Source organism: Rhodococcus sp. PvR099, assembly GCF_017833315.1.
Classification (GTDB): Bacteria; Actinomycetota; Actinomycetes; order Mycobacteriales; family Mycobacteriaceae; genus Rhodococcus_G; species Rhodococcus_G oryzae.
The window spans coordinates 5,218,736-5,276,406 of record NZ_JAFIBV010000001.1 but is presented as its reverse complement, the minus strand read 5'-3'; the positions used below and the strand labels follow the sequence as shown (position 1 = coordinate 5,276,406).

At 68.5% G+C, this 57,671-nt stretch carries 24 protein-coding genes (2 of these 24 running past the window's edge); 4 read left to right on the top strand and 20 right to left on the bottom strand.

Translation table 11 applies throughout. The features are described from left to right. The 13 genes from JOE46_RS24380 to JOE46_RS24320 form a co-directional block, all read right to left on the bottom strand. A protein-coding gene (locus JOE46_RS24380) for a non-ribosomal peptide synthetase (RefSeq protein ID WP_209928726.1) crosses the window boundary here: on the bottom strand, positions 1-9,085 show its 5' portion. 446 nt of this gene lie to the left of the window's left edge; only the first 9,085 of its 9,531 coding nucleotides appear in the window; its start codon is at positions 9,083-9,085; its stop codon lies beyond the left edge, outside the window. Between the two features lie 507 nt (positions 9,086-9,592). Continuing rightward, positions 9,593-10,498: an oxygenase MpaB family protein gene (locus JOE46_RS24375; RefSeq protein WP_097211067.1), complete on the bottom strand. Its 906-nt coding sequence runs from the start codon at positions 10,496-10,498 to the stop codon at positions 9,593-9,595. Between the two features lie 24 nt (positions 10,499-10,522). Beyond that, a complete protein-coding gene (locus JOE46_RS24370) occupies positions 10,523-11,104 on the bottom strand; it encodes a mce associated protein mas1a (RefSeq protein WP_179800493.1) in 582 nt (193 codons plus the stop codon). Further along, on the bottom strand, positions 11,101-12,312 hold the full coding sequence (locus tag JOE46_RS24365; RefSeq protein WP_209928725.1) for an MlaD family protein: 1,212 nt from the start codon (positions 12,310-12,312) through the stop codon (positions 11,101-11,103). Before JOE46_RS24365 ends, JOE46_RS24370 begins: the two co-directional genes overlap by 4 nt. Further along, a complete protein-coding gene (locus JOE46_RS24360) occupies positions 12,309-13,391 on the bottom strand; it encodes an MCE family protein (RefSeq protein WP_097211065.1) in 1,083 nt (360 codons plus the stop codon). Before JOE46_RS24360 ends, JOE46_RS24365 begins: the two co-directional genes overlap by 4 nt. Continuing rightward, positions 13,391-14,509 (bottom strand): MCE family protein, encoded by a 1,119-nt coding sequence (locus JOE46_RS24355; protein ID WP_209928723.1) that lies wholly within the window; start codon positions 14,507-14,509, stop codon positions 13,391-13,393. Before JOE46_RS24355 ends, JOE46_RS24360 begins: the two co-directional genes overlap by 1 nt. Then, a complete protein-coding gene (locus JOE46_RS24350) occupies positions 14,506-15,552 on the bottom strand; it encodes an MCE family protein (RefSeq protein ID WP_209929251.1) in 1,047 nt (348 codons plus the stop codon). Before JOE46_RS24350 ends, JOE46_RS24355 begins: the two co-directional genes overlap by 4 nt. Then, positions 15,552-16,601: an MCE family protein gene (locus JOE46_RS24345; protein WP_097211063.1), complete on the bottom strand. Its 1,050-nt coding sequence runs from the start codon at positions 16,599-16,601 to the stop codon at positions 15,552-15,554. The genes JOE46_RS24350 and JOE46_RS24345 overlap by 1 nt, the downstream gene beginning before the upstream one ends. Next, positions 16,598-17,827: an MCE family protein gene (locus JOE46_RS24340; RefSeq protein ID WP_209928721.1), complete on the bottom strand. Its 1,230-nt coding sequence runs from the start codon at positions 17,825-17,827 to the stop codon at positions 16,598-16,600. The genes JOE46_RS24345 and JOE46_RS24340 overlap by 4 nt, the downstream gene beginning before the upstream one ends. Position 17,828: 1 nt before the next feature. Beyond that, a complete protein-coding gene (locus JOE46_RS24335) occupies positions 17,829-18,689 on the bottom strand; it encodes an ABC transporter permease (protein ID WP_097211061.1) in 861 nt (286 codons plus the stop codon). Next, complete coding sequence (locus JOE46_RS24330) at positions 18,689-19,498, bottom strand: ABC transporter permease (RefSeq protein ID WP_077040821.1); 810 nt, start codon at positions 19,496-19,498, stop codon at positions 18,689-18,691. Before JOE46_RS24330 ends, JOE46_RS24335 begins: the two co-directional genes overlap by 1 nt. Positions 19,499-19,823: 325 nt before the next feature. After that, entirely contained in the window at positions 19,824-21,410 is a 1,587-nt protein-coding gene (gene fadD5, locus JOE46_RS24325; protein WP_209928718.1) for a fatty-acid--CoA ligase FadD5, read from the bottom strand. A 195-nt stretch (positions 21,411-21,605) separates the two neighbouring features. Beyond that, a complete protein-coding gene (locus JOE46_RS24320; protein WP_209928716.1) occupies positions 21,606-22,403 on the bottom strand; it encodes an enoyl-CoA hydratase in 798 nt (265 codons plus the stop codon). Positions 22,404-22,703: 300 nt separating this feature from the next. Here JOE46_RS24320 and JOE46_RS24315 point away from each other — a divergent pair, with 300 nt between their 5' ends. Then, complete coding sequence (locus JOE46_RS24315; protein WP_209928715.1) at positions 22,704-23,936, top strand: TetR/AcrR family transcriptional regulator; 1,233 nt, start codon at positions 22,704-22,706, stop codon at positions 23,934-23,936. A gap of 19 nt (positions 23,937-23,955) precedes the next feature. Here JOE46_RS24315 and JOE46_RS24310 read toward each other — a convergent pair whose 3' ends face one another. From JOE46_RS24310 to JOE46_RS24295, 4 genes are all read right to left on the bottom strand, one after another. Then, positions 23,956-25,371 (bottom strand): wax ester/triacylglycerol synthase domain-containing protein, encoded by a 1,416-nt coding sequence (locus JOE46_RS24310; protein ID WP_179800492.1) that lies wholly within the window; start codon positions 25,369-25,371, stop codon positions 23,956-23,958. A gap of 29 nt (positions 25,372-25,400) precedes the next feature. Beyond that, complete coding sequence (locus JOE46_RS24305; protein ID WP_209928714.1) at positions 25,401-26,858, bottom strand: wax ester/triacylglycerol synthase domain-containing protein; 1,458 nt, start codon at positions 26,856-26,858, stop codon at positions 25,401-25,403. Positions 26,859-26,963: 105 nt separating this feature from the next. After that, entirely contained in the window at positions 26,964-27,860 is an 897-nt protein-coding gene (locus JOE46_RS24300) for an oxygenase MpaB family protein (protein WP_136911921.1), read from the bottom strand. A gap of 9 nt (positions 27,861-27,869) precedes the next feature. Further along, positions 27,870-29,399, bottom strand: coding sequence for an aldehyde dehydrogenase family protein (locus JOE46_RS24295; RefSeq protein ID WP_209928713.1), 1,530 nt, complete (start codon positions 29,397-29,399; stop codon positions 27,870-27,872). Between the two features lie 174 nt (positions 29,400-29,573). Here JOE46_RS24295 and JOE46_RS24290 point away from each other — a divergent pair, with 174 nt between their 5' ends. Both JOE46_RS24290 and JOE46_RS24285 read left to right on the top strand, forming a co-directional pair. After that, positions 29,574-30,719, top strand: coding sequence for an acyl-CoA dehydrogenase family protein (locus JOE46_RS24290; protein WP_097211052.1), 1,146 nt, complete (start codon positions 29,574-29,576; stop codon positions 30,717-30,719). Positions 30,720-30,763: 44 nt separating this feature from the next. Then, the gene (locus JOE46_RS24285; protein WP_097211051.1) at positions 30,764-31,459 is read left to right on the top strand and encodes a GntR family transcriptional regulator; all 696 of its coding nucleotides are present in this window, start codon (positions 30,764-30,766) and stop codon (positions 31,457-31,459) included. Between the two features lie 21 nt (positions 31,460-31,480). On the opposite strand, the gene JOE46_RS24280 is transcribed toward JOE46_RS24285, so the two are convergent. After that, entirely contained in the window at positions 31,481-40,600 is a 9,120-nt protein-coding gene (locus JOE46_RS24280) for a non-ribosomal peptide synthetase (protein ID WP_209928712.1), read from the bottom strand. A 354-nt stretch (positions 40,601-40,954) separates the two neighbouring features. Here JOE46_RS24280 and JOE46_RS24275 point away from each other — a divergent pair, with 354 nt between their 5' ends. Continuing rightward, the gene (locus tag JOE46_RS24275; RefSeq protein WP_209928710.1) at positions 40,955-41,287 is read left to right on the top strand and encodes a hypothetical protein; all 333 of its coding nucleotides are present in this window, start codon (positions 40,955-40,957) and stop codon (positions 41,285-41,287) included. Between the two features lie 66 nt (positions 41,288-41,353). Here the strand turns inward: JOE46_RS24275 and JOE46_RS24270 are convergent, their stop codons facing one another. Next, a complete protein-coding gene (locus JOE46_RS24270; protein WP_097211048.1) occupies positions 41,354-41,575 on the bottom strand; it encodes an MbtH family protein in 222 nt (73 codons plus the stop codon). Positions 41,576-41,606: 31 nt separating this feature from the next. Continuing rightward, a protein-coding gene (locus JOE46_RS24265) for a non-ribosomal peptide synthetase (protein ID WP_209928708.1) crosses the window boundary here: on the bottom strand, positions 41,607-57,671 show its 3' portion. The gene runs 16,623 nt beyond the window's last position; the window shows 16,065 of its 32,688 coding nt (coding positions 16,624-32,688); the start codon falls outside the window, past its right edge; its stop codon occupies positions 41,607-41,609.

Sequence of the window (57,671 nt, the reverse complement as noted above, 5' to 3'; positions counted from 1 at the left end):
CGAAGCTCGAGACCGTGGCCTCGTCGAAGAGGGCGGCCGCGTAATTGAACGAGGCGGACAGGCTGGTCACCTTGCCCTCCGCGTCCCGGTTCTCCACGAGGGTCAGCTGCAGGTCGAGCTTGGCCGCGACCAACCCGCTGTCGAACTCCGACGCCGTCAGGTCCGGGAGCTCCAGGGTCGGGCGTCCCAGGTTCTCGAACGAGAGCATCACCTGCGCCAAGGGCGAGTAGGCGGTCGACCGCTCCGGGTTGAGCCGCTCCACCACGCTGTCGAAGGGCACGTCGGCGTGCGCGTAGGCCTCGAGGTCGACCTTCTTGGCTTGCTGGACCACATGGGTGAAGGTCGCGCCCGGGTCGACCCCCGCCCGCAGGACGAGCGTGTTCACGAACATCCCGACCAGACCGTCGAGCTCGGCCTCGCCGCGCCCGGCAACCGGGGTGGCGATCGCGATGTCCTCGCCGCCGGTCAGACGGGCGAGCAACACCGCGAGCGCGGCGTGCGTGACCATGAACAGCGTGGCGTCGTTGCCGCGCGCGATCTCGTGCAGTCGGGCGAGCAGATCCGCGCCGATCTCGAAGTCGACCTTGCCGCCGTCCATCGACTGCCGCGCCGGCCGCGGCCGGTCGGTGGGCAGCTCGATCAGCGCAGGCATGCCGCTCAGCGTCCGCTCCCAGAAGTCGAGCTGACGCGAGGCCAGCGACTCGGGGTCGTCCTCGGCGCCGAGGACCTCGCGCTGCCACAGCGCATAGTCCGCGTACTGCACCGGGAGCGGCTCCCAGCCGGGCTCCTGCCCGGTGACCCGCTGCCCGTAGGCGAGCATGACGTCCCGTGCCAGCGGCCCCATGGAGGCGCCGTCGGCGCTGATGTGGTGCACGACCAGCGCGAGCACGAACTCCTGATCGCCCACCTGGAACAACCGCGTCCGCAGCGGCGGCGACGAGGTCACGTCGAAGCCGTGGGAGGCGAACTCGACCAGCCCGCTGGTGAGCGCCTCCTCCGCGCATTCCACCGGGTCGAGATCGATCGGGACCGAGGAGACCGGGAGCACGACCTGCCGCGGCACCCCCTCGTCCGCCGGGTAGACGGTCCGCACCGATTCGTGGCGCGCGAGCACGTCCGTCACGGCCGAGCCGAGCGCGTCGAAATCGAGGCTGCCGTACAGCCGCACGGCGATCGCGATGTTGTACACCGGCGACGCGGTGTCGAGCTGGTTGATCAGCCACATCCGCTGCTGCGCGAGCGAGAGCGGGAGGCGATCCGGCCGATCCCCCGCCGCCAGCGCGGGCCGCGGCGCACGTCCGTCCGTGCTGACCGCGCGCGCCGCGAGATCCCGCACCGTGGACGCCTCGAACAGGTCGCGCACCCCGAGTGCCGCGCCCGCCGCCGAGTTGACCCGGGCAACCACCCTGGTCGCGGACAACGAGTTCCCGCCGAGGGCGAAGAACGAATCGGCCGCCGACACCCGATCCAGACCGAGCACCTCCGCGAAGATCCCGGCCACCAGTTCCTCGACCGGAGAATCTGGCGCGACGAATTCGCTCCCGTCCGAAACGAATTCGGGTTCCGGCAGCGCCTTGCGATCGAGCTTGCCGTTCACCGTCAGCGGCAGCGCGTCGAGCAACACGATCGATGAGGGCACCATGTGCCCCGGCAGGCTCTGACCCAGGAACTCCTTCAACTCGGCGGCATCGACCGCCTCCTCGGAGACCGGGACCACGTACGAGGCCAGCAGGATGTCGCCGGACGGACCGGGACGCCCGACCGTGACCGCGAAGTCGACCGATTCGTGGGCGCCGAGCGCGGCGTCGACCTCGCCGAGCTCGATGCGGAAGCCGCGCACCTTCACCTGGAAGTCGCTGCGGCCCACATACTCGATTGCCAGGCCGGTGTCCGTGCCCGGCGCCTCGATCCACCGCACCACGTCCCCGGTGCGGTACATCCGGCTACCGGGCCCACCGAACGGGTCGGCCACGAAGCGCTCGGAGCTCAGGGCTGCCCGGCCGTGGTAACCACGGGCCAGCGCGACCCCCGAGACGTACAACTCGCCCGCGACGCCGACCGGGACCGGGCGCAGTCGCGCGTCCAGGACCACGGCCGACACGCCACGGATCGGTCCGCCGATGGTGACGGGCTCGCCCGCGACGAGCCGGTCGCTGATGTTGGTCGCGACCGTGCCCTCGGAGGGGCCGTAGGCGTTGAACATCGCCCGGCCGACGGACCACCGCGCCACCAGGTCCGGGCTGCAGGCGTCGCCACCGACGACGACCGTGCGGACGGTGTCGAGTCCGGACGGATCGACGGTCGCCAGCGCCGCAGGGGTGACGAAGGCGTGGGTCACGCCCTCGGTCGCCAGGAGCGCGCGGAGTTCCTCGCCTCCGTAGATCTCCGGTCCTGCGATCACCATCGTCGCTCCGGCACCGACCGCGAGCAGCAGTTCGAGCACCGAGGCGTCGAAGCTGGGCGAGGAGAAGTGCAGCGTGCGCGAGGACGCGGACAGCGCATACCGCTCCCGCTGCTCGCTCGCGAAGTTCGCCAGTCCTGCGTGGGTGACGACGACGCCCTTCGGCAACCCGGTGGAGCCGGAGGTGTAGATCATGTAGGCGCTGTGCTCGAGCCGCAGCGGCGCCTGCCGCTCCTCGTCGGCCACGGCGTCCACCGCGAGGCCCTCGCAGCGCGCGATGAACTGCGGATCGTCGAGCACGACCCAGGTGACCGACTCGGGCAGCCCGGCGCGGTGCGCGGCGACGGTCAGCCCGATGCGCACACCCGAATCGGACACCATGTGGGCGATCCGGTCCTCGGGGTAGCCCGGGTCGATCGGCAGATACGCGCCGCCCGCCTTCGACACCGACCACACACCGAGCACGGATTCGACCGAGCGCGGCAATGCCAACGCCACGAACGTCTCCGGGCCGACGCCTGCCGCGATGAGCGCGCGCGCCACCCGGTTCGAGCGCTCGTCGAGCTCGGCATAGGTCAGCTCACGGCCGCCTGCGACCAGCGCCACCGACCGCGGGTTGGCCGTTGCCGCCGCCGAGAGCAGCTCGGGCAGAGTCGATCCCGCGACCGCACCGGTGCCGCGCACCGGTACCAGCCGGGCGCGCTCGTCTGCTCCGAGCAACTCGATCCCGCCGACGCGCGCATTCTGGTCCGCCGCGAACGCCTCGAGCACCCGCACGAGGCGGCCGAGGAAGCCCTCGACCGCGGCACGGTCGAACACCGACGGCATGTACTTGAGGTTCAGCTCGAGCGTCTCGCCGAGCAGTCCGACGACCGCGAGCGGGTAGTGCGAGCCGTCACGGACCCCGACATCGAGCAGACGCATGCCCGCGATGTCGGAGTGCTCGGTCAGCCCCTGCCGATCGACGGGGTAGGACTCGAGCACCACCAGGGTGTCGAACAGGTTTCCCTTGCCCTGCGCCGTGAGGATCTCGCTGAGACCCATGTGCTGATGGCCGAGGGTCTCGGACTGCTCACGCTGGACGCGGGAGAGCAGCTCCGCGACCGACTCCTCGGCGTCGAGCTCGATCCGGACGGGGACCGTGTTGATGAAGAGACCGACCATCGATTCCACGCCTGCCAACTCCGGCGGACGACCCGAGACGGTGGCACCGAAGACGATGTCGTCGCGGGCAGTGAGCTGGCCGAGCACCACACCCCATGCCGCCTGCAGCAGCGTGTTCGTGGTGACCTCGAGGGAGCGACCCAGCTCGGACAGGCGCCGGTCGAGGTCGGCGGACAGCGCCGCGGACACCTCCTCGGGCACCGCGTCCTCCGCGGCCGCCTCGCTGCGGGCCGCCAGCAGGGTCGGCTCCTCGATGCCCGCGAGCACCCGATGCCACCTGGCCGTGGTGGCCTCGGCATCCTGGGCCGCCAGCCACGAGAGGAAGTCCCGGTACGAGCGGGCCCTCGGCAGCACGTCGGACGAACCGGCCGCCGCGTAGAGGGTCAGCAGATCGCGGATGATCAACGGGGTCGACCAACCGTCCATCAGGATGTGGTGGTTGGTGACCGTCAGCAGCCACTTCGCGGGCGGCGACTTGATCAGGTGGAAGCGGGTCAGCGGCGCCGAACCGAGATCGAATCGGGTGGTCCGATCCGCCTCCAGGATCCGCTCCACCTCAACCGCGGCGGCCTGCGGGTCCATCGACGACAGGTCGGTGTTGGTCCAGGGCAACTGCGCGTCGTGCAGCAGCACCTGCAGGACCTCGCCCCCGTCCTCGTCCTGCACGAAGGCGGTCCGGAAGTTCTCGTGCCGGTCGATCAGTGCCTGGCCGGCCGTCCGGAGACGATCGGCATCGACGTCGCCGCCGAGCTCGATCAGGATCTGCGCGGTGTAGACGTCGACGTCCGAGGACAGCAGCGAATGGAAGTACATGCCGTGCTGCAGCGGCGCCAGCGGCCACACGTCGGTGAGCTTCGGGTACCGCTGCTCGAGCCGGTCGACCTGCTTCTGCGACAGCTCGACGAGATTCAGGTCGGACGGTGTCAGTCCGCCCGCGTCGCTTCCGCTCGCAAAGGTCGCGATCGCCTCGAGGGCGCACGCCCACCAGTGACCGAGCGACCGGGTCTCGTCCTCGCTGAGCAGTCCGCCCGCGAACGTGAACGAGGCGGCGAGGTGTGCGTTCGGGCCCTCGCCCTCGATGCCTGCGTTGATCTCGACGGTCGCCGACAGCGGGGTCGTGCCGTCGGTGGTCGACATGAATCCGCCGATGCCGACGGAGTCGTCCGGCGTCCACGGAGCGCCGATCAGGTGCTCGCCGACCGACGCCGTGCGTCCCAGGTAGTTGAAGATGATCTGCGGCTCCGCCATGGCGGCCAGCCGGGCCCCGGTCGCCTCCCCGAGGTGACGCAGCATGCCGTAGCCGAGGCCGCCATCGGGAACCGCGAGCAACTGCTCCTTGACCGCCTTGACCACCGCACCCGCGGCCGGACCCGCAGCGAGCGCATCGTCGAGATCCGCACCCGCCAGGTCGAGGCGAACCGGGAAGATGCTGGTGAACCAGCCGACCGTGCGGGACAGATCGGCCCCGGCGATCACGTCGTCGTCGCGCCCGTGGCCCTCGAGGGACAACAGGACCGAGGACTCGTCGACGCCGCGGTCGCGGCGCCAGCGGGCGACCGCGAGCAACAGTGCCGAGAGCAGTCCGTCGTTGACGCCACCGTGGAACGCACGGGGGATGCTGGTCATCACGGCCGAGGTGACCTCGGGCGAGATGTCGATCCGGACCGTCTGTGCGGTCTCCGCCGTGTCTACGGCCGTGTCGAGCGCGCGCGAGCCGAGCACGGGGTCCGGTCCGTCGAGAACCTCTCGCCAGCGGTCGAACTCGTCCGCGCGGGCATCGCTGCCCGCCTCCTCGGACAGGCCGTGCGCCCACCGGCGCATGGAGGTGCCGACCGGCTCGAGGGCCACCGGCTGTCCGGCGGCGGTGTTCGACCACGCGATCGCGACGTCGGGAATCAGCACTCGCCAGGAGACACCGTCGACGGCGAGGTGATGGATCACGATCAGCAGGCGACCCGCACCGGACGGAGAGGTCGTCCTGACCACGGCCAGCATCACCCCGGCCGCGGGGTCGAGCCGGTCGGCAGCCGCGTCGAGCAGTTCGTCGACGGCGGCCTCGAACTCATCGGTACCGGGCTCGACGGTGAGGGAGACCGCGCGCATGAGGTCTCCGGCACGCACCACACCGGGCTCGCCGACCCGGAAGATCCACTCCCCGTCCGCATGTCGCGACAGGCGTGAACGCAGCGCATCGTGGTGATCGAGCACGGACTGCAGCGCGTCCCGCAGGTGTCCGTCGTCGACGGCATCGGGCAGCGTCAACAGGACCGCCTGGGCCAGCCGATCGAAGCGCCCCCGATCGACCATCCACCGGACCACCGGCAACAGCGGGAGGTCACCGACGCCGCCGCCCGGCAACTCGTCGAGCACGAACTGGACGTCGTCGCTGAGCTGACGGCGCGTGACCACCTCGGCGAGGCCCGCGACCGTCTTACAGTCGAACACGTCGCGGGTGGTGAACACCGCGCCGGCCTCCTTGGCGCGGGAGACCAGCTGGATCGACATGATGCTGTCGCCGCCGAGGGCGAAGAAGCTGTCCTCCACGCTGACCTCGTCGAGGCCGAGCACCTCGGCGAACACCGCGGCGATGGTCTTCTCCATCGCGGTGGCCGGTGCCACGAACGCGGAAACCGGGGTCCGGAAGTCCGGTTCCGGCAATGCCTTCCGGTCCACCTTCCCGTTCGCGGTCAGCGGCAGCCGATCCAGGACGATGATCGATGCGGGCACCATGTAGCTGGGCACCAGCTCACCGACGTGACCGATGACGGCGGCGACGTCGAGGTCGGCGCCCGCGGCGGGAACGGCGTAGCCGATCAGTCGCTGCCCGAGATCGCTCTCGTGGACCAGCACGGTGGCCGCCACCACGTCCGGGTGCGCGAGGACGGCGGCCTCGATGTCGCCCAGCTCGATCCGGAGTCCGCGGATCTTCACCTGGAAGTCGCTGCGGCCCTGGAACTCGAGCTCGCCATCGGAGTTCCACCACACCACGTCGCCGGTGCGGTACATGCGCGTCCCGGCGCCGCGGAAGGGGTCCGCAACAAACGTCGACGCGGTGAGGCCGAACCGGTTGCCGTATCCACGCGCGACACCGGCACCACCGACGTACAGCTCCCCGGTCACCCCCGCGGGGACGGGCCGCAGGTGCTCGTCGAGGACGTACAGATCGACGTTGGGCAGCGGCCCACCGATCGGGATCCGCCCATCCGGGTAGCTCGCGTGGTCGACAGACACCTCGTGGAAGGTCGTCATGTCGGTCACCTCGGTGGGACCGTAATGATTGACCAGTCGGGTGCCTGCCGAGGCGAGATGACCCAGCCGGTCCATGCGCATGGCCTCGCCACCGAGGAAGACCGCATCGAGCTTGGGCAGGACACCCCTGGTGTCGTGATCGAGCAGGACGTTGAACAGGCTCGGCGCCATGTTCGCGACCCGCACGACCTCGCTGTCGACGATGTCCAGGACCTCGACCGGGTCGAACGGATCGCCCGCGAGATGGACCGACCAGCCCTCCGACAGTCCCACCCAGACGTTCTTCTGGGTGGCATCGAAACTGGGTGAGCCGGCCACGAGCAGGCCTTGGCCGGGCTGCAGCGCAACCTCTCCGCGGTACCAGTCCACGTTGTTCGCGAACCCGTGCATCGGGACCAGCGTCGGCTTCGGCCTACCGGTCGAACCCGAGGTCGAGATGACGTAGGCGATGCGCTCGCCCGCGCACGGCTCGGCCCACCGATTCGCGGGGGCGGTGGGATCGAGTTCGGCGACGGCGGCCTGCGAGATCGGATCGTCGAGCAGGATGATCTGGCCGTCGAATCCGGCCCGCTCCCACGCGCTCGTGGCGACCACGCAGCTCACCGCGCAGTCCTCCAGGATCGACTGCACCCGATCGGTGGGCAGCGTCGGGTCGACGTAGGCGTACGCGGCCCCCGCCTTCCACGTGGCCAGCATCCCGACGACCCAGTCCACCGACCGCGGCACCATCAGCGCCACGATGTCGTCGGCCCCGACGCCCCTGGTGATCAGCTCGCGCGCGAGCTGATTGGCGCGCCGGTCGAGGTCGCCCCTGGTGACGGACTTTCCGGACCCGACAACCGCGACAGCGCCTGCGTCCCGCCGAACGCTCTGTTCCCAGCGATCGATGATGTTCGGTTCGAAGGGGGCCGACCCGCCCGCGCCGAGGGATCGGAGGTGCTCCGCCTCCCCCACCTCGAGGAGGTCGATGCCGCGCACCTCGGAATCGCGCGCCGCCGACAGGAAGCGCTCGAGATAGCTCAGGAATCGGTGGTGGTAGGCGTCGAGATCGGACGCGCTGTAGAGGTTGGGGTTGCCCTCGAAGTCGATCTGGACGCTCTTGCCCGCAACGCTCGGGTAGAGGTTGACGGCCAGGTCCTCGACGGGGCCCGTGCTGAGCACGGTGAACCGGCCCGTGAGATCACCGAGCCGGATCTCGCGGTGGAACATCATGATGTTGATCGACGGTCCGAAGAAACCGCGCTGGCCGTCGACGGTCCCGGCATCGCGGCGCATGTCCTCGTGCCGGTACCGCTGGCGCCGCAGGGCGCCGGTCAGCTCGAGGTTCGCCTTCCCGATCAGGTCCTCGACGGTGGTGTCGCCCTCGATCCGCAGCCGGATCGGGACGACATTGGACACCATGCCACCCGACCTGCGCAGAACCGCGGACGATCGTGCGGAGACCGGCAGGCTCAGCACCACGTCGGCGTTGCCGGTCATCGCGGCGAGGTAGCCGGCGAAGGCGGCGACGATGGCGGGGGTCTCGCCGACGACGCTCGCGGACGCCGTCGCGCTGAGCAGCTCGGCCGTGGACGGCGGTACCTGCTTGCCCGCCACGGTGGCATGCGAGTCGACGGGCGCGGTGCGGCCCGCGAGGCTGGGCGCCGCAGGCAGGTCGACGACGCGCTCGATCCAGTACTCCCGGTCCCGCTGGAAGCGGTCGGAGTTGCGGTAGGCGAGCTCGTCCTCGTAGATCTCGACGAGATCGGCAGCCTTGCCCGGAGTGATCTCCCGACCCTCTACGAGCGCTGTGTACACCTCCGCGGCGCGGTTGAGCATGTTCATCGCGCCGAAGCCGTCGATGGAGATGTGATGGAAGCGGCAGTACCAGTAGCTGCGATCGTCGGCCAGCTTCAGAACCGTCGACACGTTGAGGCGCTCGACGAACAGGTCACGAGCGGATCCGTAGTCGTTGCGCATCCAGGCCTGCGCCGCCGCGATCGGGTCCTCGTGCCCGGAGAGATCGATGAACTCGACGCGATCGTCGATCGTTCGATCGACGATCTGCTGGGGAAGACCGTCATCGGCGATCAGTCGCAGGTAGGCGGAGCCGAGCTCCATGCCGGCGAATCGGCATGCCGCTGTGAGGACGTCCACGTCGAGGACACCGTCGACCTCGACGTACTGAGCGATGTTGAGCGGAACATCTCCTGCGGCCTGCTGAGCGAACCACATGCCACGCTGCGCGGACGAGAGCGGAAACGGTGCGGCATCCTGCGGGTGTGCGCTCACCTGCGCCCCTTCATCCGAAGATTCAGCAGGTCCGACCGTACCCAGGGCGTCCAACGTTCGCTCCCCCATCTCGACGACACTCCGTCGCTGTATCCCGTCATGGCCCCGCCCAAGCGGCGAAATGGTCTTCCGTTCAGTCCACCCATCACATCGCCGCTCGAACGATCCGCGTTAGCCGTTTTCCCGAAGTAACCCGGCGCCGCACACATAAGTCCACGTCAGCGAGGGTGCCCGCCATCGGTGAACAGCGCGCACGGCCCATCGACCGCGTCGAGGATCGCTCGATCGGCCTGTGCAGGTTGCGGAGCCTGCCTCCACCTCCCAATGACCCCCGTCACAGCACGCAGTCCCTGATGACCTGCAATACAGCAACCGAAATCATCGCACACCAAAGACGGGAGACCCATTCAGCCGACACGCGTTACGCGCTATTTGCTACCAGCACCCGACTGTTACTAGCGAGTAACTTATCGTTCATCACATTTCGGCGAAACCCGCCCCCGCGGACTAGATCAGCGCCCGTCCGGCGCCGATCCGCCGGCGAATGTCGCGCATCAGCACGTAGTTGGCTCCGTGCCGGACGAACCGAGGCAGGAACCGATTGACGAACGAGACGAATACGAACAGGTGCTCGAATCGCCTGCGATCGTCCTCGTTCCACTCGACCCGGAGCTGCTCGCGGAACAGCGGCGGCAGGAAACCGACGGTCAGGAACGTCAACAGGTTTCCGAAGACGAGCCGCAGCGGCCACCCGATCATCCGCAGGTTCACCAGGGCCATAAGATAGGCGCGGACCGTGTCGTCCATCGACACCCGCAGGCAGGCGTTGTTCCAGTAACGGTCGAAGTCGGCCCGGGTGGCCGGCCACATCTCCTCGGTGACCTGCAGGGTCGTGCCCAGTGTGCTCGACGATTGATAGAACGACTCCTTCTGTTCCTCGGACATCGCTCCGTGCAGGAGCTGGTGGGTGTCCTCGAACCCGATGTACAGGCAGGCCGCCACCCACATCTGGAGCTCGCGGTTGAAGGCGTTGTACTTGACTGGGCTGTTCTCGCCCGAGCGCACCTGCCGGTGTGCGACGTTGACCGCCTCCCGGTAGGCCAGGCGTTCTTCGTCGGTTCCCAGAATCGCGACGGTGAGGTACTGAAAGGTCGTCCTGGCCCGCTTCCAGGGATGGCGCATCAGGCTGCCGGACTCCACCTTGCTCTCGATCACCCCGTAGGCCACCTCGGGCCTGCTCAACTGCATGACCACGTTCGCCGCGCCGCCGGCGAAGGACCAGAAGTCCAATGCCTCGGAGATGTGCGCGGGTCGCCGCGTCCACCTGCGCGCGGACGAGGTGATCCGGATCCGGGTCTGTGCCGCGGTCAGGGCCGATCCGCCGGCCGGGGCACCCGAGTGGTGAGTGGGCATCGCTTCCCCAGTCCTCGTCCGTGACTATTTGGTGTCGACGTTGTCGACGATCCATCGGTCGCCCTCACGGACGAGAGAGACCACCATCCGGTACTTCTGGGAGTTGCCGTCGGGCGAGACGACGTTCTTCGCCTGCTGGTCCACGAAGACGAGCACCAACGCGGATGAGTCGTCGATGCGCTCGACCGCCACGTGGTCCGCGGTCGCGGTCGCCTGGCCCTTGCCCTCCGTGACGATCTGCGCGAGCGCGTCGACCATCTGGCTGTACTTGTCCGCGAAGGCCGGGGTCGACATCTCCATGATCGCGTCCCGGTTCGCATCCAGGCTCTGGAAGTCGAACGAGGACATCGCCACCGAGTACTCCCGCGCGATGTCGACCGCCTCGGCGCGTAGCGCGTCGACGTGCCGGGCACGGAGTACCTGGATCGTCAACACCGCCGTCGTGGCGAGCAGCGCGAGCACCAACAGCAGCGCCACGAGCGCCGACGGTCGACGCAGCGAAGCGATCGCGCGACGTGGCGGCACGGGCCCGATCTCGCTCTCCGCGGTGGGCGGGGGTGCGTCGGACTCCCGCGGCGTAGTGGCTGTGATGCTGTCGGTTGTCATCGTCCGAGATCCTCCAGAAGCGATTTCCAGTAGTTCAATGCCTCGACCCCGGTGGGGATGAGGATCGGGTCGGCGACAACGGGGGGACCGATGGGGGTCCCCGGCGTTGTGGCGTTCTGCAGGCCCAGCTCGTCGGGACGGGGTGCGTTCCTGGCGCCACGCTGAGCGATGTTCGATCCCGGCGGGCAGTAGTAGGTGAGATCGGTTTCGGTCGGACTCACGTCGCCGACCGCCCTGCGCACGGTGTCGTAGCTGCAGACCGGCCCCTGCGTGGCGACGAGAGCGAAGTTCGCCCGGTCCCCGGTGACGATCGACTCCAGCTTGCCCAGGCCCTGTGGAATACCGACGAGACCGGCAGCGAGGGCATCGCTGCGATCCGAGATGATCGGCTCCACGGTCACCAGGTTCGCGAGCACGGCCCCGAACGTGTCGTGGTAGCGGTCGAACAGGGTCCTGGCATTGCCGAGCGCCTGCGGGGAGGTGTCGGCGAGGTAGACGAGAACCGGCGCGTTCGAGTCGAGCTGCTCGGTGAAGTTGCGCGCGGCCGCCATCCCCCGCCCGAACGAATCGGACTGTCCCGCCATCGCTCCGATCAGACTCGTGGTCCGCTCGAGAAGGGCCTTGAGCATCGGAGCCTGCTCGTCGAGCTGAGCCGACAGCCGATCACCGTGATCGATCATGCTCGCCATCGCCGGACCGAGACCGTCGAACGACGCGCCGAGCTCCGTGCCGATATCGCTGACCGCCTGCGGATCGATGTCCTCGAGCAGTCGGGCCGCCTGCAACATCATCTGACCCATCTGGACCGGCTGCGCGTCGGCGGGCGCGGCGAGCTCGTCACCCTCCGCGAGGTACGGACCCAGCTCGGTGTTGGGGAAGATGTCGACGTTCTGGATTCCCGCGGCTGTCCCCATCCCGACCCGGGCGACGCTGTCCCGCGGGATCAGGGTCCCCGGGTCCAGGTCGAACTCCACACGGGCACCGCGGATGTCGGGGTCGAGCGACACCCCCGCCACCTTCCCGACCGTGACCCCCCGGTAGGTGACGCTGGTGCCCGCGGTGAGCCCGAGCGCGTCCGTCATCGTGGCATGCACCCGGACCGGGTCCCCGAACGCCTGCGGCCCGAGGACGTAATTGATACCGAACGGGATGACGATCGCCGACGTGAGGGCGAACAGCACCAGCTGGACGAGCACCAGGCGTCTCATCGGACACCACCCGGGACCGGCGCGGACAGCGGGACACCGCCGGTCAGCAGCGATGTCAGCGTGCCCGCGGGCGGGCTCGCGGCGCCGCCGGGCAGCGCTCCTCCGGTGATCAACTTGTCGATGCCCCCCGGGATGTCGAGCGCGCCATCGAAGTTCAGGTAGTCCCCGTGCACCGAGCGCCCGAAGTTCCCCAGGAAGGTGTTCATGTTGTCCAGCGTCGTGGCGATCCTGCCGTTGACGCTGTTCAATGCCCCGATCACCGTGCCGGCATCGGCAAGCATGCCGTCGATGCCCTGCGGCGACGCAGCGAGGATGGCGTCGGTATTGGTCGCGAGCGCGGTCGTCGAGGCGAGCAGCGACGCGATGGAATCCCGTTGCTGCGTGAGCAGTTCGACCGCACCCGGCATCGCGTCGAGGTAGCCGTCGACGACCCGTTGCTGATCTGCCAGCTGCTGCGAGACCCGTGCAGCGAGGTCGATGGCGGCATCGAACTCGCTCTGGTTGGCTGTCGCGCCCGCCATCAGCGAGGCCAGCGTGTCCATCAGTCCCCGAACCTCCCCCGACCGGCCCGCGAACGCCGTGTTCAACTCGCCGACGACGGTCTGCAATTGACTCAGCCCGCTTCCGCTGACGATCGTGCCGAGGGTGGCCAGCGCACTCTCGATCTGCGGACCGATCGTCGTGCGGGACTCGGCGATGACATCGCCGTTCCGCAGCGGCCGCGATGAGGGCTGCGTGGGTTCGGTGAGCCGGATGAACGGGTTCCCCAGTGCGGACGGCAGTTCCACGGACGCCTCGACGTTGTCCGGCAGTTCGGTCGCGAGTTCGAGACTCAACGAGACCCTCGCGCCCACCGTGTCAGTCGCAAGGCCCGCGACGCGACCGATCACCTTCTGCCCACCCCGCACATCGGCACCCGGCAGCAATCCATCCGCGGTGGCGAGCTGCAGCGTGACCGTGTAGCCGGGACCGTCCGCCGAGCGGCCAAGCGGCAGGTCCGCGATGCCGACGCCACAGCCCGACAGGAGCAGACTGCCTGCCAGCGTGGCGCAAGCGAGACCCACCGACGTGCGGCGCATCAATTCCCCCTCGGCGCCTGCGCGGCCCCGGTGACCGCCGAGACGATGCCCAGCGGGTCAGACGCACTGACCGGGAACGAGATCGGATTGGTGAACCCGGCCCCGGTACACAGCGGCAGCGGGTAGGCGTCACAGAGCGGCTTCGCGACAGCGAACTGGGTCAGCGACGTCGAGACGTTCAGCCGGATCCGGCCCCGATTGTCGGGCCCGACGGTGTTGGAGAGGTTCTGCATCAGCAGCGGCACCACATCCATGAACTCGGCGAGGCCGGCCTGGTTCGCGGCAAGCGTGTCGCCGAGCACCCGCGTGTTCTCGGCCATCGTGCCGACATCGTCTCCGTGTCGGGTCATGAAGGCGTTGACCTGATCGAGCACCACGCGCAGGTCCTGCAGCGGACCGGCGATGTCGATCTTCCGCGCCGACCATTCGTCCCCGAGCTCGCCGAGGTCAGCGACGAGGGAGTCCAGGCTCACCTGACGGGCATCCAACGCCACCATCAGCGTGTTGATGTTGCGCACGAGCGCCCCGATGTCCTCGGCCCGCGCTCCCACCACTCCCGTTGCCGCACTGAGGCTCTTGATGGCGGAGTTGAACTGGTCGCCGTTGCCGCGCCAGTTGTCCGCGACCTCGGTCAACAGGTCGCCGGTGCTGCCACCAGGCCGGTCCGGTGCACCGCCACCGAGGGCATCCGCGAGCGTGCTGATGCTGCCCATCAGCCCGTCGAAGTCGATCGGGGCGTGGCTGCGTTCCATGGGGATCTCGGCACCGTCCGCGAGCATCGGCCCGCCACCGTAGGTGGGTCCGAGTTCGACGTGCCGGTCGCTGATCACCGACGGGTTGAGCACATAGGCACTCGCGTCTGCGGGCAGCTCGACCTCGCCGGGCACCGTCATCGTCACACGCACCGAGGTGCCCTGCGGCTGTACCGCGATCACCGACCCGACCGGGACTCCGAGCACGGTGACCTTGCTACCGGGGTAGATCCCGTTGACGTAGCTGAAGTTCGCGTACACCGTCTTCGAGTCGTCGGTGCGGGCGAAGACGAACCATCCCGCCGTCACCAGCGCGACGGCGAGTGTCAGCGCGGTCGCCACTCGCGACCATCGGGCGGCGGTCATCTGCACCCCTGCATCACTCCGAGGGAACACAGCATGTTGTCCGGGATCACCGCGGCAGGCGCGTTGACATCTGTCCAGGCCCCGTTACCGGTCGCATCGGTCGCGGATCGGAGGGCGGGTGGCAGCCGGTCCATCAGCACCTCGATGTTGCCCGCGTTCGCCTTCAGCGTGTCGGTGATCGACACGAGGTTCGTGACCAGCTGTCCGAACTCCTCCTGATGGTCGGACATCGAGGCGGACAGGGTCGACACCACCGCGCTGAGGTTGTCCACCAGTTCGGTCAGCGCCTGCTTCCTGACGGCGAGGATCTGCACCACGGTTTGCGCGTTCGACATCGTCGTCGCCAGCGAATCACTCTGACGGACAACGAGATCGGAGAGCGAACGGGACATGACGAGAAGTTCGTCTATTTGCTGCCCATTCTCGGCGAACGCGGCCGATGCGCCGCTGAGCCCGGCGAGGGTCTTCCCGAGTTGGTCCGAATCGGCGGGCATGATCTGGGACAGCGTGGTCATCATCGCCTGAATCGAGTCGACATCGACACCCTCGGCAGCCGCCGTCGCGTCCCTGCTGACGTCGTCGAGGCTGTACGGAACGGTGGTGCGGGAGCGCGGGATGACGGTGCCGCCGTCGTCTACCCCGGCGGGCACGATCTCGAGGTACCGTTTGCCGAGTACCGTCTTGAGCCGCACGGTTGCGGTGCTCTGATTGCCGAGCGGCTGCTGCTTGTCCAACCGGAAGTCGACCCGGACGTGGTCACCCGACAACTCGATTCCCTCCACCCGGCCGGCGGGGACCCCTGCCACGTAAACGGGGTCACCTCCGGACAACCCGGCGGCGTTGTCGAGTTCGGCGACAAAGGGACCGGTCCGCGCCAGATACCACGCCTTCGGCGCGCCGATCGCGATCCCGAGGCCCGCCACCAGTGCGATGATCCCGAGGGCGCCCAGCACCATCGGCGTGCCGCTGCCAGGCCGTCGCTCGCCGGTGAACAGAAACTGCGTGGCGCCGACGACCACGTCGATCAGCTTCACCAGGAACATCATGAGCACACCGGCGAATGCGTGCTGCCGAAGATGTTTGCTTCCACATCGCCCGCCTTCAGGGTGAAGTTGCAGAGGTAGAGATTGACGAATCCGCCGTAGCTGCCCATCCGGTTGATCGCGGCCCCGAACTCCGGCATCTTGGCCACGAAGGCGTTGAACTCGTCGGTGCTCGCGACCCAGCTGTCGGTCACCGCCTTCAGATCGGTCACGGACCTCCCGAAGGCCCCGTTGGACCGGGCCATCGCCTGCGCCATCTGAGCGACCGCCCGGTTCCCGTCGCCGAGCAGTGCGATCAGTTGGTCGCTGTTGCCGGCCACCGAAGTGCTCAGCCCGCTGAGCCCCGCGAGCAGCTGCTCGAGCTGAGGGGCCCTCGCTTCGACCGAGCCGAGCAGCGAGACCAGGTTGTCGACCAGCTGCTCGATCACGTCCTGCCGATCGACCAGCCCGGTGCTGAGCGAGCCGATCTGTGCGAGCAGGGTGGCGATCGTCTGCCCCTGTCCGCTGAAGGTCTCGACGAATCCACGGGTGAGGGTGTTGACCTGGTCGGGGGCGAGCGCGTCGAACAGCGGACGAAACCCGTTCATCAGAGCGGTCAGGTCCACCGGCGGCGTGGTCTGCGCGACCGGGATCAGCCCACCCGGTTCGAGGGCGGCCGGGCGCTGCCCGATCGCCACGGTGTCGATCGCGGCGCCGTCCGGTTGGGTCAGCGCGATATAGCGCGCGCCCAGCATGTCGCCGTATCGGACCGCGGCGGTGACGTCCGTGGCCAGTCGGTGCTCCGATTCGACCTCGATCCGGACCACGGCCTTGCTGGTGCCGCCGCCCGCGTCGGCGAAGTCGATGGTCTCGACGCGCCCAACCCGAACACCCGCCATGGTCACCGGGTTGCCTGGGCTCAGGCCCTCCACGTCGGTGAATTCGAGCGTGTACCGGTCGGTGGCGCCGCGCACAGGAACCGTCAGCGTGTTCACCACGAACGACCCGCACAGCAGGCCGGTCAAGCAGAATCCGACGGCCTTCAGCGCGGGCACCCAACCGATCTTCATCGGACGGTCACCTCACTGCCGCGCACCATCGGTCCGAGCATGACGACGGTGGCCGGGTTCGGGACGGCATCGGGGTCGGCGGTCGCGCGATTCTCGCGCAGGCCGGCCTCGAGAAGGTTCAACACGGGGGCCTCGCGTCCCACATCGACCACGGCCTGGCGTCCCGGTTGGGCGGACAAGACCTGGGCCCCACCGCAGTCGGCGCCGTACTCGTCGCCGTAGCGCGGGCAGTCGGACGCCGTGTACGGCAGCGGGCCCTGAAAGGTCGGCACCGCGGTGATGTTGAACTTTCCCGTGGCGAACACCCGAGCGCCCGCCGCCCCGAAGGTCTCGGCCCCGGACAGCGTGTCGACCAGGCCGGCCGGGTTCGCCGCGGTGGTCGCGAGGATCGTGCCTGTCGAATCGACCACGGTGATGATCTGATCGCGCTGCTCGCCGACGAACGACGCCGCCACCGAGGCGAATCCCGCCGCGCTCCCGAGCATGGCCGCCACCTGATCGCCGTGATCGACCATTCGCTGCGATACCGATGTCGCCGCGGTCAGGGTGGCGAGCACGTCCGGTGTCGCCGTGTCGAGCGCCGCCATCACCGAACGGAAATCGGGAGTCGCCCCGACGAACTGCTCGGCGGCGGGGCCGAGCGTTCGCGATGCCGAGCCGAGCCGGTCGACGATGCGGCCGACCGTCTCCCCCCGCCCGTCGAGCGCCTGGCCCAGCGCGGTCAGCGCGGTCTGCATCTTCTGAGGCTGCATGTGGTCGAGGACGTCGACCATCTTCGTGTAGATCCCGTAGAGGGCCACCGCGTCCGGACCGGCATCGACAGCGATCGCGTCACCGTCCGCGAGCGCGACCCCAGCCAGGGCGTTCGGGTCGTCGACCAATTGGATGTAGATGTCCCCGAAGAACGTCCGGGGTACCACCCGCGCTCGGACCGAGGACGGCACCTGCCCGATCGCGGCGGCATCGATCTGCAGGCGGACCACGGAAGACTTTGTGCCCGATTCGATTCCGGAAATCCTGCCGATATTGACACCGGAATAGCGCACCGGCGCCTCACCGGTGATCAGGCCCGCCGACGCGGGAATGGCGACGACCACCTCGGGATCGCGCTGCAGGTTCCCCGATCCGCGTAGCACCAGCGTCACCACGACGAGCGCACCGACGAGCACCGCGACCGCCCCGCGCAGCGCCAGCCACCCACGCGATCGTCCCGTGAACTGGTCCACCTCAGACCCCCATTCCGGGGATCTCGGGGACCAGGCCCCACAGCGCGAAGGTCATCAGCACATCGAGGATCCCGATCGCGAGGATCGCGGTGCGCAGCGCGCGGCCCGCGGCCTGCCCGACCCCCGCGGGTCCGCCCGAGGCGTAGTAGCCGTATGCGCAGTGCACCAACGAGACCACCGCGGCGAAGACCACCGCCTTGAGTGCGGCGTAGACGAGGTCCTGTGGGGACAGTGCCAGGTGGAAGAAGTAGTCGTAGGTACCCGCGGAGGCACCGCCCCAGAACACGATCACGAGCCGCGTCGAGAGGTAGCTCGCGAGCAATCCGACCATGAAGATGGGGAGGACGCAGACCATGGCGGCCAGCACCCGGGTGCCGGCGAGGAACGGGATCGAGCGAATTGCCATCGCGTCCAGCGCGTCGATCTCATCCGAGATCCGCATCGCGCCGATCTGGGCTGTGAATCCGGTGCCGACCTTGGCCGCCAGCGCGATGGCGACCACGACCGGTGCGAGCTCGCGGGTGTTCGCGATGGCGGAGAGCATTCCCGACATCGTCGTCATCCCGACCAGTTCGAGACCGCGCTGCGTCTCGACGCCGAGCATCATCGCGGCGGCGAGGGACATCGCGAACACGATTCCGATGGTGCCGCCCCCGGAGAGCACCGAATTGGTACCGAAGCTGACCTCGCTGATCTGACCGAGGACATGCTTGCGATACCTCGTGAGCGCGAACGGGATCGATGCGACGGTCCGCGCGTAGAAGGTCACGTGCCTGCCGACGTCGACCAGAGCCCCGTAGACCGCTCTGGCGGGCACGGTCGACTGACGCCGGACGCGGACCATCGTGTCGAAGCCGACCATCAGTAGGACCCCACGGCCGGGACGATCACGGTGTAGAGCGCGGAGAGTGCGGCGTTGACGATGAACACGAGGGCGAAGGCGATCACCACCGCCTCGTTGACCGCATCCGCGACTCCGCGGGGCCCACCCTTGGTGTGCAAGCCCTTGAAGGTCGCGACCAGGGTGGACGTGAGACCGAAGACCGCCGCCTTCACCAGTGCCATCACGAAGTCGGACATCCGTCCGTACTGGCTGAAGGTCGACATGAACGTTCCGGCCGGAAGATGTTGAACATAAATGTGATAGAGGTAGCAGGCCATCACGCCGCCGAAGGTCACCATCGAACACAGCGCGAGCGAGACCACCACCGCCGCGACCAGCCGGGGCGCGACCAGTCGCTCGACGACGTCGATGCCCATGACCTCCATGGCATCGATCTCCTCCCGGATCTTGCGTGACCCCAGGTCGGTACAGATCGCCGAGCCCGCCACGCCCGCCATCATCAGCGCACACACGAGCGCGGCGGCCTGCCCGACGATGATGAATGCCACCACCGCACCCGAGTACCCACCCGCACCGATCCGGCCCGCGAGCTCGCCGACCGACACCGCGATGAACACGCCGATCGGGATCATCAGCAGCAGTGAGGGGCCGGTGCTGACCCGGCCGATGAACAACGTCTGAGTGATGGTCTCGTGCAGGGACAATCGGCGGCGGAACAACGCTCGGGCCAATGCCACGAGCGAGAGAACCGCGAATCCGATCAGGTACCCGCCCTGGTTCGCGACGTCACGAACCGGCCCCTTGGCGACCGGCAGTTCGTATGTCATCGCCAGAGCCCCCTCTCAACCGGTTCGCGGTCGAAACCGCGGACGTCGAATGTGTGAAGCCTCTCACGGCTCGCACTCCGTCGCAAGGATTAAGTGAACGGCGATTCTCATATAATTCGATGAGAGGTCCTCGCCGGGAAGCCGCCAATGGGGACTCTGTTGATCCTCTATACCAATGGATTACGTGTCATCCGGTACGACTTCTACCGAAAAGCCGTGTTAGTGAATATTCCGCTCTATCGCGTCGAGCAGGGGACCGGAGGTCCCGCGAAGCGAGAGCGAGGCATGGACGACCCTCCCCGTCGTCCATGCCCCCGAGCGGGTGTCAGCCCGCTCTGACCGACATCGATCCGTGGCCCTTGCGCAGCTCGCCCTTGACCACCTTGCCGCTGGCGTTGCGCGGCAGCGCGTCCACGATGACCAGCTCCTTCGGGTGCTTGTACCGGGCCAGCCGACCATCGAGGAACTCGGACAACTCGCCGAGGGTGAGATCGTCACCCCGCAGCGCCACGACGGCGACGGGCACCTCACCCCACCTGTCGTCCGGTCGCCCGATCACCGCCGCTTCCAATACCTTCGGATGTGCGAACAGCGCGTTCTCGACCTCGGCGCAGTAGATGTTCTCCCCACCGGAGATGATCATGTCCTTCTTCCGGTCGACTACGAAGATGAACCCCTCCTCGTCCTGCCGAACCAGGTCTCCGGAGTGGAACCAGCCGCCCGCGAACGCATCCGCGGTGCCCTGCGGGTTCCGCCAGTACTCGCGCATCATGGTCGGTCCCCGGTAGACGATCTCGCCGACCTGCCCCGCGGGCACGTCGTTCATCTCGTCGTCCACGATGCGTGCCTGGATCGTCGGGATGACCTTTCCGACCGATCCCAGCTTGCGCACCGCGTCCTCGCCGTCCAGAACACACGTGATCGGCGACATCTCGGTTTGCCCGAACACCGCAACGTTGACCGCGTCGGGAAAGGTGTCCGCCATCGCGTGCAGTACCACGTCGGAAGCCGGCGCAGCACCCCAGCTGATCACCCGCAGGGCCAGATCACGCTGGCGGACAGTCGGTTCCGCGCACACCGCCTGCCATTGCACCGGCACGAGGAAGGCTGTGGTGACCCGCTCCGCCTCCCATACGTCCAGCAGTTCCGTTGGGTTGAATGCGCCGAGCGGATGGATCACCGTCGGCACTCCGAGCACGAGGGACGGAGCCATGCTCCCGAGCGCGGCGATGTGGAACATCGGCGAGGCACAGAACCCGACGTCGTCGCCACCCGACATCCGCAGGGCCCGGATACAGGTCAGGGCCTGCGCCTGCATGTTCGCATGCGAGAGGACCGCCCCCTTGGGGCTGCCCGTCGTGCCGGAGGTGTACATGATCAGCGCGGGGGTGTCCTCGATCAGGTCGATCGGCGCGTGCGCCGCGCCGTCCTCGTCGACCAGTTCTTCGTAGCCGAGCACGCCGTCCGCGCCCGGCTGCCCCACGACGACACAGGTCGACAGGGCAGGAACCTGAGCTCGCACAGCAGCGACAAGGGGCGCCAGCGGCACGTCGGTCACGACCGCGGTCGCGCCGCTGTCGGTCACGATGAATGCGATCTCGGGCGGAGTGAGGCGGAAGTTGACCGGAACCGCGATGGCGCCGAGTGAATTGACGGCGAGGACCGCCTCGAGGAATTCGGGGCGGTTGAGCATGACGAGCAGAACCCGGTCGCCGAACCCGACACCTCGCCGAGCGAGTGCGTCCGCGAACGACTCCGAGCGCAGGTGCAGCTCGGACCACGTGGTGGTGGCTCCCTGGAAACGGAGCGCCACCGCATCCGGCCGCATGGCCGCGTGGGTGGCGACCTGATTGTTCCAATGGTTCCTACGGGCCTGCAGCGGCTGCGAGAGCAGATCATCGCTGAGTGACATCCTGGTGTTCCTTCCCTGTCACGGTGTGGCTGGCTGACGTACCCTCACGGATGCGCCCAGTATGGCAACACGCGATCCAGCGCGCGGCATTTTTGTTAACACAGATTCGCATCGCGAAAGCCAGCCCTGACTGGACGTTTGTTCAATCAGGGCCGGGCCTGTCCGGGATGCACGGCGGGCAGGCCAAGCCGTGCGTCAACGGCCGAATTCGGGCGCCCGGCCACCGAGCATCGCTGCGACACCTTCCCGGAAATCGGGTGCCGCCAGAAGTTCGATCTGGCCCTCGGTTTCCCGTTCGAGCGTCTCGTCGATTCGGGCGAGGGTGGTGGTGGTCAGCGCGCGTTTGGTCAGTTCGATCGCGCGCCGGGGACCGCGGGACAGCTTGGCCGCGACCGCTCGCACATGAGACGACAGTTCGTCCTCGGGGAGCACCCGGGCGATCAATCCGGCGGCTGCGGCGTCCGTGGCTCCGAGTTTCCTCCCGAGCAGCGCCATCTCGCTCGCCCTTGCCCGCCCGATCGCCGCAGGGACGAGCAGACTCGATCCGCCGTCGGGCATCAGCCCGACGTTGACGAAGGCCAACAGGAAGTACGCACTCGGCGACGCGAATGCCAGATCGGCCGCGAAGGCAATGGACGCACCGACTCCGGCCGCCGCCCCGTTCACCTCCGCGATCACCGGGATCGGCAGGGTGAGGATCGCCCGGACCACCCGGTTCGCCGAGTCCATCACGACACGCGGGTCCGCCTCGGGACCGTCGGCCGCCGCGGCGAGGTCGGCGCCGGTCGAGAAGGTCGCGCGCGCTCCACCGATCACCACGACCCGGACCGACGGGTCTTTCGCGCGCCCGGTCAGCAGGTCGCCCATGGCGTCCATCGTCGCCAGGTCGATCGCGTTCATCCGCTCCTGCCTGTCGATGGTGATCCGCAGGATCCCATCCCCGAATTCGACCCGCAGCCCGGCGATCACCTCGAGCTCGGGGGTCGCCGTCATCGGAGGGCCCCCACAGGTCGGGACACGGTCATGCTTCCCCTTTCGATTCGGCGCACATGCCGGCGGTCGACGTGCGGGCCACGGCCGGCGCCAGTGAGCACGCTCACACCGTGCGAATTGCGGTTTACTTTTATGTACCCGTCCGACGTTGTCAATAGCGAATACCGTTGCTAGTCCGGACTTTGCGATGACGATCTACGGGGAAGCGTCGGCGTCGGCACCGGAAACCAGAATTCGCTTTCGGGCAGAAGCCACCAGGCTCTCGGTTAGGATTGCTGCGACCGAAGTCAGGAGACGTCGATGCCCCAGACGACCACCGGCCGGCCGGCTTCGGCCGCCGCGCCCGTTCGGCGACGACCGAAGGACCGCAAGGCGCAGATCGCCTTGGTGGCGGCGCAGGCCTTCAGTGAACGGGGCTATCACGCGGTCGGCGTGGACGACATCGCCGCCACTCTCGGTATCTCCGGCCCTGCCCTCTATCGCCATTTCCCCAACAAGTACGCCTTGCTGGTCCATGCCGCGATGGGAACGGTCGGCGCCCTCCGATCGGCCTCCGATGCCGCCGCCGAGTCCGACGATCCGGACCGCACCCCTGAGCTCCGGTTGGATTCCGTGCTGCGAGCACTGATCGTGACGACCGTCGAAAGCCGCAAGACCGGTGGGCTCTACCGGTGGGAGGGCCGCTACCTCCGACCCGACGACCGGGACCTGATGCGGACCGAGTTCGTCGCGGTGACCCAGAACGTCGCGGGGCCGCTGCGCGAGTTGCGACCCGACCTCGCCGAACGCGAATCGGTGATCCTCGCTGCAGCCGCGCTCAGCGTGATCGGGAGCATCACTGCCCACAGCGCCGCGCTGGCGAACCGCAAGATCGAGAAGCTCCTGCTCGGCACCGCGTGGGGCGTGTTGAGATGCGACCTGGCCGGCGCGCCGCCCGCGACGACGACGATCGACGATCCCGCCGCACAGCGCGGACTCGCCGTGACCTCCAAGCGTGAACTACTGCTCGCGGAGGCGGTGAAGATCTTCCACGACCGCGGCTATCACGAGTCGAGCATCGAGGAGATCGGCGCCGCAGCGGGCATCAACGCATCCAGCGTCTACCGACACTTCCCCAGCAAGGCGGACCTGCTGGCTGCCGCATTCCACCGGGCAGCCGATCGCCTGGCCATGGCGACGGCCGCGGCGCTCGCCGCCTCCACCGACCCGGACGAGGCGCTCAGTCGACTATCGGCCACCTATATCGACCTGGCATTCACGCATCCCGAGGTGCTCTCCGTGTACTTCTCGGAGATAGGCAACCTGCCCAAGCAGGAGCGCACCAACCTCCGCAACGTGCAGCGCCTGCACGTCGAGGAGTGGGTCCACCTGCTCACCGCGGTACGGCCAGAGCTGTCCGCGGTCGAGGCCAGGTTCCTGGTGCACGCGGCTCTCGGCCAGACCCTCGACGTGGGCCGGCTACTCCATTTCGACACCGGCGCACAGGCCCGCGGCCGGATGCAGACCCTCATGCTGACGGTGCTGCACAGCTGACCGGCCGCGAGCCGTCGCCTCAGGCCGTGGCGCCGCTCATGATCGCCGATTCGAGCTCGTCGTACGACTCGTGCAGCAGTTCGACGTATCGATCGTCGTCCGGCAACTGCAGCGGATCCGCGGTGACGTTGATCGTGAGGACGTCCCCGACGCTGTCGACCCGGTGCGCAAGACCGGCGAGCCCCGAGAGCGGGCACAGGCCGAAACTCGCGACCACCGTCGCATCGCCGAGCTTCATGTCCGCCGGCCCCTTGGGCACGTTCGAGACGAGCGCGTTCCCCAGGCTGACAGTCGACGACTCCGGCTTGGGCAGCGCGCCGAGAACCGCAAGGCCCGCGCGAAGGAGGGCGCCGGGAACGGCACCGGGGAGCTCATCGAGCGTCAGCGACGCGGGAGTGGTCGTGCGGACCCGTTCCTCGAGGACCGAATCGTGGATCTCCCGCACCCGCTCGACCGGATCCTCGGTCTCGGTGTGCAGATCCACGTACATGGTCACGAACCGGTTTCGCGACGTCGCCTCCACTGTCGAGCGGGTCGACATCGGGACCCCAGCACCCAGCGAACCGGCAGGCACCTCGCCTGACGCGTGCAGGTAATTCCGCATCGCCCTGCCGATCACGGCGAGCACCAGGTCGTTGACCGTGACCTCGCCGAGCCTTACCTTCATCGCACGCAGGCCGCCGAGCGGGAGTATCGCGGTGTTGAAAACCCGGTCAGGGCCCAACGGCTGGTTGAGCGTCGTGCGCGGGCGAACGGCGGTGGGCGTCCGGTACAGCCCCAGATCGCTCCCGAGTTGCATTGCACGCTGCGCCGAGCGCGCCCTGAGGAGTTCCTGTGCGAGCCGACCCAGATTCCGTGGGGTCGATCCGAGCGCCCGCGCCAGCATTCCGACCTGCGACGGCGGCGCGGCCGGGTCCACGACCTCGACGATTTCGTCCTGCTCGTCCGGCTCCGCCGCGAAGAGGCGGCGTGCGATCGCGGCGCTCAACATGCCGTCGGCCGCCGCGTGATGCAGCTTCAGCGCCGCCACGGTGGCCTCACCCGCGATGCCATCGATCCCGCGGACGCCGGAGATCACGTGGAGTTCCCATGGCGGCCTTGACTCGTCCATCGGGCTCTGCAGCAGGTCGGCGAGCAACGTCCGCACGTCCTCCCAGCGCTCGGCCGTGTGGAAGACGAGGTGATTGTCGACGGAGAACTCCGGGTCCTCCGCCCAGTACGGATGGTCGAGGTCCAACGGCACGCGGACAACCCGCTGTCGCAGGATCTCCATCCCGCCCGCGCGGTCCGCGATCCACCGGGTGATCTCGGCGGGATCCGGACGTCGATCCGAATCACGTTCGGCCACAAAGGCATACGCGGTCATGGTGGCCTGTTTGGCCTGTTCCTTCTCCACGTACAGAAATACGGTGTCTCTCGGATGCATCTGCTCCATGTACCGCCTCATCCCCAACACGCGCCGCTTCACCCCGAGGCGACGCTCCCGATGTCCAACCGTACCGGCGAACCATTCCCGAGGCAGATCTGGTCCCTTAGCTCGGCAAACGACTCGAGAAGGAGTTCGCGATAGCGGCGGATGTCGGCCAACTGCACTGGATCGGCGGTGACATTGACGGTGAGGGAGTTGCCCACCGAGCCGATGGCGTGGGCCACCCCGCCCAAACCCACGAGCGGCGCGAGGCCGAAGCCTGCGACCACGGTCGCATCGCACAGGCGCAGGTCCGCACCGCCACTGCGCACGCTGCTGACCAGAGTGTTGACGTAGTGGATCGAGTCCGCCCGTCGCTTCGGCCGTCCGTAACCGATCCGCAGCGCGGCTCGAATCGCCCATCCGGGTATGACCCCGACGACATCGCAGGAAGCCGCAACGGCCTCGGCCGGAATGCTCAACCGCTCGCGCTCCTCCAGGACCGACCGATGGATCGCGCGGGCCCGCGCGATCGGATCGACCGTGGCGGTGTGCAGGTCCACCGCCATCGTGAGGAACTGATTTCGTGACTCGGAGGCGCGGGTGCGGCGGATGGACATCGGAACCGCGGCGGCCAGCGAACCCGCAGTCGGGCCATCGATCTCGTGGAGGTACCTCCGCAACGCGCCCGCGATCACCGTCAGTACGAGGTCGTTGACGGTGACCTCGCCGAGCGCGGCCTTCATGTCCCGCACTTCGTCGAGCGGGAGGAACGCCACGTCGAACACCCGATCGGGGCCGAGCGGCTGGTTGAGCACGGTCCGCGGCCGCTTCGCGACGGGCAGGGTGTGCGTGCCCTCCTCGCGCTCGACCAGGAGTCGGTGGCGCGTCGCGCGGAACTCTCGCAGGCCGCCGACGAGCTCGCCGACCTTGCGCGGGCACGCTCGGACGGCGGAGGCGAACAGACCGGCCGGGGCCGGTATCTGCAGGGCGGCGACCGGCCCGCCGGGGCGAACAGCCGGAACCGGGCCTGCCGCGAACAGCGTCCTGGAGATGGTGGTGCTCAGCTCGCCGTCCGCCATCGAGTGATGGAACTTCATCACCGCGACCGTGGCCTCCCCCCCGACGCCGGGGATACCGCGGACCCCGGTGACGACGTGGAGTTCCCACAGCGGCCTGGACCGATCCATCGGCTGCTGTACGAGCTGCGCCATCCATTCGCGCAGCTCCTGCCATCCCGAGCCGTCATGGAAGAAGAGGTGATCATCGACGGAGTGCTCGGGATCCTCGACCCAGTAGGGATGGTCGAGGTCGAACGGGACGCGGACCAGTCGTTGGCGCAATACCGCGATCCCGCGAGCGCGGTCGGAGATCCACCGGGCGATCTCCCGGCGATCGGCCGGGTGAGCCTGCGAACCATCGGGGACGAACGCGTAGGCGGACAGAAAGGTCTGCCAGGCGACGGGACGCTCCACATAGAGGAACACCGCATCCCTCGGATCGACCTGCAGCACGTAACTCCCCGTTCGTCGACCCCTGCCGGCGAGACGGTACCGTTTGACACTAAGCCCCGCGCATCGAGGCTCCCGCAGCGCGGGACGACGCGCGTTCCCCGCCGGTCAGCCCCGACCGTGGTTCTGGTCCACTCCGAGATCGCTCGGCCGGTAGCCAACCGGGTATCCGGGATAGGTCCGGTTGTGCGGGTCCCTTGCGGCCTTCGACCTCCTGCGCGGCGGCAGCAGCCGGACAGCCTTGGACCGGGCAACCAATCCGCGCTGCGCGACGCCCGTCATCCAGGCCGGTGCGGCCGGGAACCCGAAGGCCGAGCGCATCTGCTGATCCAGCATCGCGTAGACCCCCTGACGCACGGCAGGCCGAAGCGGACGGGGGAACCACGCACAGAACAGGTCCCGGGTGTAGACGCCGATCAGGTGATTGTCCTCGGTGTACCGGAAGCGCTCGGCCTCGTACTCGATCTTGAACCGGTAGAACTCCTGAAAGTCCTCCGGGATGTCCTTGATGCCCATCCGCAGTCCGACCTCCCGATAGAAGAGGAAGGAGGCAAGCCGTTCGTTGGGGTGCAGTGGGCGCCATCCGTAGCGGTCGATCCAGTCCAACGGATCGAAGGCGAAAGTGCTCAGCACGTACAACATGTCCGAATTGTCGATGTCGTACTTCGCGTGCATCCGGTTCACCATTCGCAGCGACTCCGTGCCGCGGGGCGAGTCGTAGCCGTGCTCGACGAGTTCTGCCATCAGCAGCGCGGTGTCGTCATAGCGCTTCTGCGGCCGCTTCTCGAACTCCCCGGTCCGGCGCAGCAATGCGGAGATCGTCGGCACGCAGTAGGTCCGGAACAGCGCGAACTCGAGCGCGCGCTGGTAGTCCCACGGAAACTCGAAGCCGGCGGTGATCCGATGGATCTCGTGGTTGTCCGTTGCCGGATCGAGTTGCTCGATCCGGTGGAGCCAGCCATACCTGCCGCGCGGTCGGGACGGGTTCTCGTTCACCAGCAACATGGTGCCCTCTCAGCTCCGGCCGTGCCGCGTCTTGAGCAACCACGCGGCGATCTTCATGTCCCGGGGTTTACGTTCCATCGACAGCAGGTTCAACGGCGCCCGGTACTTCTGCCGGGCAACCGACTTGGCGCGGCTGAACTCGCGCAGTCCGTCGGCGCCGTGGATCCGGCCGAAGCCCGACTCCCCCACCCCGCCGAACGGGAGCGCGGCCACGCCCGCGAATCCCAGCACCGAGTTGATCGTGACCACTCCGGCTCGCAACCGCTCGGCCGCCTCCACCGCCCGCCTGCGGTCACCGGTGAAGATCGAGGCACCGAGTCCGTACTTGGAGGCGTTGGCCGCAGCAATCCCCTCGTCCAGGTCCGCGACCCGATTGATCACCACCGTCGGACCGAAGGTCTCCTCCCGGACGGCGCTGCTGTCCTCCGGAACATCGACGAGGATCACCGGTTCGACGAAGGGCCCGCGGATCGACTCCTGGCCGCCGAGCACCGCGCGACCGCCCCTGGCGAGGGCATCGTCGATCTGCCCGCGCACCACCTCCGACTGCCGTGCCATCGTCATCGGCCCATACGAGGAGTCCGGGGCACCGCCGGGTCGCAACCGCTTGGCCTTCTCGGTGACCTTCTGCACGAACGTGTCGAACACCCCGTCCGCCACATAGATTCGTTCCACGCCGACACAGGTCTGGCCCGCGTTGCCCATGGCGCCGAAGACGGCGAAACTCGACGCCTCCTCCAGATCCGCATCTGCGTCCACCAGCATCGCGTCCTTGCCGCCGCACTCCGCGACCATCGGGGTCAGGGTCTCCGCGCACAAGGCCATCACCTTCTTGGCGGTCGGCGTCGAACCGGTGAACGCGACCTTGTCGACCCCGGCCCTGCAGAGCGCGGTCCCTGTGCCGCCGTCACCCGTGATCACCTGCAGCACAGGCTGGTTGGGGACGAGCGCTTGCCACTTGTCGGCGATCCACACTGCGACACCCGGCGTCAGCTCACTCGGCTTGAAGACCACCGCGTTGCCCGCCGCGAGTGCGTACGAGATCGAACCCATCGGCGTGTACAGCGGATAGTTCCACGGCCCGATCACCCCCACCACGCCGAGCGGCTGGTATCGGACGGTCGCCTCCTGATTGGCGCTCACCAACCCGGCGGGCACCTTCTTCTTGCCGAGCACCTTGGCGGCGTTGCGGGCGGCCCAATCCAGGTGCTCGACGGTGAGCATCACCTCCAGCAGGGCGTCGCCCGGCGGTTTCCCGGTCTCGCGGGAGATCACGGCAGCCAGGGCCTGCGCGTCGGATGCGATCGCCGTCTTCCAGTCCAGCAGCCATCGCTTGCGTCCGTCGAAGCCCAGCGACTCCCACCACCGCGCGGCGGGGCGAGCCCGCTCGACGACCCTCGCGACCTCGTCCGCATCCGCGACCGGGTAGCTGGCGATGACCTCGTCGGTGCGCGGATCCAGCGACTCGATCACCCCCGCCCCCGCGGGAGACCCGGCTGTCTCGGTGAGCTCGTGCTTCTTGGCCGCCTGCTGTGGCATGGACAGTTCCCTCCGTCGCCGATCGCCTCTAGATACTTCGCATCAAATATATTTGATGTGATGTAGTGTTATGGACATCACATTAGGCGGCGGCGGGCCCGCCGACAAGACCACATCGACACTGATCCCCCGGCGCGCACCGTGCGCCCACCCAACCAGCGGGAGCCAACGAAGATGAGCGTTGAATTCACCACGGAACAGAAGGCATTCGCCAAGGCCGTCACGGACTTCTGCAAGCGCGAGGCCGGCACGCGCGAGAAGCGCGATCAGTTGACGGATCACGGCGCGCACAATCACAACCAGGGCGTATACGAGAAGATGGCCGAGCTGGGCTGGCTCGGGCTGACCATCCCCGAGGAATTCGGCGGCTCCGACGCGACCATGGTCGACATGTGCATCCTGCTCGAGCAGACCCAACGCGGGATGTTGCCGATCGGCGCGATCGGGCCGACGCTCATCACCGGCGGGGCATACGCCAAGTTCGGCACCCCGCAGCAGAAGGACGAGGTGCTGCGCGGCATCGTCCGCGGTGCGTCCCAGTCGATCTCGATGTCCGAGCCCGAGGCCGGCTCCGATGTCGGGAACCTGAGCACCAAGGCCGAGCAGACCTCGGACGGCTGGCTGGTCAACGGCCAGAAGACGTGGTGCTCCAACGCCCACATCTCGGAGAACATCCTGCTCGTCGCGCGTACGAGCCGCGGCGAGAACAAGCACGAGGGCATGACCATGTTCCACGTGCCCGCCCGCACGGACGGCCTGAAGATCAGCCCGATCGAGCTGATGGGCGGCCAGAAGGAGACGAACGACCTCTACTTCACGGACTGCGTCCTCCCCGCGGATGCGGTGGTCGGCGAGGTGGGGAACGGCTGGCGTCAGCTGATGACCGGACTGAACTTCGAACGGCTGATCCTTGCCGCGATGATCCTGGGGACCGCGGAGCGGGCCTTCGACGACACCCTCGGGTACATCACCCAGCGCAAGCAGTTCGGCCGGCCGATCGGCAGCTTCCAGTCGCTGCGGCACCGGATGGCGGACCTCGCCACCGAGATCGAATGCACCAAGCTGCTCGTCTACAACGTCGCGCGCGAGGCGGACGCCAACCCGGACAAGGTCCTCGCCCGAGAGGCCTCGATGGCCAAGCTGAAGGCGACGGAGACCGCCAAGCGCGTCGCCCTCGAGGGCATGCAGATGATGGGCGGGTACGGCTACGCCACCGAGTTCGACATGGAGAAGCACGTCCGCGGGGCGCTGGTGTCCACCATCTTCGGCGGGACCAGCGAGATCCAGCGCGACATCATCGGCAAGACGTACGGCTTGTAGCCGCTGGCAGGCGTTTAAGCTGATTGCCGTCAGAAGGAGACTCGATGACCTCGTCCGCCACACCACGCCCCAAGGAGGCGCGCGCGCTCCGTCGCCGCCCCCAGCTCTCCGATGACGTCGCGGTGCACGTCCGCAACCTCATCATGTCGGGCGGGGTGCGGCCGGGCGAGTTCATCCGTCTCGACGAGACCGCCGCCGAACTCGGGGTCAGCGTCACCCCTGTCCGCGAGGCCCTGCTGACACTGCGCAGCGAGGGCCTCGTGGAGCTGGTGCCGCACCGTGGGTACGTCGTCGCCGCTCTCAGTCGTGGCGACATCAACGACGTCTTCTGGCTGCAGGGGCAGATCGCCGAGGAGCTGACCTCGAGGGCCACCGCGGCAATCGACAAGGAGACCCTCGACGAGCTCCGCGCCATCAATGTGAAACTGGCACGTGCCGTGGAGGATTCGGATGCGGCACGGATCGAGGACCTCGAGTTCGGCTTCCATCGGATCCTCAATCGGTTGGCGGGTTCCGCCAAGCTCTCCCGGTTCCTGCTCAATGCGACCCGGTATACGCCGGTGCACTTCTACTCGGCGGACCACGGCTGGGGCGATGCCGCCATCGCGAGCCACGACCGGCTGATCGACGCGATGGCCGTGGGGGACGCCGAGGAGGCCGGGCGCGAATCCCGGGCGCACTTCCTCGACGGGGCGCAGCGACTGATCAGCCACCTCGAAGACGTCGGGATCTGGGACTGACGGTGTAGTCGTCACCGAGCGCTAGCGGGTCACCGCCTCCGCGCCGGACCACCAGCCGTCGAGGACGCGGGCGATCACGGCCAGTGCCTCGGGCGAGGCCATCCCCCAGTGCGTCGATTCCACCGGATGATTGTGGATCGCGCCGTCCACCACCGACCGCCAGGTCGAGGCCCCGAGCGACCCGCTCCTGTCTTCCTGCGCCGCGGTGAAGTACACGACATCTCCCGCGAACGACTTCGGACGATGCGCGGCCAGCAGCACGAGGGATTCCACCACTGATTCGACGGCCTGTGCCCGGTCGTGGAGGCGGATCCCCTCCGGGACCAGCCCGCCGAGCAGCTCGTCCGGTGTCGGCTCATCGAGGACCGACCGTGCAGGCGCGGCCTCGTGATCGGCGAAGCTGTCCATCATCGCCAGTAGCGCGACATCCTCGCCCTCTGACTGCAATTGGACCGCCATTGCCTGCGCGATCACGCCACCGAGCGACCACCCCAGCAGGTGATAGGGCCCCTCGGGTTGAATCGAACGGATCTCGCGCACGTACCTGTCGGCCCATTCACCGATCGAACCCGGCGCCCAGCCGGAGCTCCCGAGCGCGGGCGACTGCAGGCCGTAGATTCCGCGGTCGGACTCGAGGTGCCGGGCCAGGCCGGCGAACGCCCACGAGAGCCCGCCGATCGGGTGCACGCAGAACAGGGGCGGCTCGGATCCACCGACGCGGATCGGGAGCAGCACCTCGAAGGACTCCTCACCGTCCGCGTCGGCCCTCGTGCCGGAGTCGATCCGGTCGGCGAGCCCCGCCGGGGTCGGCTCGGAGAACATCCATTGGAGGCGAACCTCGGATCCGAGTCGGGCCGTCAGCCGAGCCACCACGCCGGTGGCGATCAGCGAGTTGCCGCCGAGCTCGAAGAAGTTGTCGTCCACACCGACCTGGCCGACACCGAGCACCTCGGCCAGCACCTCTGCGATCGCGACCTCCGTCGCGGACACCGGTGCGCGATACTCGCGGGCGACCGGCACCGGCGCGGGCAGAGCCGAGCGGTGAAGCTTGCCGGACGCGTTCACCGGCAACGCCCCCAGCCTCACGAACACGCTCGGAATCATGTACTCCGGCAGGGCGCGGCCGAGGGAGGCGCGGGCGACGCCCGGATCGAACGACGGGTCGCCGACCACATACCCGACCAGTTGTGGATGCCCCAGGCTGTCCTGCCGGACCACGGCCACGGCCTGCTCGACCCCGTCGAGCCCGAGCAGGGCCGCCTCGATCTCGCCGAGCTCTATCCGCAGACCACGCAACTTCACCTGGAAGTCAGTACGACCGATGTACTCCAGCTCACCCGCGGCGCTCCAGGTCACCAGGTCACCGGTCCGGTACATCCGCGCACCCGCACCACCGAACGGATTCGCCACAAACCGATCCGACGTCAGATCACTACGACCCACATACCCGCGGGCCAACTGCACACCCGCCAGATACAACTCACCCGGCACCCCCACCGGCACCGGCCGCAACCGCGAATCCAACACGAACACCTGCGTGTTCCACACCGGCGCACCGATCGGCACCGACACCTCATCCGCCGCAGTGACCTCATGGAAGGTCACGTCCACCGCGGCCTCCGTCGGCCCATACAGATTGTGCAAACGCGACGACGGCAACACCTCACGCAACAACGCCGCGGTCTGCGCGGGCAACGCCTCACCCGAAGCGAACACCCGCCGCAACGACACCGCCTCCACCACCGACGGCTCCGCCACGAACACCGCCAACATCGACGGCACAAAATGCGCCGTCGACACCGACTCCTCCACGATCACCCGAGCCAGATACGCCGGATCCCGATGACCATCCGGCACCGCGATCACCATCCGGGCACCAACCTGCAACGGCCAGAACAACTCCCACACCGACACATCGAAGGTCACCGGAGTCTTCTGCAACACCACATCATCAGCCGACAGCCCGTACTCGCCCTGCATCCACAACAGACGATTCACGATCGCCGCATGCGAAACCGCCACACCCTTGGGCCGACCCGTCGAACCCGACGTGAAAATCACATACGCCGTATTGGACGGCACCAACGGCGCCAACCGATCCGCATCAGTGACCGGCGCATCGGAGAACGACGCCAGGTCGACCGCGTCGATCTCCACGACCTCGGCCGCCGCGGCCGTGAAAACGTCGCGAGAGGTGCTCAACACACAGACCGGGGACGAGGATCCGAGTACGTGCGCCACCCGCTCCCCCGGCTGGTCCGGATCCACCGGCACGTACGCGCCACCCGACTTGATCACCGCATACACACCGACCAACAGATCGATCGACCGACGCATCGCCAACGCCACCAGCGATTCCGGACCGACACCGATGGAAATCAATTGCCGCGCAAGGCGGTTCACCCGAGCATCGAACTCGACATAGGTCAGAGCCTGGCCCTCGAACACGAGCGCCACCGAATCCGGCGTCCGCGCCACCTGCCCGTCGAACAGATCGACCAATGTCCGCGGCGCCACCGGATGTGCGGTGGCGTTCCACGCGCCCAGGATCGCCTCGCGACCCTCCTCGCCGATGAGGTCGATATCGCCGACCGGGCATTGCGGGTCGGCCGCCATCGCGTCGAGAATCCGGCCGAACCGGCGCGCGAAACCGTCCACCGTCGACCGGTCGAACAGGTCCGTCGCGTAGACCAAGGAAACCGACAGTCCGCCTGCACCTGCCTGTTCCACGACCGTCACCTGCAGGTCGAACTTCGCCACCTCGACCGCCGCGCCGACCCCCGATACGTGCAAGCCCGGCAGCTCCAGGTCCGGCTGCTCGAGGTTCTGGTAGGACAGCATCACCTGGAAGAGGGGGTGCCTCGACATGGACCGCTCCGGATTGAGCACCTCCACCACACGCTCGAACGGGACCTCTGTGTGCCCGAACGCACCCAGATCCGATTCACGCACGCGCGCCAGGAGTTCCGTCGACGATTCCGCCCCCTCGACCGACGTCCGCAGCACCAGGGTGTTGACGAACATGCCGACCAGATCGTCCAGTTCGGCTTCGCCGCGACCGGCCACCGGCGTGCCCACCGCGATATCGGAGGTACCGCTGAGCCTGCTCAACAACACCGCGAGGCCCGCGTGCACTGCCATGAACAACGAGGCATTGTGCTGTGCGGCCCAATCGGACAGTCCGGCCCGGGTGCGCTCGCTGATGGGGGTGTCCACCCGGGCACCCGCGTGTGTCCGGACCGCCGGACGCGAACGATCCGATGGCAGATCCAGCTGTGCGGGCAGCCCGGACAGCGCGCCGCGCCAGTACCCGAGCTGCCGCGCCACGAGCGACGAGGGATCGGACTCGTCACCGAGAACCTCACGCTGCCACAACGCGAAGTCGGCGTACTGCACGGCCAACGGCGACCACACCGGTACCTCGCCCCTGACCCGCGCGACATAGGCCGCCATGACGTCTCGCGTCAGCGGCCCCATCGAGAAGCCGTCGGCACTGATGTGATGCACCACGATCGCCAGCACGTGCTCGGTCGTGGTCACATGGAAGAGGGCCACCCGGATCGGGACCTCGGCCGCCACGTCGAAACCCGCCACCACGAGTTCGGCCACACGATCGGACAGGTCGCCCGTCGACACCTCGACCGGGACCAGATCCGGGACCACCCACGCCGCGGGCACGATCACCTGAGAAGGACCATCACTCGACTCCGGATACATTGTGCGCAACGACTCGTGTCGCTCGAGCACGTCGCGAATCGCCGAACGCAGCGCCGCGACATCGAGTGCACCCGACAGCCGCACGACGACCGGGATGTTGTTCACGGCCGACTCCGGATCGAACCGGTTCAGGAACCACATCCGCTGCTGCGCCAGCGACAGCGGAATGCGATCCGGTCGGGGCCTCGGCGCCAGCGCCGCTCGCGCCGACCCGGAGTCCCGCTCGACCCGCACCGCGAGCGCCGCCACCGTCGGGGACTCGAACAACAGCCGAACCGGAACCGTCACGCCCAGCACGGAGCCGAGACGCGCCGCCACTCGCGTCGCGATCAACGAGTTCCCACCGAGGTCGAAAAAGTTGTCGTCCAACCCGACTCTCGGAAGACCGAGCACCTCCGAGATCGTCCCGGCGACGATCTCCTCGACCGGTGTCGACGGTGCGCGGAACGCCGTCGACACGAATTCCGGCGCAGGCAGAACGCCTCGGTCGAGCTTCCCGTTCACCGTCAACGGGATCTCGTCCAGCACCGTCACCACCGACGGCACCATGTGCGAGGGCAGGGTCCTCGCGGCGAACGCGGTCAGCTCCTCGGGGTCTGCCGACGCTCCGGCGGCCGCCACCACGTACGCGGCCAGCACCGTCGCCCCCGACGGGGCGGGACGGCCCATCGTCACCGCGAAATCCACCGACGGGTGCGCGGTCAGCGCCGCATCGACCTCGCCGAGTTCGATGCGGAAGCCGCGGATCTTCACCTGGAAGTCGCCGCGCCCCACGTACTCGAGTTCCAGATCCGACAGTCGGCCCTGTGCCGCTGGGGCGAGCCACCGCACCATGTCGCCCGTCCGGTACATTCGTGCACCGATCGACGAGAAAGGGTTCGCCACAAAGCGATCCGCGGTCAGACCCGATCGGTTGTGATATCCCCGCGCCATCGCCGGACCCGCGACGTACAGTTCGCCGACCACCCCCACCGGCACCGGGCGAAGCCGTCGGTCGAGCACCATCGCGGTCACCCCGCGGATCGGGCCGCCGATCGTCACCGCCTCGCCGGGCACAAGCGCCGCGCTGGCCGACACCATGACGGTCATCTCGGTCGGCCCATACGCGTTGTACAGGTCCCGGTCCGCACCCCAGCGGATCACCAGGTCCGAGCTCAGTGCCTCGCCGCCCATGACGACCACCCGCAGCGAATCGAGTCCGTCGGGCGCGAGCGCGGCCGCAGCGGACGGGGTGATGAAGGCATGGGTGACCCGCTGGCAATCGATGACGTCCGCCAGCTCACCGCCCCCGTACACGCCGGGGGGCACGATCACCAGGGCCGCTCCGGCCGCCGTCGCCATCAGGATCTCGAGGATCGATGCATCGAAACTGGGCGACGAGGAGTGCAGTACCCGAGATGAGGCCGTCACCGAGTACCGCTGCCGCTGCTCGAGGGCGAAGCTCGCGATGCCCTGATGCGTGACCACCACGCCCTTGGGAACCCCGGTCGAGCCGGAGGTGTAGATCATGTACGCCGGCTGGGCCGGGAGCATCGCAGCGAGCCTGTCCCGATCGGCGACCGCCGCCGTCGAGAGCGCAGCCCACTCCACCACAACGGCGTCGGCGTCGAGCGCCACCCAGTCCGCGTCCGGCAGGGCGTCCGTGTACCCGGCGACGGTGAGGCCGACCACCGCACCAGAGTCGGCGAGCATGTGTCCGAGGCGATCGACGGGGTAGGCGGGGTCCATGGGTACGACGGCTGCGCCGGTCTTCGCCACCGCCCACAGCGCCAGCATCGACTCGACCGATCGGGGCAGGGCGACCGCGACGAACGACTCCGGTCCGACACCGCGCGCGATCAGCAAGCGCGCCAGAGCGTTCGAGCGGGTGTCGAGCTCGCCGTAGTTCACGGTGCGGGAGCCGAACTCCAGTGCGGGCGCCGTCCGTTCGGTGACAGCCGCCGCCAGCAGCTCGGCAAGGGTGACCGGCGACTCCGCGGGGCGGCCGGCGACCGGGCACAGCGCCGCGCGCTCACGGGCGTCCATCACGTCGGCGTCCCCGATCGGCGCCGATGGATCCTGCGCCACCGCGTCGAGCAGCCGGACGAACCGTGCGGCCAGTGTGCGCACGGTCGACTCGTCGAACAGGTCCGTGGCATAGATGAAGGTGCCCGCGATTCCCGATCGGTCGGCCCGCTCCCCCAGTGCGAGCTGTAGATCGTATTTCGCGTACGCGAACCCGGGATCGACCTCGCTCACCGCCAAGCCAGGCAACTCCAGGACCGCGGGCTCGGCATTCTCCAACGCGAGCACGACCTGGAAGATCGGCGAGTGCGCGGTGGACCGTTCCGGTGCGAGGACCTCCACCAGTCGCTCGAAGGGCACCTCTGCGTGCGCCAGCGCACCGATATCCGATTCCCTTGTGCTGCGGAGCAACTCGGCGAAGGACACCGAGTGGTCCAGCACGGTCCGCAGGGCGAGCGTGTTGACGAACATGCCAACCAGGTCGTCGAGTACGTGCTCCCCGCGGCCGGCCGTCGGCGTCCCGATGACGACGTCGTCGGTGCCCGAGACCTTCGACAGCAACAACGCGAACGCCGCGTGCATGGTGGTGAACAGGGTCGCCTCGTGCTCGCGGGACAGCGCCGACAGCCGGCGGTGCAGGTCCGCTCCGATCTCGAACTCCACCCGTCCACCCTCGAGCGAGGCGGCGGCCGGGCGTGGGCGGTCGGTGGGCAGTGGCAACAGATCGGGAATGCCGGACAGTTCGTCGAGCCAGTACCGGACCTGGTGCGAGAGCAGGGATTCCGGGTCGTCTTCGCTGCCGAGCAATTCGCGCTGCCAGATCGAGTAGTCCGCGTACTGCACCGAGAGCGGCTCGGGCTCATATCGACCGCCGGCCACCGCGCTCGTGTAGGCGGCCACCACCTCACGCGCGAGCGGCGCCATCGAGACGCCGTCGGCCCCGATGTGGTGCAGCAGGAACAGCAGCACGTGCTCGCCCCCGCCGAGCTGGAACAGTCGCACCCGGACCGGCGGCTCCACCGTCACGTCGAATCCGGCCGCCGCAGCCGCGGCGAACCTGCCGCGCAGGTCCGCCTCGTCCGCGACCAGAATCCGACGGAGATCTGCATCGACCCCGGCGACCGGGATCACCACCTGCCGCGGTCCCTCGCCGTCGTCCGGGAACACCGTGCGCAGTGATTCGTGCCTATCCAACACGCTCTGGACCGAGGTTTGCAGCGCCTCATGGTCGAGTTCGCCGACCAGCCGGATCCCGAGCGGGAGGTTATATGCGGGCGATGAGATGTCGAACTGGTTGATGAACCACATCCTGGCCTGTGCCAGGGACAGGGGGACCCGATCCGGGCGTGGCCCGGCCACCAGTTCGGGCCGACGACGCGCGCCGTCGGCCCGAACCGACGCCAGGGCGGCGAGCCCCGCGACGGTCGGCGCGTCGAACACCTCTCGCAGACTCACGTCGCATCCGAGTGCCGCGTTGACCCGGGCCACCACCCGTGCGGCGGACAGCGAGTTGCCGCCGTGATCGAAGAAGGAATCCTGGGCCGCGACCCGTTCGACCCCGAGGATCTCACCAAAGATCCGCGCGACCACCACCTCGGCCGGGGTCGACGGCTCACCGTGCTCACCAGGTGCGGATTCGAAGTCCGGCCTCGGCAGCGATTTCCGATCGAGCTTGCCGTGCACCGTGATCGGAAACTCCGCGAGTGTCAGCACGGTGATCGGCACCATGTACTCGGGCAGCGAACGGCCAAGGAACGCACGCAGCTCATCGCCGTCGATGAGCGCCTCGGCGGCGGCGACCGCGTAGCCGACCAGCTGCTGGTTTCCGGGAACGTCCTCTCTGACCACCACGACCGCCTGCGCCACCGTCGGGTGTGCGAGCATCGCGGACTCGATCTCGCCGAGCTCGATCCGCAGGCCGCGCAACTTCACCTGAAAATCGTTGCGTCCCAAATATTCCAGCTCGCCGGATACATGGGATCGCACCAGGTCGCCGGTCCGGTACATCCGCTCACCCGCGGCCCCGAACGGGTTGGCCACGAACCGATCCGACGTCAGATCACTACGACCCACGTACCCGCGGGCCAGCTGCACACCCGCCAGATACAACTCGCCCGGCACCCCCACCGGCACCGGATGCAGGCGCGAATCCAACACCAGCACCTGCGTGTTCCACACGGGCACACCGATCGGCACCGACACCCGATCCGCGGCTGTGACCTCATGGAACGTCACATCCACCGCGGCCTCCGTCGGCCCGTACAGATTATGTAATCGCACCGACGGTAGAACCTCACGCAGCGACCCAGCCGTCTGCGCCGGAAGCGCCTCACCCGAGGCGAACACTCGTCGCAGCGAACTACAACCCGCCATACCCGGCTCCGACACGAACACCGCCAACATCGACGGCACAAAGTGGGCGGTCGACACCGACTCCTCCGCGATCACCCGAGCCAGATACGCCGGATCCCGATGACCATCCGGCACCGCGATCACCATCCGAGCACCGACCTGCAACGGCCAGAACAACTCCCACACCGACACATCGAACGTCACCGGGGTCTTCTGCAGCACCACGTCGTCGACGGTCAGCCCGTACTCGCCCTGCATCCACAACAGACGATTCACGATCGCGGCATGGCTCACGGCCACACCCTTGGGCCGGCCCGTCGAACCCGACGTGAAGATGACGTACGCCGCGTTCTCCGGCGCCAGCGGCGCCATCCGATCCGCATCCGTCACCGGCGCATCCGAAAACCCGCCGAGGTCCAACTGCTCGAGGACCACACCCGGTGATCCGGCGGGCAGAGCCGCGCCGTCGGCGCCGGTGGTGAGTACGACAACCGGCGCGGTGGTCTCGAGCACGTGCGCCGTGCGCTCGGCCGGGTGGTCCGGGTCGAGGGGGAGGTAGGCGCCGCCTGCCTTGACCACGGCGTACACGGCGACCAACAGGTCGATCGACCGACGCATCGCCAGCGCGACCACGGTGTCCGGACCGACCCCGTCGGCGATGAGATGGCGCGCCAGCCGGTTGGCGCGGGCGTCGAACTCTGCGTAGGTCAGCGCGTGCCCCTCGAACACCAGAGCGACCGACTCCGGCGTCCGCGCCGCCTGCTCGTCGAACAGATCCGCAAGGGTGCTCCGGGCAGGCGGGGCCTCAAGCGCCTTGGCGTCCCGCTCGATGGTGTCCAGGACCGCGCCCAGGCCACCCTCGGCCGCGACCACCATCGGTGCCAGTCCGGACAGGGTCACCGAGACGATGGCCTCAGCGTCCAATCCCCTGGCAGCGAGCGGTCCGGCCAGCATCTGGAGGCGCTCGTCGAGTTCCCGATAGGTCACCGACACATCGTCGACTTTCACGACGACCGCGTCGGGGCGAGTAGCCGCGACGGCGGCGACCGACCGGGGGAAATCCGACAACACCTACTCCGAAACTATTGAGCCCTCGCCATGCCCGAATCCCCCCTGCACCATTCGGCATGACCATCGCGTAGTGCGACACCGAGGGAAAAGACTACGTGACCGGCACACATCCCGCCCGGACTCGGTCACGGCCACGACCGCCCTCCCCGACCCACTCCTGTGGCGTCTCCTGAGAGCCCTGGCAGGCCGCACATAGGGCGACCGAAACCGTTTGCCGTGCCCCGGCTCTCGCGATCCAGCGGAGGTCTCGTTTCGTAACAAAAACCGACCAGATGGTTTATCTTGCTTCGGCGGATTGTCGTTCACAGCAAAGGAGCCCGCAGGACACGCACCACCCGGTTACTCACAGGCTTGCTCGCCACCTCGGCCCTACTGCTCGGCCTGGGCGTCGCGTCCGCCCTTGCTGACCGAGTTCCGGGCCCGGCCGTACCACCCGCAAAGGTTGTCGGACCGGGCACCACGATCACGTTCGACGACTACACGGAGTACGGCTACTGGTGCACACGGGGCGCCGGCACCGATTCCGCCGGTCGCAAGGTAGGCATCACCGCAGGCCACTGCAACCCGCAGGTAGATCCCGACAACCCAACCAACGACCCCGATCACACCGACGCCGACGCCGACGCCGACGGCAACAAGATCCACACCGCGATCGTGGGTCCCGCGCGGGGCACGCACACCTGATCGATTCCGAAACGAGAAACCGGCCCGAGAGCTGAGCTCTCGGGCCGGTTCGTCGTTCGGTGACGCCTACTTGTCGGCGTCCCCCGCCATCGCATCGATCAGGCTCTTCGGCCGCATGTCGGTCCAGTTCGCCTCGACGTAGTCGACGCACTCCTGGCGCGAGGAGGGGCCGTGCACCTCGTTCCAGCCCGCCGGGACCTTCGCGAACATCGGCCACAGCGAGTGCTGACCCTCGTCGTTCACCAGCACGAGGAACTGGCCGTCCTCGTCATCGAAGGGGTTGCTCATAGATCTACCTTTCTTTCGTCATGTCCTGAATTCACTTGCGCTCCTCGGTGTTCCACGCCTCGTGCAGCACCTCCCCGATCAGGGAGAGAGAGCTCGGGCCTGCCATGCCCCAATGGGTGGCCGGGGCGCCGTGCGTGATGATGCGGCCGTCCACCCCGTCCCGCCAGGTGGCTGCACCGACGGCGCCGCTGGGATCGTCCTCGAGCGCCGCGAAGTAGTGCAGGTCGCCCTTGAACCTGGGCGGCACATAGCCCTCGATCAGCGTGACGGACTCATCGATCGCCCGCACGGCGGCCGCAACGCGTTCGGCCCCGATGGCGTTGAACGGCGCGGGCAGATTCTCGATGATCCCGGCCAGCATCTCCTCGGACAACTCCTCCAGCAGCGGGTTCTCGCCTGCCTCCAGGCCACCGTCCGCCGTCAGGGCCGGGACCAACCCGCCCAGCAGGTCACCGACGGTCAGATCCCGGTCCACCAGGGTCCCGTCCGCCGGCTGCTGCGCGAAACTGTCCATCATCGCCAACAGTTCGACCTCCTCGCCCACCTCCTGCAGCTGCGCGGCCATGGCGTGCGCGATCATGCCGCCGAGAGACCAGCCGACCAGGTTGTAGGGCCCCTCCGGCTGCACGGTCCGAATCGTCTCGACGTACAACCGCGCCCACGCCTCGATCGACTCCGGCAGGTCCGCGGTCCCGGAGAGCACCGGCGACTGCAGGCCGTACACGCCGCGCTCGCGATCGACGTGCTGTGCCAGTCCGGCGAACGCCCACGAGATTCCGATGACCGGATGCACGCAGAACACCGGCGGCTTGGACCCTCCCGCCCGCAGGGGGATGAGGACATCGAAGGCCGCGTCCTCGGCCAGGTTCTCGAACCCGAGACCGGCCGAGTCGATCCTCGCGGCCAAGGACTCCACCGTCGAATCCGTGAACAGCCACAGCACCGGAACCCGAAGGTCCAGTTCGGCGCCGATCCGAGCCGTCACCTGCGTCGCCAGCAACGAGTTGCCGCCGAGCTCGAAGAAGTCGTCGTCCGCGCCCGCCCGCTCGACCTCGAGCACCTCGGCGAACGCGTCGGCAACGACCTCCTCTGTCCTGGTCGTCGGGGCCCGGAACTCCCGGACCGCGAAGACCGGTTCCGGAAGGGCCTTCCGGTCCAGCTTGCCCACGGGGGTGATCGGGATCTCGTCGAGAACCATGATCGCCGCAGGCACCATGTACGCGGTCAGCGACTGCGCCGCGAACTGGGTCAGCTGCGCGGGATCCACGGTGCGGCCCGCAGCCGGGAGCACATACGAGACGAGCGACGTCGAGCCCGAGGCGGTGGTGTGCCCGATCGTGGCCGCGAACTCCACGTCCTGGTGCGACGACAGCGTGGCGTCGATCTCGCCGAGTTCGATTCGCAGTCCGCGCACCTTGACCTGGAAGTCGGAGCGCCCGAGGTGCTCGACCTGACCGTCTTCGGTCCACCGCACGACGTCACCGGTCCGGTACATCCGCTCGCCGGACGCCCCGTACGGGTTGGCCACGAACCGGTCCGCGGTCAACGCCTGCCGGCCACGGTAACCCCGCGCGAGCCCGACACCGGCAAGGTACAGCTCACCGACCACGCCGACGGGGACCGGCTGCATCCGGTTGTCGAGAACCATCAGGCGCGTGCCCGCGGCGGGCCCGCCGATCGTGATGGGGCCACCCGGCACGAGGGCGCCGGTGCACGTGGCGACGATCGTCGCCTCGGTGGGACCGTAGGCGTTCACGAACCGGCGGCCGACAGCCCACTTCTCCATCAGATCCGGCGGACAGGTGTCCGCCGCCACGATGAGGACCCGCAGCTCGTCCAGCCCCGTCCGATCGACGGAGCCGAGCGCGGCGGGTGTGATCAACGCGTGGGTCACCCTCTCGTGGCGCAGCAGATCGGTCAACTCGGATCCGCCCCACGCGGTCGGCGGCGCGATGACCAGCGTCGCACCCACTCCGACCGCCATGAGCATCTCATAGACGGAGACGTCGAAGCTGGGAGACGCGAGGTGCAGGATCCGCGAGTCCCTGTTTGTCAGGTAGTCGCGCTGCAGGTGGTCACGCACGTTGGCCAGGCCCGCGTGCGTCACGACGACACCCTTGGGCAGACCCGTCGAACCCGAGGTGTAGAGCACGTAGGCCGGGTGCTCGAGTCGCAGTGTCGCGAGCCGGTCCTCTTCCGTGACCGGCGCCGCGGACAGCTCCCGCACACGAGCATCGACCGCGGCATCGTCGAGCGCAGTCCACGGCACCAGCGGCGACAACTGGTCGCTGAACCGCTGCATCGTGACGCCAAGGACCGCACCCGAATCGGCCAGCATGTGTGCCACCCGGTCCGTCGGATAGTTCGGGTCCACCGGCACGAAGGCGGCGCCGGTCTTTGCCACCGCCCACACCGCGAGCACCGAATCAGCCGACCTCGGAATCGCTACTGCCACAGTGGTCTCCGGGCCGGCACCCTGCTCGATCAGCATTCGTGCCAACCGTGAGGAATGCTCGTCCGCCTCCTGGTAGGTCCACCGCTCGCCCTCGAAGGACAGCGCGGTCGCGTCGGGGTCGATCCGCACACCCGCGACGAGGATGTCGGGGAGCAGACGCGGCGCACCGTCGCGCTCGGCGGCAGGCGTCGTCGCGATCGGATCGAGGCGGCTCAGCAGATCCGCCCGTTCCTCGGGTGCCAGGATCTCGATCTCACCGACCGGAACGGAGGGGTCGAGCCGGATCGCCGACAGGATCCGCAGCAGACGCTCCGCGAATCGCGACACCGTGGCCGCGTCGAAGAGGTCGGTTGCGTAGAGGAACTCCGCCGACAGTCCGCCGGCCGCACCGTCCTCGTCGAACAATTCGGCGACGGTGAGCTGCAGGTCGAACTTTGCGACCTGGTCGTCGATCTCCAGTTCGCTCAGCGTCAACCCCGGCAGCTCGAAGCTCGCCGAATCCGCGCTCTGGAAGCCCAATGCGACCTGGAACAGCGGATGCCGCGACGTGGAGCGGGCCGGCTCCAGCACCTCGACGAGCCGCTCGAACGGCAAGTCCGCGTTGGCGAACGCCGACAGATCGGTGTCCCGGGCGCCTTCCAGCAGTTCGCCGAAGCTCGCGCCCGCGGCCACGGTCGTCCGCAACACGAGGGTGTTGACGAACATGCCGACGAGATCGTCCAGCTCCCGCTCGCCCCGGCCGCCGATGGGCGTACCGATCGAGATGTCGTCGGTCCCGGACAGCCGCGCCAGCAGCACCGCGAGCGCCGAGTGCAACACCATGAACAGGGTCGAATTGTGCTGGTGCGCGATATCGGTCAACGCACGGTGGAGGTCGGCGTCGATCGTGAATGCCTTCGTGGCACCGCGGTTCGACGACTGTACCGGCCGCGGCCGGTCCGTGGGCAGGTCCAACTGATCCGGCAGCCCGGACAGCTGCCGAGTCCAGTAGGCCAGCTGGCTCGAGATCAACGACTGCGGGTCGTCCTCGTTGCCGAGCACCTCCCGCTGCCACATCGTGTAGTCCGCGTACTGCACCGCCAGCGGCGTCCAGCCGGGCGTCGTGCCTGCGGACCGTGCCGCATACGCCACCATCACGTCGCGAGCCAGCGGACCCATCGAGAGAGCATCGCCTGCGATGTGGTGAACCACCAGCACCAGCACGTACTCGGGCATTTCGGTTGCGGTGTGCTCGACCCGCAACAGGGCTGCGCGCACCGGAACCTCGGCCGTCACGTCGAAGCCCGTCGCCACGGTCCTGATCACCCGATCGATGAGGTTCGACTCCGGTACCGTCGCGACGACCAACTCGGGAACAGCCTGCTCCGCGGGAAGAATCACCTGGTGGCCGATCCCGTCCACTGCCGGGTAGACCGTTCGCAGCACCTCGTGCCGCGCGACCACATCGGCGATCGCCGCGCGCAGCGCCGGGACGTCCAGCTCACCGGACAGCCGCACGGCAGCCGGAATGTTGTACGCCGCCGACGTCGTGTCGAACTGGTTGACGAACCACATCCGCGACTGCGCGGTCGAGAGCGGAATCCGCTCAGGCCGCTCCCCCGCCGTCAACGCGATCCGGCCGCCGCTCCTCGCGGAGACGTCCAGCCGCGCGGCGAGCAGCTCGACGGTGGTTGCCTCGAAGAGCTCACGCACCGCAACGCGCGTGTCGAGCGCACCGCCCAGGCGTGCGGCGACCTGCATCGCGACCAGCGAGTTGCCGCCCAACTCGAAGAAGTCATCGTCCAGGCCGACCTGTTCGAGCCCGAGCACCTCCGCGAAGGTCGCGGCCACCAGTCGCGCGGACGCGGTCTCCGGTGCCCGGTACGCCCTGGCCTCGAACAGCGGCGCAGGCAGCGCCTTGCGGTCCAGCTTGCCCGACGAGTTCAGCGGGAACTCGTCCAGCACCACGACGGCCGCCGGAACCATGTAGGTGGGCAGCGAGGTCGACGCGAAGCCGACGAGGTCGGCGGGCACCACGTGGGCGCCCTGCGCGGGCACCACATAGGCCACCAACTGATCGCCGGTGGCGGTCGAGACCACCAGCACGGCCGCCTGCAGCACCGACTCGTGCGACAGCAAGGCCGTCTCGATCTCGCCCAGCTCGATGCGCTGGCCGCGGAACTTGACCTGGAAGTCGGTGCGACCGATGTAGCCGAGTTCGCCCTCCGGTCCCCAGAACACCAGGTCGCCGGTGCGATACATCCGCTCGCCACGCTCGCTGAACGGATTCGCCACGAAACGATCCGAGGTCAGGTCGACCCGTCCGTAGTAACCGCGCGCCAGCTGGTCACCCGCCAGGTACAGCTCGCCCGGCACCCCGACGGGGACCGGCCGCAGCCGCGAGTCGAGCACGAACACCTGCGAGTTCCATTGCGGCCGTCCGATCGACACCGCGGCCGCGTGGCCGTCTCCGGTCACCTCGCGGTAGGTGATCGACACGGCGGCCTCGGTCGGCCCGTACAGGTTGTGCAGCCGGGCCGGGCTGATCTCCGCGAACGCGCGCACCGTCTCGGCAGGCAACGCCTCACCGATCACGAACACGTGCCGCAGGGAGGCGAGCGCCGCACCGGATGCGTACTCCGCGAACACGGTCAGCATCGACGGCACGAAGTCCGTGACCGTGACCGAGTGCTCGGCGATCTTCTCGGCGACGTACACGGGGTCGCGGTGACCATCGGGCGTCGCCACCACGAGGGTGGAGCCGACGCGCAACGGCATGAACCAGCCCCACAACGACACGTCGAACGTGGTCGCGGTCTTCTGCAGGTAGACATCGGAGCCGTCGAGCAGGTACTCGCCCTGCATCCATTCCATCTGGTTCACGATCGCGCCGTGGCTGACCGCGACACCCTTCGGCTTGCCGGTCGACCCGGACGTGAAGATCACGTACGCCGGGTGCGAGGGCAGCAGGACCGACGAGCGATCCGCGTCGGTCACCGGCTCGGCCGAATACCCCGACACGTCCACCTCGTCGATCCGCAGGACCGACCTGTCCCCCGGAACCTGGAAATCATCCCGCGCGGTGGTCAGGACGCAGGCCGGACCGGCGGTCTCGAGGATGTGACCGATCCGCTCCACCGGATGGTCCGGATCGACCGGCACGTAGGCACCGCCCGCCTCGAGCACCGCATAGATGCCAACCACGAGATCGAGCGAACGACGGATGGACAAGGCCACCAACGACTCCGGCCGAACGCCCTCGGCGATCAACAGCCGCGCCAACCGGGCGACCCTTGCTCCGAATTCTGCGTAGGTCAGTGACTCGCCCTCGTACACCACGGCGGTGGCGTCGGGGGTGGCGGCGGCCTGACGACGGAACCCGTCCAGCAAGCGCTGCCCGGTGGGCAGCTCGTACGCCGAATCGTTCCAACCCTCGAGCATCACCGCGCGCTCGGCGGGTTCGAGCAACTCCACATCGCCGACCCGTGCCGACGGGTCCGAGGCGATCGCCTCGAGCATCCGGGTGAACCGTTCGCCGAACCGGCGGATGGTCGACTCGTCGAACAGGTCGGTGGCGTAGGCCAGGTGCACCCGGATCCCGCCGGGCATCCCGTCGGGGCCGTGGTTCTCCGACACCGTGACCTGCAGGTCGAACTTGGCGATCTCCTCGTCGAACTCGACGCTGGAGACCGTGAGCCCGTCCAGCTCGAGGCTCTGCTTGGCGAGATTCTGGAAGAACAGAGCCACCTGGAACAGCGGATGCCGCGCCTGCGACCGCGTCGGGTTGAGCACCTCGACCAGCCGCTCGAAGGGCACCTCCGAGTGTCCGAACGCACCCAGATCCGTCGTCCGGACACCTGCGAGCAGCTCCGTGAACGACTGCGCCGGATCGACTTCCGCCCGCAGCACCAGCGTGTTCACGAACATGCCGACGAGATCGTCCAGCGCGGCGTCGCCGCGCCCGGCGATCGGCGCACCGATCGCGATATCGGTGGTCCCCGACAGCCGCGCCAACAGCGCCGCCAGCGCGGCGTGCACCACCATGAACACGGTGGCGCCCTGATCGCGGGCAACGGCACCGAGCGCGGCATGCAGATCCGCGTCGAGGTCGAAGCCGATCGCCGCACCGCGGTTCGAGGCGATGGCCGGCCGCGGCCGATCGGACGGGAGATCCAGCTGGGCGGGCAACCCGGCCAGTGCCTGCGTCCAGTATCCGAGCTGACGCGAGATCAGCGACTCCGGATCGTCCTCCGAGCCGAGCACCTCCCGCTGCCACAGGCTGTAGTCCGCGTACTGGACCGACAGCGGCTCCCACGACGGCGCTACGCCCATGGTCCGGGCGGCGTAGGCCAGCATCAGATCGCGCACCAGAGGGCCCATCGAGAACCCGTCGGCGGCGATGTGGTGCACCACGAAGACGAGGATGTGCTGGTCGGCTGCGGAGGCGTCGTCCACGACGCGCAGCAACGCGACCCGCAGCGGGACATCGACGGTGACGTCGAATCCGGTGGTCACGATGGACGCCGCGCGTTCGAGCAGTTCGCCCGCCCTGACCGGAACCGGGGTCAGGTCAGCGGTGATCTCGTCGACCGGCCGGATCACCTGATGTCCGGTGCCCCCGTGCTCCGGGTACACCGTGCGCAGGATCTCGTGCCTGGCCACCACGTCGGCGAACGCCGCCCGCAGCGCCGCCACGTCGAGATCGCCCGCCAGCCGGACCGCGGCCGGGATGTTGTTGACCGCGCTGGCATGGTCGAACCGGTTGAGGAACCACATCCGTTGCTGCGCAAGCGACAGCGGGATCTGCTCCGGACGCTCCTGCGGGGTGAGCGCAATCCGTCCGCTGCCCGCCTGCGTCCCGACGAGTACTGCGAGAGCCTCGACGGTCGATGCCTCGAACAGCGCGCGCACCGGCACCGTGGTGTCGAGCGCCGCACCGAGCCGCGCCGCGGCCTGGGTGGCGATCAGTGAGTTGCCACCGAGTTCGAAGAAGTCGTCCTCGGCGCCGACCCGCTCGGCACCGAGGAGATCCGCGAAGGTCGCCGCGACGATCTCCTCGATCGGTGTCGCCGGGGCACGGTAGACCCGCGCCTCGAAGGCCGGCGCGGGCAGGGCCTTGCGGTCCAGCTTGCCCGACGCGTTGAGCGGGAACTCCTCGAGCACCACGAACGCCGACGGCACCATGTACGCGGGCAGCGTCGCGGCCAGCGCGGTCTTCACCGCACCGGTCTCGACCACCGCGTCCGGTGCTGGCACGACGTAGCCGACCAGCCGCTCACCCGCGATCGGATCCCGGAGCAGGACGACCACCGACTGGGCTACCTCGGGCAGGTTGGTCAGCGTGGCCTCGATCTCGCCGAGCTCGATGCGCAGACCGCGCAGCTTCACCTGGAAGTCGGTTCGCCCGATGTACTCGACCTCCCCGGCGCCGTTCCACTTCACCAGGTCACCGGTGCGGTACATCCGGGAGCCCGGGACGAACGGGCTCGCCACGAAACGATCCGCGGTCAGGTCGGGCCGCTCGACGTAGCCGCGGGCCAGCTGCTCGCCGGCCAGGTACAGCTCACCCGGCACCCCGATCGGCGTCGGCCGCAGTCGACCGTCGAGCACGAACACCTGGGTGTTCCACACCGGCGCACCGATCGGCACGCTCGTCCGGTCCGCCTCGGTGACCTCGTGGAAGGTGACGTCGACGGCGGCTTCCGTGGGCCCGTACAGGTTGTGCAACCCGGCCTGCGGCAGGGCCGCGCGCAGCCGGTCCGCGGTCTCGGCGGGCAGCGCCTCACCCGAGGCGAACACCCGCACGAGCGAACGTGCCTGTACTGCACTCGGTTCGGCGGCAAAGACCGCCAGCATCGACGGAACGAAGTGCATCGTGGTCACCGACTCGGCCACGATCGTCCGCGCCAGGTACGCGGGGTCGCGGTGACCGTCCGGCACGGCGATCACCAGGCGAGCGCCCACCTGCAGCGGCCAGAACAGCTCCCACACCGACACGTCGAAGGTCACCGGGGTCTTCTGCAGGACGACGTCGTCGCCGCCGAGCCCGTACTGACCCTGCATCCAGACCAACCGGTTGACGATCGCGCCGTGTGAGACCGCGACACCCTTCGGACGGCCGGTGGATCCGGACGTGAAGATCACGTAGGCCGAGTGGTCCGGCCGCAACGACGCAACCCGCTCCGCGTCCGTGATCGATCCGCCGTCCACATCACCGAGTTCCAGCTCATCGATGCACAGGATCGGCCGCGCACCCGCGCGGTCGAAGCCGTCCCGTGACGTGGAAAGCACGCACACCGGCTTCGCCGTGTCGAGGATGTGGCCGATCCGCTCGGCCGGCTGATCCGGATCCAGTGGCACATAGGCCGCGCCCGCCCGGACCACCGCGTAGATCGCGATCATCATCTCGAGGGAGCGGCGAATCCCGATCGCCACCATCGACTCCGGGCCCACGCCCATGCGGATGAGGTGGCGCGCCAACCGGTTCACCCGGTCGTCGAACTCCGCGTAGGTCAGCGAGGCGGACTCGAAGGTGAGCGCGATCGCATCCGGCGTGCGGGCGACCTGCTCGTCGAACAGGTCGACCAGCGTCTGCGGTGCGACCAGCTCGTCGGTGGCGTTCCAGTCGAAGAGCACCCGCTCGAGCTCGTCCTCGCCGAGCAGCTCGATGTCACCGACCAGTGTCCCCGGCGCCACGACGACGGCGCGCAGGATCCGCACGAGCCGCTCCGCGAAGGTGGACACGGTCGCCGCGTCGAACAGGTCGGTGGCGTACCGCAACGCGCCACCCATCGCGTTCGTCTCGTCGATCCCCTCGGCGATCACCAGGGTCAGATCGAACTGCGTCACCTCGACCTCGTGTGCCACCGGGCTGATCGTCAGATCAGGCAGCTCGAAGCTGGTGTCGGTACGGGACTCGAACGTCATCGACGCCTGGAACAGCGGCGAATGGGACTGTGAGCGAGCCGGGTTGAGCACATCGACGAGGCGCTCGAAGGGCACCTCGGCGTGTTCGAACGCCGCCAGGTCGGCCATGCGGACCTGGCCGAGCAACTCAGCGAAGGCCACGTCGGACGCAACGTCGGTGCGCAGCACCAGGGTGTTGACGAACATGCCGATCAACTCGTCCAGCGCGGCGTCGCTGCGCCCCGCGATCGGCGTGCCTATCGCGATGTCTGCGCTGCCGGTCAACCGGGCCAACAGCACCGCGTACGCGGCGTGCACGACCATGAATGTGGTGACGCCGTGTGCACGGGCCAACGCCTCGATGCCCGAGGCGAGCTCGGCGTCGATGTCGAACTCGAGCCGCGCTCCGCGGCCCGACGACACGGCCGGACGGGGCCGGTCGGTAGGCAGCTCGAGCACGTCCGGCAGGCCGGCAAGGGCATTCTTCCAGAACGCGATCTGCCGCGCGGCCAGTGACTGTGCGTCGTCCTCCGAACCGAGCACTTCGTGCTGCCACAGCGTGAAGTCGGCATACTGCACCGGCAGCGGCGCCCACACCGGGGGCTGTCCGGCGGTGCGAGACGCATAGGCCAGCATCAGGTCTCGAGCCATCGGCCCGGTCGAGACGCCGTCCGCGCTGATGTGATGGACGGCCATCAACAGCACGTACTCGTCGGATCCGACATCGAGCAGCGCACCCCGCACGGGGACCGCGGCGGTCACGTCGAAACCGGCGCCCAGGATCTCGATCACCCGGGCAGACACGTCCTGCGGGTCGACCCGCACCGGCGCCAGGTCGAGCTCGACCTGGTCCGCGGGCACGACCACCTGTACCGGTCCCTCACCGTCGTGCGGGAACACGGTCCGCAGCGACTCGTGCCGTTCGAGTACGTCACGAACCGCGAGGTCGAGCGCCTCGACGTCGAGGCTGCCCTGCAAGCGGATCGCCAGCGGGATGGTGTACGCGGACGAGGACGGATCGAACTGATTGAGGAACCACATCCTGTTCTGCGCCAACGACAACGGGATACGGTCCGGCCGCGGCCGGGCGACGAGGGCCGGCGCCGAGGACGACGCCGCGGCCGCCTCGGCCCGCTCGGCCAGTCCGGCCACCGTCGAGGCCTCGAACACCGCACGCACACCGAGCCCGCAGCCGAGCGCGGCATCGACCCGCGACACGAGTCGCATCGCCAGGAGCGAGTTGCCACCGAGAGCGAAGAAGTCGTCATCGGCGCCGACACGCTCGACTCCGAGCAGTTCCGCGAACACCGCCGCCACCGCGACCTCGGCGGCGGTGCCGGGCTCGCGGAACTCGACGGTCGCCGTCGTGAAGTCCGGCTCCGGCAGCGCCTTGCGGTCGACCTTGCCCGCACTGCTGAGCGGGAACTCGTCGAGCACCAGGATCTGCGACGGCACCATGTACGCGGGCAGTTCTGCCGCCACTGCGGCGCGCAGTTCGGACGCCGTAGCCGACGCCCCCGGTCGCGCGCTCACGTAGCCGACCAGGTGCTCACCGGCGTGCCGGCTGCGGACCACGGTCACGACGGCCTGCGCCACCGCCTCGGACCGCATCAACGCCGACTCGATTTCACCGAGCTCGATCCGCAGTCCGCGCAGCTTGACCTGGAAGTCGGTCCGGCCCAGGAACTCCAGCTGACCATCCGCGTTCCACCGCACCAGGTCGCCGGTGCGGTACATCCGCTCGCCCGGGTCACCGAACGGGTCCGCCACGAACCGCTCCGCGGTGAGATCCGCGCGGCCGAGATAGCCGCGAGCAAGCTGGACTCCCGACAGGTACAGCTCACCAGCGGAACCCACCGCAACCGGGTGCAGGCGGGTGTCCAACACCACCGCACGGGCGTTCCAGCTCGGTCCGCCGATCGGCACCGTCACCCGGTCACCGGCCAGACGTTCCACGTCCGGCTCGAAGATGATGCCGACCGTGGTCTCGGTGGGGCCGTAGGTGTTGTCGATGCTGGTCCCGGTCGCAGCGGCGAAGTCCCGCAACAACGCGGGCGAGAGTTCCTCGCCACCGGCGATCACGTACCGCAGCGACTCCAGCGACGAGGCCGCCCCGGCCGACAGGAACATGCTGAGCATCGACGGGACGAACTCGGCGATCGTGATCGACTGCTCGCCGATCAGGCGCGCCAGGTATTCGGGGTCGCGGTGCCCGTCGGGCGTGGCGAGCACGACGCGGCCACCGACCTGCAGGGCGGCGAAGCACTCCCACAACGACACGTCGAACGTGGCGGGGGCCTTCTGCACCACGCGATCCGCCGCGGTCATCGAGTACCGGTCGATGAGCCACGCCAGGTAGTTCGCGATCGACTCGTGACTGACCGCGACGCCCTTGGGCCTGCCGGTCGAGCCCGAGGTGTAGATCACGTAGGCGGTGTTCTGCGGCCGCAACGGCGAACGCCGTTCGGAGTCGGCGACCGGCGCGCCGTCGTAGTCGCTCAGATCCGCCTCGTCGATCACGATCACCGCCTGGTCCGCCGCCAGGCAGCCCCGGTCCCTGCTGGTGGTCAGCACGCACACCGGTGCCGCGGACTCGAGCACGTACTCGGTGCGCTCGGCCGGGTGGTCGGGGTCGATCGCGACGTACGCGCCACCCGCCTTGACGATCGCGTACATGCCGACCATCAGCTCCACCGAGCGGCGCACCGCGAGGCCGACCAGCGCTTCGGGGCCGACTCCTTCGGCGATCAGCCTGCGCGCCAATCGGTTCGCCCGCTCATCGAACTCGCGGTAGCTCAGCTCTTCGCCCTCGAACACCAAGGCCACCGAGTCGGGGGTGCGCGCCGCCTGGCCGTCGAACGGGTCGATCAACGTCATGGGCCCGAGATCGACCGCGGTCTGGTTCCACTCCCGCAGCACCCGCTCGCGCTCGTCGGCCCCGAGCATGTCGACGTCCCCGACCACGGACTCCGGATCCGCGACGGCGGCCCGGAGCACACGCACGAACCGGTCGGCGAAACCGGCCACCGTGGACTCGTCGAACAGGTCCGTGGCGTAGGTGAAGTCGGCAGCCATGCCTGCGGGCTCTCCGTCGGTCGAGATGGCCTCGCCGATCGTCAGATCCAGGTCGAACTGGGTCACCCGCACACCCGGATCGAGGGCGCCGATAGTCAGTCCGGGCAATTCCAGCTCGGTCTGTTGCTGGTTCTGCAACGTCAGCGACACCTGGAACAGCGGCGAGTACGACTGGGACCTCGTCGGGGCGAGAGACTCCACGAGCCGTTCGAACGGCACGTCGGCGTTCCCGAATGCGCCGAGATCACCGACGCGAACCCGCCCGAGGACCTCCGCGAAGGTGTCGGAGGGCTCGACCCGAGTGCGCAGCACCAGGGTGTTGACGAACATGCCGACCAGGTCGTCGAGGGCCGCATCGCCGCGGCCCGCGATCGGGGCGCCGACAGCGATGTCGGTGCTGCCGGACAGTCGGGCGAACAGCACCGCCAGGGCGGCGTGCAGCACCATGAAGGGTGTCGCGCCGTGTTCGCGGGCGATCCGCTCGACACCGGTCCGCAGGCCGTGATCGATCTCGAAGGGCAGCCGCGCCCCTCGGTTGCTGGCGATTGCAGGACGCGGCCGGTCCGTCGGAAGCTCCAGGAGCTCCGGCACGCCTGCGAGAGCGCTCCGCCAGTAGTCCAACTGGACGCTGATCAGGGAGTCCGGATCGTCCTCGGCTCCGAGCAGCCGACGCTGCCACAGCGCGAAGTCTGCGTACTGCACGGCCAGCGGCGACCACGCAGGCGCCTGCCCGGCGCTGCGGGCGACGTAGGCAGCCATCACGTCACGCGTCAGCGGTGCGACGGACCAGCCGTCGCCGCTGATGTGGTGCACGGTGAGCACCAGGACGTGGTCCCGGTCGCCGACCTCGAACAGCGCCGCGCGCAGCGGTACCTCGGCGGTGACGTCGAAGGGCGCGGACAACACTGCCACGATGCGCTCGAAGATCTCCGCCTCGGCGACGGCGACCGGACGCAGATCCGGGACCGCCTGTGCCGCAGGCACAATGAGTTGCTGGGCCTCGCCGTCGACCTCGGGGTAGACGGTGCGCAGCGACTCGTGGCGTTCGAGCACGTCCACCACCGCGGCCTGCAGCGCATCGGTGTCGAGGTCGCCGGCGAGCCTGATCGCCACCGGGATGTTGTAGGCCGCCGAGTCGGGCTCGAAGCGGTTGATGAACCACATCCGCTGCTGAGCCAGCGACAGTGGCAGTCGCTCCGGGCGCTCCTGGGCGACCAGCGCCGCCCGGGCACCACGACCACTGATCTGCTCCACGGCCCTCGCCAGGCCGGCAACCGTCGAGGCGTCGAACAGCGTAACGACCGGCACCGAGGTGTCGAACGCCACGCCAAGCCGCGCGGTGACCTGGGTGGCGATCAGCGAGTTGCCGCCGAGGTCGAAGAAGTCGTCGGCGGCGCCGACCTGCTCGAGATCGAGCACGTCGGCAAAGACCTCCGCGACGACTCGCTCGGCTTCGGTGCTCGGCGCAACGAACTCGCGAACCGCGAAGACGGGCTCCGGCAACGCCTTCCGGTCCAGCTTGCCCACCGGAGTACGCGGGATCTCGTCGAGAACCATGATCGACGCCGGCACCATGTGCGCCGGCAGGATCCGGGCGACGGCCGCCTCGAGCGCGACCACGTCGACGTCGCCCGCTGCCTTCACGTAGGACACCAGCACGGTGGTACCTGCCGGTCCGGGGTGGCCGAGGGTGACCGCGAATTCGATCTGGGGCTGGAGGGCCAGCGCCGCGTCGATCTCGCCGAGCTCGATCCGGAAACCTCGCACCTTGACTTGGAAGTCGGTGCGGCCCAGGTAGTCCACTTCCCCGTCCGCGGTCCAGCGGGCCAGGTCGCCGGTGCGGTACAGCCGCGATCCGGGCTTACCGAACGGATCGGCGACGAAGCGGTCCGAGGTCAGGGACGGACGGGCCCGGTAGCCCCGTGCCAGACCCGGGCCGGACAGGTAGAGCTCACCGACGACGCCAACCGGCACCGGACGCAGCCGGCCATCGAGGATGGTGCTGCGGATGCCCGCGGTCGGCCTACCGATGGTGATGTGCTGGCCCGGGGTCAGTGCGTCGGTGCGCGTCGCGATGACGGTGGCCTCGGTCGGACCGTAGGCGTTGATGAACCGCCGACCGGGCGCCCAGCGCGCCATCAGCTCCGGCGGGCAGGCCTCACCTGCGACCGCGACGGTCACGAGTTCATCGAGGCCGCGGTGGTCGACGGTCGCCAGCGCGGCGGGCGTGATCACCATGGTGGTGACCCGCTCACGGCGAAGCAACTCGGCCAGCTCGACGCCGCCCCAGACGTCCGGCGGCGTGACCACCATGGTCGCGCCGACGCCGTATGCCAGCAACAGCTCGTAGACGGAGACGTCGAAGCTCGGCGAGACCACGTGCAGGGTCCGGGACCGCGCATCGGCCCGGAACGTCGAACGCAGGTGGTCCCGCAGGTTGGCCAGTCCCTCGTGCGTGACCACGACGCCCTTGGGCAACCCGGTCGAGCCGGAGGTGTAGATGACGTACGACGGATGCTGCGGCCGGAGCGGCCGGGTCCGGTCCGCGTCGGTGACCGGAGCCGCGGACTGCGCGGCCGCACCCTCCTCCAGTGTCTCGAGCGCCAGCCACTGCACGGACGCGGGCAGCGTCGGCAGATACGCCTCGGTGGTGACACCGAGCACGGCGCCGGAGTCGGTGACCATGTGGGTGATCCGGTCCGCCGGGTAGTTCGGGTCCACCGGGAGGAACGCGGCACCGGTCTTCGCCACCGCCCACACCGTCAGGATCGAGTGCACCGAACGACGGATGGCGACCGCGACGGTCGTCTCCGGGCCGGCACCGTACTCGCGGAGCGCACGCGCCAGGCGCGAGGAGCGCTCGTCGAGCTCGCGGTAGGTGAGATCGCCGTCCTCGCCGACCAGTGCGATCGCCGCGGGGTCGAGAGCCGCAGCGGCCGCGAGGATGTCCGGCATCAGCTGCGGGCCGACCGCACCCGACGCCCCGCCGGGGCGCCCGACGGTCTCGGCGTCATGGCGGGCGATCAGGTCGGACCGCTCCGAAACGGTGAGGACCTCGAGATCACCGACCGGGCGCTGCGGATCGGTCAGCGCGCCGTCGAGGATCCGGACGAAGCGGTCCGCGAAGCCCCGCACTGTCGCCGCATCGAAAAGGTCGGTGGCGTAGCCGAACTCGGCCAGCATCTCGGTCGGCTGTGCACCGGGCCGGAGGGTCAACTGCAGGTCGAACTTCGCGCCGCCGATCCGAGCGTCCTCCGCGGACACCGTCAGACCGGGCAGCTCGATCTGGGACTCGCCCATGTTCTCGAACGAGAGCGCCACCTGGAACAGCGGGTGCCGGGCCGTCGACCGAGCCGGGTTCAGTGCCTGGACCAGCTGCTCGAACGGCACTTCGGCCTGGCCGAAGGCCGCCAGGTCTCGGCTGCGGACCTGGCTGAGCAGGGCGTCGAACCCGACGGCCGGGTCGACCTCGGTGCGCAGCACGAGGGTGTTGACGAACATACCGATCACGTCGTCGAGCGCCTGCTCGCCACGACCGGCGACGGGGGTGCCGACGGCGATGTCGGTGGTGCCGGACAGCCGCGACAGCAGCACGCTCAGCGCCGCGTGCACGACCATGAACGTGGTGACGCCCCGACGTCGGGCGTAGTCGTGCAGAGCCTCGAGCGTGGTCGCGGGGAT

Coding starts and splice junctions, on each gene's coding strand:
- JOE46_RS24350 (WP_209929251.1), bottom strand. CDS start 15,552: ATGTTCCTGGTGAAGCTGATCGACGTGGTCGTCGGCGCCACGCAGTTT.
- JOE46_RS24315 (WP_209928715.1), top strand. CDS start 22,704: ATGCCCCAGACGACCACCGGCCGGCCGGCTTCGGCCGCCGCGCCCGTT.
- JOE46_RS24335 (WP_097211061.1), bottom strand. CDS start 18,689: ATGGTCGGCTTCGACACGATGGTCCGCGTCCGGCGTCAGTCGACCGTG.
- JOE46_RS24360 (WP_097211065.1), bottom strand. CDS start 13,391: ATGCGCCGCACGTCGGTGGGTCTCGCTTGCGCCACGCTGGCAGGCAGT.
- JOE46_RS24270 (WP_097211048.1), bottom strand. CDS start 41,575: ATGAGCAACCCCTTCGATGACGAGGACGGCCAGTTCCTCGTGCTGGTG.
- JOE46_RS24355 (WP_209928723.1), bottom strand. CDS start 14,509: ATGACCGCCGCCCGATGGTCGCGAGTGGCGACCGCGCTGACACTCGCC.
- JOE46_RS24285 (WP_097211051.1), top strand. CDS start 30,764: ATGACCTCGTCCGCCACACCACGCCCCAAGGAGGCGCGCGCGCTCCGT.
- JOE46_RS24330 (WP_077040821.1), bottom strand. CDS start 19,498: ATGACATACGAACTGCCGGTCGCCAAGGGGCCGGTTCGTGACGTCGCG.
- JOE46_RS24320 (WP_209928716.1), bottom strand. CDS start 22,403: ATGACGGCGACCCCCGAGCTCGAGGTGATCGCCGGGCTGCGGGTCGAA.
- JOE46_RS24375 (WP_097211067.1), bottom strand. CDS start 10,498: ATGCCCACTCACCACTCGGGTGCCCCGGCCGGCGGATCGGCCCTGACC.
- JOE46_RS24290 (WP_097211052.1), top strand. CDS start 29,574: ATGAGCGTTGAATTCACCACGGAACAGAAGGCATTCGCCAAGGCCGTC.
- JOE46_RS24370 (WP_179800493.1), bottom strand. CDS start 11,104: ATGACAACCGACAGCATCACAGCCACTACGCCGCGGGAGTCCGACGCA.
- fadD5 (WP_209928718.1), bottom strand. CDS start 21,410: ATGTCACTCAGCGATGATCTGCTCTCGCAGCCGCTGCAGGCCCGTAGG.
- JOE46_RS24365 (WP_209928725.1), bottom strand. CDS start 12,312: ATGAGACGCCTGGTGCTCGTCCAGCTGGTGCTGTTCGCCCTCACGTCG.
- JOE46_RS24345 (WP_097211063.1), bottom strand. CDS start 16,601: ATGAAGATCGGTTGGGTGCCCGCGCTGAAGGCCGTCGGATTCTGCTTG.
- JOE46_RS24295 (WP_209928713.1), bottom strand. CDS start 29,399: ATGCCACAGCAGGCGGCCAAGAAGCACGAGCTCACCGAGACAGCCGGG.
- JOE46_RS24300 (WP_136911921.1), bottom strand. CDS start 27,860: ATGTTGCTGGTGAACGAGAACCCGTCCCGACCGCGCGGCAGGTATGGC.
- JOE46_RS24310 (WP_179800492.1), bottom strand. CDS start 25,371: ATGGAGCAGATGCATCCGAGAGACACCGTATTTCTGTACGTGGAGAAG.